55 protein-coding genes (2 of these 55 running past the window's edge) are annotated in these 57,465 nt (G+C 53.9%); 23 read left to right on the plus strand and 32 right to left on the minus strand.

Annotated elements, in window-relative coordinates:
- A protein-coding gene (gene manA / locus Q5705_01460; GenBank protein WLI77258.1) for a mannose-6-phosphate isomerase crosses the window boundary here: on the minus strand, positions 1–586 show its beginning. The gene continues 593 nt to the left of window position 1, outside the view; the window shows 586 of its 1,179 coding nt (coding positions 1–586); its start codon is at positions 584–586; its stop codon lies beyond the left edge, outside the window.
- 198 nt (positions 587–784) lie between these two features.
- Between manA and fumA the strand changes: the two genes are divergently transcribed.
- Together fumA and fumC are read left to right on the plus strand one after the other, a co-directional pair.
- Complete coding sequence (fumA, locus tag Q5705_01465) at positions 785–2,431, plus strand: class I fumarate hydratase FumA (GenBank protein WLI77259.1); 1,647 nt, start codon at positions 785–787, stop codon at positions 2,429–2,431.
- Between the two features lie 183 nt (positions 2,432–2,614).
- Positions 2,615–4,015: a class II fumarate hydratase gene (gene fumC / locus Q5705_01470; protein ID WLI77260.1), complete on the plus strand. Its 1,401-nt coding sequence runs from the start codon at positions 2,615–2,617 to the stop codon at positions 4,013–4,015.
- Here fumC and tus read toward each other — a convergent pair.
- The 3 genes from tus to rstA form a co-directional block, all read right to left on the minus strand.
- Positions 4,012–4,941: a DNA replication terminus site-binding protein gene (gene tus, locus Q5705_01475; GenBank protein WLI77261.1), complete on the minus strand. Its 930-nt coding sequence runs from the start codon at positions 4,939–4,941 to the stop codon at positions 4,012–4,014. The two genes, fumC and tus, sit on opposite strands and share 4 nt — an antisense overlap.
- Positions 4,942–5,032: 91 nt before the next feature.
- Positions 5,033–6,328: a two-component system sensor histidine kinase RstB gene (rstB, locus tag Q5705_01480; protein ID WLI77262.1), complete on the minus strand. Its 1,296-nt coding sequence runs from the start codon at positions 6,326–6,328 to the stop codon at positions 5,033–5,035.
- A 21-nt stretch (positions 6,329–6,349) separates the two neighbouring features.
- Positions 6,350–7,066, minus strand: a complete 717-nt coding sequence (gene rstA, locus Q5705_01485) for a two-component system response regulator RstA (protein ID WLI77263.1) — start codon at positions 7,064–7,066, stop codon at positions 6,350–6,352.
- Between the two features lie 127 nt (positions 7,067–7,193).
- On the opposite strand from rstA, the gene Q5705_01490 reads away from it, so the two are divergent.
- On the plus strand, positions 7,194–7,529 hold the full coding sequence (locus tag Q5705_01490; GenBank protein ID WLI78941.1) for a GlpM family protein: 336 nt from the start codon (positions 7,194–7,196) through the stop codon (positions 7,527–7,529).
- A 2-nt stretch (positions 7,530–7,531) separates the two neighbouring features.
- Here Q5705_01490 and Q5705_01495 read toward each other — a convergent pair whose 3' ends face one another.
- From Q5705_01495 to Q5705_01505, 3 genes are all read right to left on the minus strand, one after another.
- Positions 7,532–8,914 (minus strand): amino acid permease, encoded by a 1,383-nt coding sequence (locus Q5705_01495; protein WLI77264.1) that lies wholly within the window; start codon positions 8,912–8,914, stop codon positions 7,532–7,534.
- A gap of 196 nt (positions 8,915–9,110) precedes the next feature.
- Positions 9,111–10,055: a DUF1471 family protein YdgH gene (ydgH, locus tag Q5705_01500; protein ID WLI77265.1), complete on the minus strand. Its 945-nt coding sequence runs from the start codon at positions 10,053–10,055 to the stop codon at positions 9,111–9,113.
- Positions 10,056–10,149: 94 nt separating this feature from the next.
- Entirely contained in the window at positions 10,150–10,413 is a 264-nt protein-coding gene (locus Q5705_01505) for a hypothetical protein (GenBank protein WLI77266.1), read from the minus strand.
- A 133-nt stretch (positions 10,414–10,546) separates the two neighbouring features.
- Here Q5705_01505 and pntA point away from each other — a divergent pair, with 133 nt between their 5' ends.
- The 3 genes from pntA to Q5705_01520 all read left to right on the plus strand — a co-directional run bounded on the left by pntA (position 10,547) and on the right by Q5705_01520 (position 14,693).
- Entirely contained in the window at positions 10,547–12,076 is a 1,530-nt protein-coding gene (pntA, locus tag Q5705_01510) for a Re/Si-specific NAD(P)(+) transhydrogenase subunit alpha (GenBank protein WLI77267.1), read from the plus strand.
- Between the two features lie 10 nt (positions 12,077–12,086).
- On the plus strand, positions 12,087–13,475 hold the full coding sequence (pntB, locus tag Q5705_01515) for a Re/Si-specific NAD(P)(+) transhydrogenase subunit beta (GenBank protein ID WLI77268.1): 1,389 nt from the start codon (positions 12,087–12,089) through the stop codon (positions 13,473–13,475).
- A gap of 108 nt (positions 13,476–13,583) precedes the next feature.
- The gene (locus Q5705_01520; GenBank protein ID WLI77269.1) at positions 13,584–14,693 is read left to right on the plus strand and encodes a mechanosensitive ion channel family protein; all 1,110 of its coding nucleotides are present in this window, start codon (positions 13,584–13,586) and stop codon (positions 14,691–14,693) included.
- Between the two features lie 29 nt (positions 14,694–14,722).
- Here Q5705_01520 and uspE read toward each other — a convergent pair whose 3' ends face one another.
- From uspE to ogt, 3 genes are all read right to left on the minus strand, one after another.
- Positions 14,723–15,673 (minus strand): universal stress protein UspE, encoded by a 951-nt coding sequence (gene uspE / locus Q5705_01525; protein WLI77270.1) that lies wholly within the window; start codon positions 15,671–15,673, stop codon positions 14,723–14,725.
- Between the two features lie 144 nt (positions 15,674–15,817).
- Positions 15,818–16,570, minus strand: a complete 753-nt coding sequence (gene fnr, locus Q5705_01530; GenBank protein WLI77271.1) for a fumarate/nitrate reduction transcriptional regulator Fnr — start codon at positions 16,568–16,570, stop codon at positions 15,818–15,820.
- 209 nt (positions 16,571–16,779) lie between these two features.
- Positions 16,780–17,295 (minus strand): methylated-DNA--[protein]-cysteine S-methyltransferase, encoded by a 516-nt coding sequence (gene ogt, locus Q5705_01535; GenBank protein ID WLI77272.1) that lies wholly within the window; start codon positions 17,293–17,295, stop codon positions 16,780–16,782.
- 466 nt (positions 17,296–17,761) lie between these two features.
- On the opposite strand from ogt, the gene smrA reads away from it, so the two are divergent.
- Complete coding sequence (smrA, locus tag Q5705_01540) at positions 17,762–18,325, plus strand: DNA endonuclease SmrA (GenBank protein WLI77273.1); 564 nt, start codon at positions 17,762–17,764, stop codon at positions 18,323–18,325.
- Here the strand turns inward: smrA and umuC are convergent.
- The 3 genes from umuC to Q5705_01555 all read right to left on the minus strand — a co-directional run bounded on the left by umuC (position 18,322) and on the right by Q5705_01555 (position 22,290).
- Complete coding sequence (gene umuC, locus Q5705_01545) at positions 18,322–19,575, minus strand: translesion error-prone DNA polymerase V subunit UmuC (GenBank protein ID WLI77274.1); 1,254 nt, start codon at positions 19,573–19,575, stop codon at positions 18,322–18,324. The genes smrA and umuC overlap by 4 nt on opposite strands.
- On the minus strand, positions 19,559–19,939 hold the full coding sequence (gene umuD, locus Q5705_01550; GenBank protein WLI77275.1) for a translesion error-prone DNA polymerase V autoproteolytic subunit: 381 nt from the start codon (positions 19,937–19,939) through the stop codon (positions 19,559–19,561). Before umuD ends, umuC begins: the two co-directional genes overlap by 17 nt.
- A 212-nt stretch (positions 19,940–20,151) precedes the next feature.
- Positions 20,152–22,290: a hypothetical protein gene (locus tag Q5705_01555; protein WLI77276.1), complete on the minus strand. Its 2,139-nt coding sequence runs from the start codon at positions 22,288–22,290 to the stop codon at positions 20,152–20,154.
- 12 nt (positions 22,291–22,302) lie between these two features.
- Between Q5705_01555 and Q5705_01560 the strand changes: the two genes are divergently transcribed.
- On the plus strand, positions 22,303–23,373 hold the full coding sequence (locus Q5705_01560) for an AI-2E family transporter (GenBank protein ID WLI77277.1): 1,071 nt from the start codon (positions 22,303–22,305) through the stop codon (positions 23,371–23,373).
- 151 nt (positions 23,374–23,524) lie between these two features.
- On the plus strand, positions 23,525–25,687 hold the full coding sequence (locus Q5705_01565) for a bifunctional diguanylate cyclase/phosphodiesterase (GenBank protein WLI77278.1): 2,163 nt from the start codon (positions 23,525–23,527) through the stop codon (positions 25,685–25,687).
- A gap of 1 nt (position 25,688) precedes the next feature.
- Here the strand turns inward: Q5705_01565 and Q5705_01570 are convergent, their stop codons facing one another.
- The 3 genes from Q5705_01570 to Q5705_01580 form a co-directional block, all read right to left on the minus strand.
- Entirely contained in the window at positions 25,689–26,519 is an 831-nt protein-coding gene (locus Q5705_01570) for a serine protease (protein ID WLI77279.1), read from the minus strand.
- A 283-nt stretch (positions 26,520–26,802) separates the two neighbouring features.
- Entirely contained in the window at positions 26,803–27,141 is a 339-nt protein-coding gene (gene asr / locus Q5705_01575) for an acid resistance repetitive basic protein Asr (GenBank protein WLI77280.1), read from the minus strand.
- Between the two features lie 163 nt (positions 27,142–27,304).
- Entirely contained in the window at positions 27,305–28,783 is a 1,479-nt protein-coding gene (locus Q5705_01580) for a carboxypeptidase M32 (GenBank protein ID WLI77281.1), read from the minus strand.
- A 133-nt stretch (positions 28,784–28,916) separates the two neighbouring features.
- Between Q5705_01580 and Q5705_01585 the strand changes: the two genes are divergently transcribed.
- Complete coding sequence (locus Q5705_01585) at positions 28,917–29,009, plus strand: KPN_01571 family protein (protein ID WLI77282.1); 93 nt, start codon at positions 28,917–28,919, stop codon at positions 29,007–29,009.
- Positions 29,010–29,078: 69 nt separating this feature from the next.
- On the opposite strand, the gene Q5705_01590 is transcribed toward Q5705_01585, so the two are convergent.
- Complete coding sequence (locus Q5705_01590) at positions 29,079–30,329, minus strand: MFS transporter (protein WLI77283.1); 1,251 nt, start codon at positions 30,327–30,329, stop codon at positions 29,079–29,081.
- Between the two features lie 123 nt (positions 30,330–30,452).
- Here Q5705_01590 and Q5705_01595 point away from each other — a divergent pair, with 123 nt between their 5' ends.
- The 3 genes from Q5705_01595 (at position 30,453) to bioD (ending at position 33,519) form a co-directional block, all read left to right on the plus strand.
- Complete coding sequence (locus Q5705_01595; GenBank protein ID WLI77284.1) at positions 30,453–31,349, plus strand: LysR family transcriptional regulator; 897 nt, start codon at positions 30,453–30,455, stop codon at positions 31,347–31,349.
- A gap of 128 nt (positions 31,350–31,477) precedes the next feature.
- Complete coding sequence (gene mlc / locus Q5705_01600) at positions 31,478–32,698, plus strand: sugar metabolism global transcriptional regulator Mlc (GenBank protein ID WLI77285.1); 1,221 nt, start codon at positions 31,478–31,480, stop codon at positions 32,696–32,698.
- A gap of 125 nt (positions 32,699–32,823) precedes the next feature.
- Complete coding sequence (bioD, locus tag Q5705_01605) at positions 32,824–33,519, plus strand: dethiobiotin synthase (GenBank protein WLI77286.1); 696 nt, start codon at positions 32,824–32,826, stop codon at positions 33,517–33,519.
- 52 nt (positions 33,520–33,571) lie between these two features.
- Here bioD and osmV read toward each other — a convergent pair whose 3' ends face one another.
- The 9 genes from osmV to Q5705_01650 all read right to left on the minus strand — a co-directional run bounded on the left by osmV (position 33,572) and on the right by Q5705_01650 (position 42,326).
- Complete coding sequence (gene osmV / locus Q5705_01610; protein WLI77287.1) at positions 33,572–34,720, minus strand: osmoprotectant ABC transporter ATP-binding protein OsmV; 1,149 nt, start codon at positions 34,718–34,720, stop codon at positions 33,572–33,574.
- Entirely contained in the window at positions 34,720–35,367 is a 648-nt protein-coding gene (gene osmW, locus Q5705_01615; protein WLI77288.1) for an osmoprotectant ABC transporter permease OsmW, read from the minus strand. The genes osmV and osmW overlap by 1 nt, the downstream gene beginning before the upstream one ends.
- A gap of 9 nt (positions 35,368–35,376) precedes the next feature.
- A complete protein-coding gene (gene osmX / locus Q5705_01620) occupies positions 35,377–36,279 on the minus strand; it encodes an osmoprotectant ABC transporter substrate-binding protein OsmX (protein ID WLI77289.1) in 903 nt (300 codons plus the stop codon).
- Between the two features lie 20 nt (positions 36,280–36,299).
- Positions 36,300–37,010, minus strand: a complete 711-nt coding sequence (gene osmY / locus Q5705_01625; GenBank protein WLI77290.1) for an osmoprotectant ABC transporter permease OsmY — start codon at positions 37,008–37,010, stop codon at positions 36,300–36,302.
- Between the two features lie 288 nt (positions 37,011–37,298).
- Positions 37,299–37,910, minus strand: a complete 612-nt coding sequence (gene dmsD / locus Q5705_01630; GenBank protein ID WLI77291.1) for a Tat proofreading chaperone DmsD — start codon at positions 37,908–37,910, stop codon at positions 37,299–37,301.
- Positions 37,911–37,968: 58 nt separating this feature from the next.
- Complete coding sequence (locus Q5705_01635; protein WLI77292.1) at positions 37,969–38,823, minus strand: dimethyl sulfoxide reductase anchor subunit family protein; 855 nt, start codon at positions 38,821–38,823, stop codon at positions 37,969–37,971.
- A 1-nt stretch (position 38,824) separates the two neighbouring features.
- Positions 38,825–39,442: a DMSO/selenate family reductase complex B subunit gene (locus tag Q5705_01640; GenBank protein WLI77293.1), complete on the minus strand. Its 618-nt coding sequence runs from the start codon at positions 39,440–39,442 to the stop codon at positions 38,825–38,827.
- A gap of 10 nt (positions 39,443–39,452) precedes the next feature.
- Positions 39,453–41,891: a selenate/tellurate reductase subunit YnfE gene (gene ynfE, locus Q5705_01645; GenBank protein WLI77294.1), complete on the minus strand. Its 2,439-nt coding sequence runs from the start codon at positions 41,889–41,891 to the stop codon at positions 39,453–39,455.
- A gap of 153 nt (positions 41,892–42,044) precedes the next feature.
- Entirely contained in the window at positions 42,045–42,326 is a 282-nt protein-coding gene (locus Q5705_01650; GenBank protein ID WLI77295.1) for a DUF1161 domain-containing protein, read from the minus strand.
- A gap of 204 nt (positions 42,327–42,530) precedes the next feature.
- Here Q5705_01650 and Q5705_01655 point away from each other — a divergent pair, with 204 nt between their 5' ends.
- Positions 42,531–43,241, plus strand: coding sequence for a YnfC family lipoprotein (locus Q5705_01655; protein ID WLI78942.1), 711 nt, complete (start codon positions 42,531–42,533; stop codon positions 43,239–43,241).
- Between the two features lie 18 nt (positions 43,242–43,259).
- Here the strand turns inward: Q5705_01655 and speG are convergent, their stop codons facing one another.
- On the minus strand, positions 43,260–43,820 hold the full coding sequence (speG, locus tag Q5705_01660) for a spermidine N1-acetyltransferase (protein ID WLI77296.1): 561 nt from the start codon (positions 43,818–43,820) through the stop codon (positions 43,260–43,262).
- A gap of 51 nt (positions 43,821–43,871) precedes the next feature.
- The gene (locus Q5705_01665) at positions 43,872–44,210 is read right to left on the minus strand and encodes a DUF1283 family protein (GenBank protein WLI77297.1); all 339 of its coding nucleotides are present in this window, start codon (positions 44,208–44,210) and stop codon (positions 43,872–43,874) included.
- Between the two features lie 100 nt (positions 44,211–44,310).
- On the opposite strand from Q5705_01665, the gene Q5705_01670 reads away from it, so the two are divergent.
- From Q5705_01670 to Q5705_01685, 4 genes are all read left to right on the plus strand, one after another.
- Positions 44,311–44,670, plus strand: a complete 360-nt coding sequence (locus Q5705_01670; GenBank protein WLI78943.1) for a YnfA family protein — start codon at positions 44,311–44,313, stop codon at positions 44,668–44,670.
- Between the two features lie 271 nt (positions 44,671–44,941).
- Positions 44,942–45,958: a Zn-dependent oxidoreductase gene (locus tag Q5705_01675; GenBank protein ID WLI77298.1), complete on the plus strand. Its 1,017-nt coding sequence runs from the start codon at positions 44,942–44,944 to the stop codon at positions 45,956–45,958.
- Positions 45,959–45,983: 25 nt separating this feature from the next.
- Complete coding sequence (locus Q5705_01680) at positions 45,984–47,360, plus strand: MFS transporter (GenBank protein WLI77299.1); 1,377 nt, start codon at positions 45,984–45,986, stop codon at positions 47,358–47,360.
- Between the two features lie 144 nt (positions 47,361–47,504).
- Complete coding sequence (locus Q5705_01685; protein ID WLI77300.1) at positions 47,505–48,968, plus strand: fructuronate reductase; 1,464 nt, start codon at positions 47,505–47,507, stop codon at positions 48,966–48,968.
- A gap of 48 nt (positions 48,969–49,016) precedes the next feature.
- Here the strand turns inward: Q5705_01685 and Q5705_01690 are convergent, their stop codons facing one another.
- On the minus strand, positions 49,017–49,703 hold the full coding sequence (locus tag Q5705_01690) for a GntR family transcriptional regulator (GenBank protein ID WLI77301.1): 687 nt from the start codon (positions 49,701–49,703) through the stop codon (positions 49,017–49,019).
- An 89-nt stretch (positions 49,704–49,792) separates the two neighbouring features.
- Positions 49,793–50,542 carry a bifunctional NADP-dependent 3-hydroxy acid dehydrogenase/3-hydroxypropionate dehydrogenase YdfG gene (gene ydfG, locus Q5705_01695; protein WLI77302.1) on the minus strand — a complete coding sequence of 250 codons (750 nt, stop codon included), beginning with the start codon at positions 50,540–50,542 and terminating at the stop codon, positions 49,793–49,795.
- A gap of 184 nt (positions 50,543–50,726) precedes the next feature.
- Between ydfG and dcp the strand changes: the two genes are divergently transcribed.
- The 3 genes from dcp (at position 50,727) to Q5705_01710 (ending at position 53,891) form a co-directional block, all read left to right on the plus strand.
- Entirely contained in the window at positions 50,727–52,772 is a 2,046-nt protein-coding gene (gene dcp, locus Q5705_01700) for a peptidyl-dipeptidase Dcp (GenBank protein WLI78944.1), read from the plus strand.
- Positions 52,773–53,197: 425 nt separating this feature from the next.
- Positions 53,198–53,416, plus strand: coding sequence for a hypothetical protein (locus Q5705_01705; GenBank protein ID WLI77303.1), 219 nt, complete (start codon positions 53,198–53,200; stop codon positions 53,414–53,416).
- A 49-nt stretch (positions 53,417–53,465) separates the two neighbouring features.
- Positions 53,466–53,891 (plus strand): hypothetical protein, encoded by a 426-nt coding sequence (locus Q5705_01710; protein ID WLI77304.1) that lies wholly within the window; start codon positions 53,466–53,468, stop codon positions 53,889–53,891.
- 589 nt (positions 53,892–54,480) lie between these two features.
- On the opposite strand, the gene mgtS is transcribed toward Q5705_01710, so the two are convergent.
- The gene (gene mgtS / locus Q5705_01715; protein ID WLI77305.1) at positions 54,481–54,573 is read right to left on the minus strand and encodes a protein MgtS; all 93 of its coding nucleotides are present in this window, start codon (positions 54,571–54,573) and stop codon (positions 54,481–54,483) included.
- Between the two features lie 279 nt (positions 54,574–54,852).
- Here mgtS and Q5705_01720 point away from each other — a divergent pair, with 279 nt between their 5' ends.
- On the plus strand, positions 54,853–55,257 hold the full coding sequence (locus tag Q5705_01720) for a rhodanese-like domain-containing protein (protein ID WLI77306.1): 405 nt from the start codon (positions 54,853–54,855) through the stop codon (positions 55,255–55,257).
- A gap of 186 nt (positions 55,258–55,443) precedes the next feature.
- The gene (locus Q5705_01725; GenBank protein WLI77307.1) at positions 55,444–56,547 is read left to right on the plus strand and encodes a cobalamin-independent methionine synthase II family protein; all 1,104 of its coding nucleotides are present in this window, start codon (positions 55,444–55,446) and stop codon (positions 56,545–56,547) included.
- A gap of 64 nt (positions 56,548–56,611) precedes the next feature.
- Here the strand turns inward: Q5705_01725 and ydeE are convergent, their stop codons facing one another.
- Positions 56,612–57,465 carry the 3' portion of an efflux MFS transporter YdeE gene (gene ydeE / locus Q5705_01730; GenBank protein ID WLI77308.1) on the minus strand. 334 nt of this gene lie beyond the right edge of the window, so the window shows 854 of its 1,188 coding nt (coding positions 335–1,188); its start codon lies beyond the right edge, outside the window; the stop codon is at positions 56,612–56,614.

Genomic DNA, 57,465 nt, shown 5'->3' on the forward strand with positions numbered 1-57,465 from the left:
ATTTCTCATCATTTTGCATATTCAGCAATGCCGCAAACAGTTCGCTCAGGCGATCTGCGCCGGGCGCCTGCAAGAAGTGGGCAATCGCCGGGTGTGCACCGGCTACAGGTTGCAACAGTGAAACAATGTCGGAGAACTCGCGAAACGCGTTCATTGCGAGGAAAGGGGTGAGGGCGAACACCAGCTCCGGCTTATGGTTGGGGTCTTTGTAGTTACGCTCGGCGGCATCCAGCGCAATGCCGGCTGCGTTCTCTTTGGCAAAGCCAAGCTCAGAGTTTTTCTTATTCGGATGCACCTGAATCGAGAGCGGTTGATCGGCACACAGCACTTTAAACAGGAACGGTAATTCGCCAAACCGTTCGGCAACGGCGTCGCCCAGTAACCGGCGCTTATCTTCGTCAATCACGTCGCGCAGGGAGCGGGTCTGGCCGCTGGCGTCCTGCACTTTTGAGCTGCTCTTCGGGTGCGCGCCCATCCACAACTCGGCCATCGGCAGGTTGTCGGGATTCGCCACACCATAGAGATCCGTTAACGCAGTTTTACTTCCCCAGGCGTAGTTCTGCACTGAGTTGATGAGTTTTTGCATTATCAAGCCCTTTCTCATTTAGGAAATTATCGCGTCATTAAAGCAACAAACCCGCCGGAAGTAACCAGCGAGGATAAAAAGTCGTACTAGTCTCAGTTTTTGTTAAAAAATTGTGTAGGATATGGCGACTCGCTTTAACACAGGCAGAAGGATCTCCTGCCTGAACCATAACCAGACCGTGCCGTAAGTGAGAGAACAATGTCGAACAAACCCTTCTGTTATCAGGAACCTTTCCCGCTCGGGAAAGATGACACCGAATACTATCTACTGAGCCGCGATCATGTCTCTGTTGCCCAGTTCGACGGCCAGGAAATCCTTAAAGTCGATCCCCAGGCGCTGACACTGCTGGCGCAGCACGCTTTCCACGATGCCTCCTTTTTACTGCGCCCGGCGCATCAACAGCAGGTCGCCGATATTCTTTCCGACCCTGAAGCCAGCGAAAACGACAAATACGTGGCGCTGCAATTTCTGCGCAACTCCGAAATCGCTGCGAAAGGCATTTTGCCGACCTGCCAGGACACCGGCACGGCGATCATCATGGGCAAAAAAGGCCAGCGTGTGTGGACCGGCGGCGGTGATGAAGCCGCGCTGGCGCGTGGCGTCTATAACACGTATACCGAAGATAACCTGCGCTATTCACAAAACGCGCCGCTGGATATGTATAAAGAGGTGAACACCGGCACCAACTTGCCAGCCCAGATCGATCTTTATAGCGTCGACGGCGAACAGTACAAGTTCCTGTTTATCGCCAAAGGCGGCGGCTCCGCCAACAAAACGTATCTTTACCAGGAAACTAAAGCGCTGATCACCCCGGCGAAGCTGAAAAACTACCTGGTCGAGAAAATGCGTACCCTCGGCACCGCAGCCTGCCCGCCGTACCACATCGCCTTTGTGATTGGTGGAACGTCGGCGGAAGCGACGCTGAAAACCGTCAAACTGGCCTCGACCAAATATTATGACGCGCTGCCTACTGAAGGTAACGAGCACGGGCAGGCGTTCCGCGATGTGCAACTGGAACAGGAACTGTTGCAGGAAGCGCGTAACCTCGGCCTCGGCGCGCAGTTTGGCGGTAAATATTTCGCTCATGACATCCGCGTGATCCGCCTGCCGCGCCACGGTGCTTCCTGCCCGGTCGGTATGGGCGTGTCGTGCTCGGCGGACAGAAATATCAAAGGCAAAATCAACCGTGACGGCATCTGGCTGGAACGCCTCGAGCAAAACCCGGGCAAATACATCCCGCAGGCGTTACGTCAGGCGGGCGAGGGCGAAGCGGTGAAAGTCGATCTCAACCGCCCGATGAGCGACATTCTCGCCCAGTTGTCGCAATATCCAGTCTCCACGCGCCTGTCGCTGACCGGCACCATTATTGTTGCCCGCGACATTGCCCATGCGAAGCTGAAAGAGTTGATGGACAGCGGCGAACATCTGCCGCAGTACGTCAAAGATCACCCGATTTACTACGCTGGCCCGGCAAAAACGCCGGAAGGCTATGCGTCGGGATCCCTTGGGCCGACCACGGCCGGGCGCATGGATTCGTATGTCGATCAGCTGCAATCGCAGGGCGGCAGCATGATCATGCTGGCGAAAGGCAACCGCAGCCAACAGGTAACGGATGCCTGCCACAAACATGGCGGTTTTTATCTCGGCAGCATTGGCGGCCCGGCGGCGATCCTCGCGCAAAACAGCATTAAGCACCTGGAGTGCGTGGCGTACCCGGAGTTGGGTATGGAAGCTATCTGGAAAATTGACGTAGAGGATTTCCCGGCGTTTATCCTGGTGGATGACAAAGGGAATGACTTCTTCCAGCAGATCCAGTCTGGCCAGTGCGCCAGTTGCCTGAAGTAGTAGTAGCCGCCCTGCGGGGCGGTTTTTTGTCTGTGTTGTCGGTCAGATAAAGCAACGCCGCCCTCCGACAAGACGTTTAAGCACAAAGCCATAAACAACATTCCAAAAAGCACCAATACTTTTACTTGTTTGCAAGTGAGCAATGTCGATACCTACCATCACTTTGTAGCCAAGGAGAGAGTAATGACAACGCATCGCAGTGAGAAAGATTCGATGGGCGCAATTGACGTCCCGGCAGACAGGCTGTGGGGGGCGCAAACCCAGCGGTCGCTTGAGCATTTTCGCATTTCAACGGAAAAAATGCCGGTCTCGCTGATCCACGCGCTGGCGCTGACCAAGCGTGCGGCGGCGAAGGTTAACCAGGATTTAGGGCTGCTGCCCGAAGAGAAAGCCCGGGCGATTATTGCTGCGGCGGACGAAGTGCTGGCCGGGAAACACCCCGACGAGTTTCCGCTCGCTATCTGGCAAACCGGTTCCGGCACCCAGAGCAACATGAACATGAACGAAGTGCTGGCCAACCGCGCGAGTGAGATCCTCGGCGGCGTGCGCGGCATGGAGCGCAAAATTCACCCGAATGATGACGTCAACAAGAGCCAGAGTTCTAACGATGTCTTCCCGACAGCGATGCATGTGGCGGCGGTTATCGGCGTGCGTGAGCAACTGATCCCACAATTACAGGTGCTAAAAAAAACGCTGAGCGAAAAATCGACCGCCTTTGCCGATATCGTCAAAATCGGCCGTACCCATTTGCAGGACGCGACGCCGTTAACCCTCGGGCAGGAGATTTCCGGCTGGGTGGCGATGCTTGAGCATAATCTTAAACATATTGAGCAGAGCTTGCCGCACCTCGGCGAACTGGCGCTGGGCGGCACCGCCGTCGGTACCGGGCTGAATACCCACCCGGAATATGCCGAACGCGTGGCGAAAGAGCTGGCGAGCTTTACGCAACAGCCGTTTATCACCGCGCCGAACAAGTTCGAAGCGCTGGCGACCTGCGACGCGCTGGTACATGCACACGGGGCGCTAAAAGGGCTGGCTTCTTCGCTGATGAAAATTGCCAACGATGTGCGCTGGCTGGCGTCTGGCCCGCGCTGTGGCATTGGCGAAATCGCCATCCCTGAAAATGAACCGGGCAGCTCCATCATGCCTGGTAAAGTGAACCCGACGCAGTGCGAAGCGATGACCATGCTCTGCTGTCAGGTGTTGGGCAACGATGTGGCGGTCAATATCGGCGGCGCGTCCGGTAACTTCGAGCTTAATGTCTATCGCCCGATGGTTATCCATAACTTCCTGCAATCGGTTCGCTTGCTGGCGGACGGTATGGAGAGCTTCAACGAGCATTGTGCCGTGGGGATCGAGCCGAACCGCGAGCGTATTAATCAGCTACTGAATGAATCGCTGATGCTGGTAACGGCGCTGAACACCCATATCGGCTATGACAAAGCGGCTGAAATTGCCAAAAAAGCGCACAAAGAGGGGCTGACGCTGAAGGCCTCGGCGCTGGCGCTCGGCTACCTGACGGAAGCCGAGTTCGATAGCTGGGTTCGCCCGGAATCGATGGTTGGCAGCATGAAGCAGGTCTAATTCGCAAGGTAGAGGTGCAGCCGGGGAATGAGTAACGTCAACGGTTGCGCCTGCGGTTTATAGCGGTGCTGCACATTATCGGCGTTGTAATCCAGCAACTCGCCGATATCCGGCACCGTCCCGCCATTCTCTTCTGAAATCAAGGTGATAATCGGCGTCGGGCAGGCGTACTGCACCTGTTTTTGCGATCCGGAATACCAGACGCGGGCGATTGGCTGCACTTTCACTGGTCGTTTGATTTTTAACCGGGCCTTTTGCGGCAGGGCGGCGATATCGTTGTACTCCTGCTGAACGCGGGACAGCCACGCTTCGCGCGTGAATGAAGAGACGGCGCGCGGTGATTTCAGGCTTTTCTCCAGTTGTGCCAGCACCTCATCACGGGTGAGATTTTTAATGATGTGTTTATTCGCCCAGCCAAAACGGATGGTCGCCGGAGCGCGAAGCTGCGTTAGCGTGCGGTACGCATTCAGTGTGATAAGCCCCGGCAGATGGCGATGCACCCACTCAAAGCGGGCAGCGGGAGCCAACCCGGACTCCACGGTAACGATGCGCTCAAAGGTCAATTTCAATGAATTGATGTCATCAATACGTTTTTCCAGCGCCGCCATTGTGGCGTTATTGGCCTGATAGCAGAGCACGCCCGGTAGCCGCACGGCGGCTTTACTGCTGCGGTTTTCCGATTGCTGCTGAATAAACAGATGGGTGTAATGGCCCAGTGCAAGGCTGGCGGCCTGCTTGCCAATATGCTGTTCAACATGAATGGTGTTCAGCGGATCGTGTTCCGCGCCTTTGGTGACTTCCGGCAGGGTAAACACCCGCGCAGCCATTAACCGGCAGTCGCTCAGTTCCGCTTTCAGCGCCGCCAGTTCATGCTCCAGTTGGCGAAAGGTGGCGTTCAGGCGGTCGATAAGATCTAAAGCAGCCATAGCGTTCCCTCTTAGTTACAACATACTTTTTAATTTATAGCACAGTCGCCGGGCATCGGCCACTGTGTCGTTATCGTTCCGGAAGGGCGTTTCAGGAAGGGAGCTGAATGTGGTGATAAATGGGCCACTGAAACGTAAATCGCGCACCGCCCAATTCGCTCTGTGTGCAACTGACGTTGCCGCCAAACGCCTGTGCAATAGAGCGCACAATCGCCAGTCCTAAGCCACAGCCGCCCGTTGCGCGGTCGCGGCTCGGATCGAGGCGCACAAACGGTTCGAACACACGTTCGCGCTCTTCAGGCGCAATCCCCGGGCCGTCATCTTCCACCGTCATACTGGCAAGTGAACCCTGGCGCTGGAGGGTCACTTTTACCGTTTGCTGGCTGTAGCGCAGGGCGTTGTTCACCAGATTATCCAGCACGCGCTCCATCAACCGCATATCAAGTGCACCAAACTCTTCGCCTGGCACGTAGTTGAGCAATAACGTATGTTGCGGATTCATGCTGCGGGCATCATCCATATAGCTGCTAAACCAGGCGGGCAGATCCGGCGTGGTCAGTTTCAACTCAGTCTGCGGGCGATCGAGGCGGGCATAGGTTAGCAATTCTTCAATTAACCCTTCGAGTTGGCCGATATCGCGATTCAGCGCAGTGCGCTCCGCTTCGCTGAGGTTATCGCTCATTTCCAGCCGGTAACGCAGCCGGACCAGCGGGGTGCGCAGCTCGTGGGCGATGCCGTCGATCAGCTGTTTTTTGCTGGCAATGAGCGCGTTGATATTATCGGCCATCTGGTTAAAGGCAATGCCGAGACGTTCAAAACTGGATGCGCTGTCAAAATGAATGCGCTCCTCCAGATGCCCGTCGCCGAAGCGTTGCGCGGCCGTCTCCAGGCGCAACATCTCCTGCCAGTGCGGGCGCATCCAGATAAACACCGGGAAGGCGAGGGAGATGGCGATCAGCGCCATCAATCCCATATCCAGCAGCCGGGTTTCATGCAGGAAAAAGAGGTAGGGAACCGGGCCAACCGCCAGCACGTAGTGGCTGCGCGGAATACGCTGAATAAAGGTGTACTCGGCATCGAGCGCCACAATATCACCTTCGCGCAACCGCTGTGCTGTCGGTGCGTCGAGGGTGAATTTATTCATAGGTTCAATACGCAGGTTAAATGACAGGTTCAGATCCAGCTCTTTCAGGGTTTTTGCCCACTGATGTGGCGGGATTTCGCGCAGCTCACTGCGCATCAGGTACAACGAACTTTTCATTAAATCATCAAGAGACTGGCGACCCGCGCGCTCGGCGGTAAATTTGTACACCAGACCCACCAACATCGTCATTACCAGAAAGCAGACGAACAGCAACAGGTAAAACTGGACGAACAGCTTTTTCATAATGACACCTGGTTACGTGCTTCAGTTGTCCCACGCATGGGGAGCAAACAGATAGCCTTTGTTGCGGACGGTTTTAATGCGATACGGCTCCGTTGCGCTGTCGAGCAGCTTTTTACGCAGGCGGGAAATTGCTACATCAACGCTGCGATCCATGCCGTCGTAGCTGACACCGCGCAAGTTTTTCAGCAGCGCGTCGCGATCCATGATCTGCCCGGCGTGGGTTGCCAGCTCCCACAGCAGTTCAAAATCGGCGGTGGAAAGGGCGACCTGAACGCCTGCGAGCAGCACCTGGCGATTGACTGGATCAATAGACAACGTGCCGAAGGTGATGGTTTTATGCTGTTTCAGTGAGGGAACGGCAGTTTCCGTTGCGGCGCTGGTGCGCTGGCGTAAATGCAGACGCAGACGCGCCAGCAACACGGCGGGCGGTGTGGTTTTGAGAATGTAATCGTTCGCGCCCATTTCGAGAGAAAGGATATGGTTCATATCGCTATCAAGCGAGGTCAGTAGCACAATCGGGCCGGTCCACTGTTTGCGTAAATCGCGGCACAAGGTCATGCCATCTTTGCCGGGCAGCATAATATCCAGCAGCACCAGTTCGGGGTTTTCCCGGCTGATAACCTCTTCGGCGCGATCGCCACGGGGTTCAACAATGACATCCATATCGTGTTTGCCCAGGTACGCGGCTATTAGCGCGCCCACTTCCGGGTCGTCTTCCACAAAAACGATCTTATTCATATGTCATCGTGATTGGACAAAAACGTCAACATACACCGCCTTGTGGCAACCTGCCATTAATCTTTTCTAAACAACAAGCGTTCCGTTATGCTGTAGGTCTTTGTTGTTAAAGTGTGAAGAGAAGATGATGGGATTGCTTATCAAAGCGGCGATTGGTGCGCTGGTGGTGGTGCTGATCGGTTTGCTGGCTAAAACAAAAAATTACTATATCGCCGGGTTAATCCCGCTGTTTCCCACTTTTGCTTTGATTGCCCACTATATTGTGGCAACCGAGCGCGGTATCGACGCGTTGCGCACTACCATTGTCTTCGGCATGTGGGCAATTATTCCGTACTTTATCTATTTATTGTCGCTATGGTATTTCACGGGATTTATGCGGGTCTGGCCGGCGCTGGGCTGTGCGGTGCTTTGCTGGAGCCTCAGCGCCTGGCTGTTAATCTATTGCTGGAGTCGCCTCCATTAAACTCACCGCATCAGCATCCATGTAGCGGGCAGGGCGGCAACCAGGAGCAGGGCGATCAATGCTTTTTCCCGCTGCATCAGTGCGTCAGTCATTTCATGGGTGCGGCGGGCGTACATAAACACCAGCAGACCCGGCGCATAGAGCACCACAGAAAGCAGTAAGTGCATTGGGCCGGACGCGTACAGCAACCACAAACCATATACGCAGGCACCGACCGCAACCGTACGATGCAGCGGACGGCGGGCGATTTTCAGCAGGAATGCGCCAACCAAAAAGTAAGGCACCAGAATCATCTCGGAGGCGATGGTCAACAGCGTGTTGTAATCCGAGCCGGTGAGCCAGATTAACACCAGGCACACCTGGACGCTGGCGTTGGTTAGCCACAGCGACGCCGCAGGCGCATTGTTTTTGTTCTGGTGCGCAAAAATACGCGGGAAGGCTTTATAGGTCGCGGCCAGCAGCGGCACTTCTGCCGCCATAATGGTCCAGCTCAGATAGGCTCCGCAGACCGAGACAATCAACCCTGCGGCGATCACTACTTCACCCCAACTGCCAAGCAATTTCACCATCAGCCCGGCCATGGAAGGATTACGCATTTCCGCCAGTTCAGGGCGCGCCACGACGCCAAGGGAAAGCAGCGTTACCAGTAAGTAAACGGTTAATGCTGCCAGCACCGCCAGCAATGTGGCGCGGCCAACATCGTGTTTATTGCGCGCGCGGGCGGAGACCACCACAGCGCCTTCCACGCCGATAAATACCCACAAGGTGATGAGCATGGTGTTTTTCACCTGTTCCCAGACAGGAACGCCCAGCGCGATGCCGCTGAAATCGAATTTGAATTTGTCGAGATTAAAGGCCAGCGCTGCCAGCACCACAAACAGCCCGAGCGGCACCAGTTTCGCCAGCGTCGCGGCCAGATTGATGCTCGCCGCAGTCTGCACGCCGCGCAGCACCAGCGCGTGGACAATCCACAGCAGCGCGGAGGCACCGACGATGGACTGCCAGGTATTGCCATCGCCAAACAGGCGCAGCGACGGTGTGTCGGTAAAAAAGCTGAGGGCAGAAAAGACGATCACCAGGTAGGAAACGTTGGCGATCACCGCGCACAGCCAGTAACCCCAGGCCGAGCAAAAACCAATTAGCTCACCGAAACCTTCACGCGCATACGTAAAAATGCCGCCATCGAGATCCGGGCGGATACGGGTCAGGATAAGCATGGCGAAGGCCAGCAGTAGAATTCCCGCGCCGGTAATGATCCAACCGATAATCAGCGCTGCCGGGCTGGCAACCTCGGCCATATTTTGCGGCAGGCTGAACACGCCCGCGCCGAGCATTGAGCTTAAAACCAGCGCAGTTAAAGCGCTAAGGCCAAGTTTTTTTTCCATTGTTATCCTGTCAAAAAAGCAACTCATCCAGAATAATTATTTTGCCGTGGCGCATAAATATGGTGGATATCACTGAGGCGCGGAATTTTACGGAGAGTCGTCAGGGCATGCAATGAGGGGGAGGCAAATTTTGTGAAAAAGGAGAAAAAAATGAAAAAAAGGCGGCTGAAAAGGCCGCCTTGATTCACCACGCCAATTATTTGTAGAGGTCGGCGCTGATGGTCATGTTGTTACCGCTTTCGGACCACTGACGCGTAATGTGGTAATACTTCGCGCCTTTCGCCGCGGCACGTTTGGCAACCTGATAGGAAATTTCAGTCATGTTGCCGTAGTTACCGGTGAACTTGATGCTGTCGAACGGCACCATTTGCGCGGCAGTGATTTTATTCACTTCTTCAATTTTTTTGCCGTCAGGCAGCGTGACGCTGTAACGCCCACCGCTGGAGGATTGTGTTTCGAAGAAGCGACCAACGCCTACGCCCGCAGTAGCATCGGAAGCCACGCCCGGAATTTCCACTTTCTTCGCTTCCTCACCACCTTTTGCCAGCGCAGCGCGGCCAGCGTCGGAATCACGCGGAATGGCATCGGCGCTTTGCAGCACGCGTTTTTTCGCGTCGGCTTTATAGATGAAAGCGGTAACAAGCTGGTTACCGCCCTGGTTAGCATCAACCTGGCGCACAATGTAGAACGAATGCGCACCTTTGGCTTTGGCCGCTTTGGTAATGGCATCGTTCACTTCTGGCTGCGTGCGGAAGAAACCTTGTACGGTAACCGTATCGTAAGGTTGCAGTTCAACGGCTTTATCTTTTGGTAATTCAGTGACGCCGTTAATGACACGGTATTCCGGTTTATCGGCTTTCGCTGCATCTGCTTTGTATAAATCTGCGGTAACACGTTGGTTGCCGCTATTACCGGCATCGTGGGTGTCCACAACATAAAATGCCGCCGCGCCTTCTTTATCCGCGCGTTTGGACACAGCGTTAACAGCATCACCAATGGCATTAAAGCGCCCAGTGATAACGATGCGATCGTAAGGTTTCACCGCCGCTGCTTGCTCCGGTGTTAACTCTGTCGCGGCGTTAGCAGTGAACGCGGTCGCAGACAGAAGTGCTGACGCCAGGAGGGTGTACTTAAGCTTCATAAAAATAATCCTTCGCCTTGCGCAAACCATAAACTGGTGTTGTTGTTGGGAAAACGTCGGTGATTATTGCATTTAAACAGCGCGACTGTCTGCGTCATTTTTCACTGACTGTGCGGTGGTTGGGGTTAATAATCATAACCTTTAGTGATAGGTTGATAAAACAGACGCTTGACCAGCAAAATCGATAAACCATATGACTTTTTAAAGTTAATGCATTGTTAAAAAGCGGATCTTCGCTGGAGATTAATCGTGTTTTGCCGCTTCGCTTGAGCGGAATATCGGCCTGTAAGCGCGAATTAAAGGCAAATAACCTTATTAGCCCCCCTGTAAGCTTGATTCTCACTGATAAAGGCATCATTTCGCCTTTCCGGCAGTGGATCGCAGGCGTTATTTTCAGTAGGTTATAGAAAGTTTGTTACTGTTTTATTCACCGGGGTTTTTATGCCGGGAGACTGACAAACCATCATCTAAAACCGATGGAAGGGAAAACTATGCGTATTGGTGTACCTAAAGAACGGTTGGCCAATGAAACCCGCGTTGCGGCGACACCGAAAACGGTCGAGCAATTGCTTAAATTGGGTTTCACCGTCGCGATTGAAAGCGGCGCTGGCAAACTGGCAAGTTTCGATGACGATGCGTTCACCCAGGCAGGGGCGACGATTGTAGACGGCGAGAATGTCTGGCATTCGGATGTGATCCTGAAGGTTAACGCGCCGGAAGAAGAAGAGATTGCGCTGCTTAATCCGGGCACAACGCTGGTCAGCTTTATCTGGCCAGCACAAAACCCGGAGCTGATTGAAAAACTGGCGGCGCGGAATGTCACTGTGATGGCGATGGATTCCGTGCCGCGTATCTCCCGCGCACAATCGCTGGATGCATTGAGTTCGATGGCTAACATCGCCGGATATCGTGCGATTGTTGAAGCCGCCCATGAATTTGGCCGTTTCTTCACCGGGCAGATCACCGCCGCAGGTAAAGTTCCCCCGGCGAAAGTGATGGTCATTGGCGCAGGTGTTGCGGGTCTTGCCGCAATTGGCGCAGCCAACAGTTTGGGCGCAATTGTCCGTGCTTTCGATACCCGTCCGGAAGTTAAAGAACAGGTGCAGAGCATGGGTGCCGAGTTCCTTGAACTGAACTTTGAAGAGGAAGCGGGCAGCGGCGACGGCTACGCGAAAGTGATGTCTGAAGCCTTTATCAAAGCGGAAATGGAACTGTTCGCCGCGCAGGCAAAAGATGTCGACATTATCGTGACGACGGCGCTGATTCCGGGCAAACCTGCACCGAAACTGATCACCCGTGAAATGGTTGATTCCATGAAAGCGGGAAGCGTGATTGTCGATTTGGCCGCGCAAAACGGCGGCAACTGCGAATACACCGTTCCGAACCAGGTCACCACCACCGCCAATGGCGTCAAAGTGATTGGTTATACCGATCTGCCTGGTCGCCTGCCGACGCAGTCTTCCCAGTTGTACGGCACCAACCTTGTTAATTTACTGAAACTGTTGTGTGTCGAGAAAGACGGCAACGTGGTTGTTGATTTCGACGATGTGGTGGTGCGCGGTGTGACGGTCGTTCGCGACGGCGAAGTGACCTGGCCGGCGCCGCCGATTCAGGTTTCTGCGCAGCCGCAGGCCGCGCCAAAAGCCGCTGCGGCACCGAAAGAAGAGGTCAAACCTGCATCACCGTGGCGTAAATACGCGTTGATGGCGCTGGCGATTATTCTTTTTGGCTGGCTGGCAGATGTCGCCCCGAAAGAGTTCCTCGGCCACTTTACCGTTTTCGCACTGGCCTGCGTGGTGGGTTACTACGTGGTGTGGAACGTCTCTCACGCGCTGCATACGCCGCTGATGTCGGTGACAAACGCCATTTCCGGCATCATTGTTGTCGGTGCGCTATTGCAGATTGGTCACGGCGGCTGGGTCAGCTTCTTTAGCTTTATCGCAGTGTTGATTGCCAGCATTAATATTTTCGGTGGTTTCACCGTCACTCAGCGCATGCTGAAAATGTTCCGGAAGAACTAAGGGGTAACAAATGTCTGGAGGATTAGTTACAGCTGCATACATTGTTGCCGCGATCCTGTTTATTTTCAGTCTGGCGGGGCTTTCGAAACATGAAACCTCGCAGCAGGGTAATAACTTCGGTATCGCCGGTATGGCGATTGCGCTGGTGGCGACCATTTTTGGCCCGGAGACCGGCAATGTGGCGTGGATCCTGGTGGCGATGATCATCGGTGGCGCTATTGGTATGCGTCTGGCAAAAAAAGTCGAAATGACTGAAATGCCGGAGCTGGTCGCGGTGCTGCACAGCTTCGTCGGTCTGGCTGCGGTGCTGGTGGGTTTCAACAGTTATCTCGATCACGAAGTCGGGCTTGATCCGGTGCTGGTGAATATTCATCTGACTGAAGTGTTCCTCGGTATCTTTATTGGTGCCGTGACCTTCACCGGCTCCATTGTGGCGTTCGGCAAGCTGCGCGGGAAAATCTCGTCTAAGCCGCTGATGCTGCCAAACCGCCATAAGATGAACCTGGCGGCGCTGGTGGTCTCCTTTGTGCTGATGCTGATCTTTGTGCGTACCGAAAGTGTAGGGCTGCAAGTGCTGGCGCTGCTGCTGATGACCATTATTGCGCTGGCGTTTGGCTGGCATCTGGTGGCCTCTATCGGCGGTGCGGATATGCCGGTAGTGGTCTCAATGCTGAACTCCTATTCCGGTTGGGCGGCGGCGGCGGCGGGCTTTATGCTCAGCAACGACCTGTTGATCGTCACCGGTGCGCTGGTCGGTTCGTCGGGTGCGATCCTCTCTTACATTATGTGTAAGGCGATGAACCGCTCCTTTATCAGCGTCATTGCGGGCGGTTTTGGCACCGATGGCTCGTCCAGCGGCAGTGATGAAGAAACGGGCGAGCACCGCGAAATCAACGCCGAAGAGACAGCCGATCTGCTGAAAAACTCGCATTCCGTCATCATCACGCCGGGCTACGGCATGGCGGTGGCGCAAGCGCAGTATCCGGTGGCGGAAATTACCGAAAAACTGCGCGCGCGCGGCATAAAAGTGCGTTTCGGTATTCACCCGGTAGCCGGGCGTTTACCCGGCCATATGAACGTGCTGCTGGCGGAAGCGAAAGTGCCGTATGACATTGTGCTGGAAATGGACGAGATCAACGACGATTTCGCCGACACTGACACGGTGCTGGTGATTGGCGCGAACGACACCGTTAACCCGGCGGCGCAGGACGATCCGAAAAGCCCCATCGCCGGTATGCCGGTGCTGGAAGTGTGGAAAGCGCAGAACGTTATTGTCTTCAAACGTTCCATGAACACAGGCTATGCCGGTGTGCAAAACCCGCTGTTCTTCAAAGAGAATACGCAGATGCTGTTTGGCGACGCCAAAGCCAGCGTTGATGCCATTCTCAAAGCGCTGTAAGTTTTACCGCTTATAAATACCGCTCTTCGGGGCGGTATTTTTTTGCCCGCAATCAGCCTGGACAGAGCGTCTATACTTCTATCTCTATGTTTTTTATGCGGAGGAAGGATGACGTTTCTGTCTCGTTTTGACTTTATATCTATATTGATGTTGCCCTCGTTCTGGGTAGGCCTTGCGACGGTAGTGGTGATAACCCTGCTCGTTTATTGGCTGTTTACGCGCTTGTTGAAGATGTTGATGAAAGGGGCGAATAACTGGAGCGAAAAACAGCGCGGTGTGGGGAAAATGCAGCATGTGCTGGTGGATATGCTGAGCCGTACCAGTAAGTTCCTGCTCTTTATTGCCGCGCTACTTTTCAGCCTGCGTTTTGTCGATCTTCCTGACCGCCTGTTTAATACGCTCGGGCACGCCTGGTTTTTAGTGCTGGCGATCCAGATAGCCATCTGGCTTGATCGGGGCGTAGTGTCGTGGATGCACCATTTGATGTACACACCTGGTGGGAGCAGAAACCCGGTCACCATGGTGATTGCCGGTCTGCTGCTGCGTATGTTGCTGTGGACCATTATGCTGCTGTCGATTCTGGCGAACGCGGGCGTCAATATCACGGCGCTGGTCGCCAGCCTGGGCGTCGGCGGTATTGCCATTGCGCTTGCTGTACAAACCATCCTCAGCGATGTTTTCGCGTCGCTTTCCATCGGCTTCGATAAACCTTTCGAAATTGGCGATTTCGTCGTTTTCAATGATGTTGCTGGTACGATCGAGCACATTGGCCTTAAAACTACGCGCATACGTAGCCTGAGCGGGGAGCAGATCGTCTGCGGTAATGCCATTTTGCTGCAACAAACGCTGCACAACTATAAACGTATGCAGACGCGGCGTATCGTTTTCACCTTCGGCCTGGCATTAACGACGCCGCCGGACAAACTGCGTAAAGTGGGCGAAATGGTGCGTACCATCATTACTGAGGTTGGCAATACGAAGTTTGACCGCGCCCACTTCCTCGGGTTTGGTACCGATCGGCTGAATTTTGAGGTTGTGCATATCGTCAATTCGGCGGATTACAACACGTACATGGATATTCAGCAGGAAATTAATATCCGCATTATGGAAAAACTGGCAGAAGCGGGGATCGAACTGGCGTTGCCGTGTGTGGTGGTGAAAGGCGGAGTGGCGGTGGAAACGCCTCCTGCTGAGCCACAAGGCGAACCGGCGGCATAAAAAAACCCGCCTTGCGGCGGGTTCTACGTTTAGTCGTCTTCTTCGTCGTCAAGCTCGATCGGTGTCTGGTACTCATCTGGCTTGATAACCAGCAAATCGCAGCGCAGATGATCGATCACCTGCTCTGCGGTATTACCCAGAAACGCGGCGGAGATCCCGGTGCGCCCGATAGTCCCTAAAACAACAATCCCGGCCTGCAAATGTTCCGCCAGGTCCGGGATTACTTCTTCCGGTAAGCCTTTTTCCACATGCGTCATTTTTTCATCAATGCCAAATTTCTGCCGCAGGGCTTTCATCGCCAGCAAATGCTGACCGCGGATTGCATCGTTATAGACGCTCGGATCAAACTCCGGCAGTTCGATAGCAATATTGATAGGCGTGACCGGATAGGCACCTACCAGATGCACTTCCGTATGGTTGACTTGCTCAGCCAGTTGCTGCGTCTCTTTCACCAGTTTTTCATTCAGCGAGCTGTGGTAAATCTCTTCACTGGCGAGATTCACCGCTACCACCGCGCGAGCGCCTTCCGGCCACGGCTGATCTTTTACCATCCATACCGGGCAAGGGCATTTACGCAACAAATGCCAGTCGGTGGGGGTGAAAATAACGGATTCCAGTTTGTCGTGCTGGTGGGTCATTTTCAGCAGTAAATCATGACCGCCTGCCAGAACTTCCTGAATAATGGCTTCGAAGGGACGATTGTGCCACACCACTTTGATCTCGATAGGCACACCCGCATCGATATAATATTTCGCCTGCTCGCGGATCCACGCGGTACGCTGGCTAATGACGCCCTGACGCATTGCGGTTCGCTCATCAGGGGACAGAAGGGTGGTCATCTCGTAAGAGAAGTCGTAAATCGGTAAAAAGGCTTTAATGCGACCGCCAATCCGTTGATGCAAATACACGGCACGCCGTAATGCTGGTTGATCGTCCTGATTAGGATCGATGGCGACCAACATATTCTGATACTTAGCCATACAGGGTCTCCTTACATCTGTCACCACAGTCTGTCAGTAAAAGATAACCCATAAGAGCTGAATGAAACAGGGAAAACCTATTGCCAGATCAATAAATCAGAAAAATTTAATGACCTGGCAAAGGTGTAGAAGGCGGGGTAAAACTCAGGCTACGTTACGCGCGTGTCCGGCCAGTTGTGACAGCAGATCGCTATTCTCAATGGTGATGTATTTCCCTTTCACCGCCAACATTCCACTCTTCTGGAAACGACCCAGCAGACGGCTGATGGTTTCCACCGTCAGACCCAGATAGTTACCGATATCGCCACGGGTCATGGTCAGGCGGAATTCACGCGGTGAGAAACCGCGCTGCGCGAAACGGCGGGATAGATTATAGATAAACGCCGCCAGACGCTCTTCGGCATTTTTCTTCGACAGCAGCAGGATCATATCCTGATCGCCTTTGATCTCGCCGCTCATCAGACGCATCATCTGCTGACGCAGATTTGGCATTTTGCCGGACAGATCGTCGAGGGTTTCAAAGGGGATCTCACAGACCATGGATGTTTCCAGCGCCTGCGCAAAACTTGGATGGTGACCGGTGCCGATTGCATCAAAGCCCACTAAATCACCCGCCAGATGGAAGCCGGTAATTTGCTCATCACCTTGTTCGGTAATGGTGTAGCTTTTGATGGTGCCCGAGCGGATTGCGTAGAGCGATTTCAGTTCATCCCCTGCTTTAAACAGCGTCTGACCTTTCTGGATGGGCTTTTTACGCTCAATGATGTTATCGAGCTGATCCAGTTCGTGTTCATTGAGGGTAAAGGGGATGCAAAGCTGGCTAATGCTGCAATCCTGGCAATGGATAGCACAGCCGCCAGACTGAATGCGTCGTATAATTCGCTTTTCCGGGATCATAGGTCTGCTCTACGCCGTAATTGATATTGGTCAATTTTATCATCTTTTTATTGAGCACGTAAGCCTGGCAAAACGTCAATTCACGATTATTAAAACAGCAGAGCGAAACGATAAGCGGTGAATTTGCACCATCTCTTTGAAATTCCACCATTTCATTAAGGCTTTTATTGCAGAACGCCGGGAAAAGAACCCCAAACAAGCGTTTTTTCTCACAATAGCAAATACTTTTCATGGCGCAGGAGCCACTCTTTACGCTGCACACCGCCCGCATAGCCCGTTAATGTGCCATTGCGGCCAATAACGCGATGACAGGGCACAACAATGCTAACCGGATTTGCGCCATTGGCCGCACCCACAGCGCGAGCAGCACCCGCGCGCCCGAGAAGTGCCGCCAGTTGGCCGTAATGCATCACTTGCCCACAGGGAATTGTGCGCAATATTTGCCACACTTCACGCTGAAAAGAGGTGCCAGCGGTTGCCGTCGGCAGGGTATCGATAACGGCCAGATCGCCGTCGAAATAATCCTGCAATTTCAGGCTCAACCCGCCCGGATTGCGCGATGCGAGCCGCTGATAGCCTTCGCGGCGATAATGAATATTCAACAGTTCGATCATGCGATCGCTGTGTTCTTCCCACTCGACTGCACGCAACTGGAACTGCTCATCACACAGCAGCCATAACGGGCCAAGGGGAGTAGAGATTTTATCTTCGAGTAGCGTGAGCATCCGGCATCCTTATCAATGAATCGCGGCGTTAATTTATCAGACAAATATCTACGCCACCATACCCGGAAAGTGCGTCCGGTTGCTTTATCAATTTTTGAAAGGAATAACCATTAAGGGTTAGTTTGTGCGCCAGCGGTAATATATTCCCTGGTTTTAATGCATGAAAAAAATAGAGCCTGCCGACATCCGCCAGGCTCTACAGTACACACAAAACGCGTCCGTTCTTTATTTTTCGCTTTATTATCCGTGCGTGTTAAATACAGTTATAGCGTTCGTATCTATTATTTCCAGCCGAAATTGGTGATTGGTTTCACGATAATTAACTGAAATTTAGGATATGAGTATCGGCCTGGAGCGGTTATCTTTTTGAACCCTTAGCCGGTAAAAGGTTAATCTGCGCTAACCATTGAGCACTCGCCCCACGCCAGCTATAGTACGTGAGCAGAAGTAGCTGGAGGACTGCCCCATGAACCCTGACGACAAATCCCTGTTCCTTGACGCCATGGAGGATGTCCAACCCCTGAAGCGCAGTGCCGATGTGCACTGGCATCCGGGCCACAAACCCCGCACGTTGCAGCGCGTCGATACCCTGCAACTCGATAACTTTTTAACCACGGGCTTCCTCGACATTATTCCCCTTGATACGCCGCTGGAATTCAAGCGCGAAGGGCTGCAAATCGGCGTGCTTGATAAGCTGCGATTGGGTAAATACACCCAGCAGGCGAGCCTGAACCTCCTGCGCCAGCCAGTGGAGCAGTGCCGACAGTTAGTGTTTCGCTTTATGCATCAGTCCCGGCAGGATGGCCTGCGCAATGTGCTGATCATTCACGGCAAAGGGCGCGAGGACAATTCGCACGCCAATATTGTGCGCAGTTACCTGGCGCGCTGGTTGCCGGAATTTGAGGATGTGCAGGCCTTTTGTTCCGCCTTACCGCACCACGGCGGCAGCGGTGCCTGCTATGTTGCTCTGCGCAAATCCGAGCAGGCAAAGCACGAGAACTGGGAGCGGCACGCCAAGCGCAGCCGCTAACCGGCAAGGGGAACATCATCCAGGCGGGTGGTCCAGGCGGGCGAGAGCAGGGAGCGCTTCATCGTCCAGCCTGGCGTTACCCCCTGGCCCGCAAACCATAATTTGTTTCCTTTCTTGTTCAGCGTGTCCATCACTTTCATTAGCGATTCGCTATTTCCGCGTGGAGAAAATTCATCAAATAAATTAAGTTGTGCGACGCCTTTGCTGTAAAAATCGCCCAGCATGACGCCCGCTTTTTGATATCGCGGACCTTGCTTCCAGATAATATCCAGGCTACGCGTAGCGGCAGCAATAATATCGCGTGTGTCATGGGTTGGAGTAAGTAAATATATTCCTGCATTGTTGCTGTAATAAGGTTCATCATCATCGTGGGGGCTGCTCTTAATAAAGGCCCCGACATAGCGGCAATATTGATGCTCGGTGCGTAATTTCTCAGCAGCCCTTGCCGCCCAGGTGCAAATCCCTTCGCGCACTGAGGCGTAATCGCTGATGCGCTGACCAAAGGAGCGGGAACTGATGATTTCGTTCCTGGCCGGGGCAAATTCAGAAAAACCCAGGCAGGGTTCACCGCGCAGCTCGCGTACCGTCCGCTCCAGCACCACGCTGAAGTTTTTACGGATAAACCACAGATCGCTCTGCGCCAGCTTGAGTACGGTATCAATCCCCATTGCGCTCAACCTTTTGCTCAGCCGATGGCCAATTCCCCACACGTCATCCACCGGCAGGGCAGCCATCAGCCTGAGTTGGCTCGCCTGGCGCGACAAATCCACCACGCCACGCGAGTGAACGGGCCACTTCTTGGCGGCGTGGTTCGCCAGTTTCGCCAGCGTCTTGGTCGGGGCGATACCCACCCCAACGGTAAGCATGGTGCGCTGGTAAATGGCGCTGCGAATGGTGTGTCCAAACGCTTTAAGGTGTGGAATGCCGGTCAAATCAACAAATGCTTCATCAATGCTGTACATGTCCACGCCCGGACACATCTCTTCCAGCAGGGTCATTACCCGGTGGCTCATATCGCCATACAACGCGTAGTTGCTGCTGAACACCGCCACGCCGTGACGCTGCATGAGCTCTTTTTGTTTGAAATAAGGTTCCGCCATCGTGATGCCGAGCGCTTTCGCTTCCGGCGAACGCGAAATCACGCAGCCGTCATTATTGGATAACACTACCACCGGCTTGCCGGTTAAATCCGGCCGCCAGACGGTTTCGCAACTGGTATAAAAAGAGTTCACATCAACGAGGGCGTACATGATGGCGGGCCGGCATCGTAATAATGGTAGTCACGACGCCCACAATATGTGCGCCTTCCTCTTCATTGATTTTCACCACCGGGTAAGCGGGGTTATCCGCCACCAGCTGTGGGTAAGGGCGCATACGCAGGCGCTTAACCGTAAAGCCGCTTAGCAGCCTGGCAACGACAATATCGCCATCGCCGGGTTGCAGGCTGGTATCCACCAACAGCAACGACCCAGGCAGGATCGCCGCTTCGCACATGGCATCGCTCGATGCCCGCATCACATAGGTGGCTGACGGGTGGGCGATCAAGCTTCTGACCAGGTCGATCGCATCTTCGATATAATCCGCAGCCGGGCTGGGAAAGGCGCTGGTAGTCATAATGTGTCTGAATCTTTTATTATTACTGTATATAAATACAGTATCGTTGTTCGCACAGAATGATCAAGTCCTGAACGTCAGGATCATTGAAAGATCCTGAGATAAGGAGAAATTTTTTGCTTGTAGCCTATCCGCTTGTCGCTGTAAGACGGGGGACGGAAAGGAAAACAGAGGCCACAACCTGGCCTCTGTAACGTTTTGGATAGGCGGTGTTAGCGGATATTGCGCGATGCGTCTGCTTGTGCTTTCAACTTTTCCAGAAAATCCAGAAGCTCCTGGATACTCATCAAAACAGGGAGATCGTTATCTTTATCAAGCCAGTACCGTTCTTCTTGTGAGTCGATCCATTCGACTTCAGTCACAACACCAAGCGATATGACGCTCTGTACCCAGGAATAATCACCATTCAAAATAGGCAAGTTCTCACAAACAAACTCTTTGATGCTAAGGACTTTTTCAATTTTCTCCTGCATCAGCTTATTCCGTTTTTCAATGACGGAAGGCTTGCCTATTATCCAGTCAAGTGGCCTTTCTGATGTACGGCAGTCGCACAGCACTAAGTTATTACCGATACGTATTGCCAGATCGGTCTCACGATATTTTTCATCGGGACGGCGCAGGAAGCGTACCGGAAGTAAGTCATAACCTTGCTGTTCGATCTCAGTGCGCAGCAGTTCCTCAAAATCCAGGCCTCGCTGTTGGGCATTTTCCCGAATGCCAAAAAAGAGATTGCTGAGGAATGTAAGTATTCCACCTAAATCGATAACCGAGATATCGCCATGATGGAAAATAACAGGGCGGGGGCCGTAAGACCAAAGTGAAAGCCGCTCTTTTTTTTCTTCACTTAATGTAAGGTACTCGCAGATACGTAAAAAATTCGCTGGCGTAACATCATTGATATAGTCCACCTCTGTTGAGGTGAGGCTTAATAATCTTATTAATTCATTGTTTAACTCTTCAGGCGAGCGCGAGGTGGCCGTATAGGCTCGTTGCAGTGTCGACCAGACACGGATGACTTCATCCTGAGCGGGATGGGACGTTTGCCCTCGATATAATATGTGCTGGTATGATAAGGCCTGCAAAAATAATAGTAAGGACCTTAAGGTAAATCCCATTCTCTTAAAAAACGGCTCAATTAAGCTATTGTGCGCATTAATAAAATTATCTGTATTAATGAGCGCAGGAACAAAATTTGTTATCTGATCTTTGAAGGGATTATTTTCACTAATAAACTCCCTGAACGGGTGGCGGTCATAATTATACTGTAAACAAAAGATATAAGATTGCGTACCATCTTTTTTCGTAGCGACAAAACTGGGCAGCCCTTTGGCGGTACTCAGATAGTGTTTGCCCTTATCCAACCGGCGATCGTAACTGAGAATCAGCGCATCCTGTTCTTTTGTTCTGGCTTCACGCCATGCGCCATTTCTATCTACATGTAATGCTACTCCTTTACTGATTGCACGCATTTTTGCCGTCACGCGCCAGTATTCATAAGCATAGCCTTCAAGGATATAGATGCTTTTCTGAATGTCCGGTGAGTACTCTTTTAATACCCATTGTGGTTGGGATTGATATAATTCCCATACTTTTTTAATAGTATCTGGTGTCATTCCACCTTTACTGTGAGCTTCATAAAAATATCCGCCCAGCACCTCTTTTTCTGAAAGGGTGTTTGATAAACAAATATCATCGCCAAAGCTTTTTGCATATTTAAAAAAGGCGGTTTCAAGCACCAGGCGAACAGTGGATATAGTTCCCGCATCACTCTTTTCATATTCTTCAGCAATACTTTGCGGTGCAACACGGCGGTATAAATGGAACCAAAAAAATAGAGAGTGTTTGCTGATAATATCCTTAATTTTTTCTTCAATAATTTCCATTAGTGGGTGAAGTGTATCCCATGCTTCATCACCGGTAAGGAGCGTATCCTGGTCTCTTTTAATTTTTTCTTGATAAGGTGAGATTAATGCTGCTCTGGCCTGATTGGTTTCTTTTTGCATATTCTCCACGTGAGTTTCTGTAACGTGTAAAAAAGTCACGGAGTAATATTCGGGTAGCGTTTGTATGGGGTTTGTATTGGATTTTGCTTTGGTTTTTGATGTTTTCTTTTTTCTTGGTTTACTACTGTTTGGCATTTCGACAGCTCCTTTATCGTTAACGCAAGGTAGATACATCATAAAAATATGTTTTTGCGGCGGGCGACGATTATAGCAAGCCAGGCAATTGATCGATATGCCGAAATAAAGGGGGGATGCGGCATATACTGCACTCTTTAGCTGGCGCAGGCGAGGGGGTAAAGCTTTTACAATCAATGGGTAAGCCACTACACTTAGGGGCAATGTACCCATTGGACGGCCCGCATGACGACACTCAAAAGCAACAACTTCTTCTTTATCGTTTTGTTATTACTGGTAAGTGTGGCGTTTTTCAGCCTTATCCAGCCGTACTACTCCGCCATTATCTGGGCGGTGATCCTGGCGCTGATCTTTTATCCGCTGCGCAAACGTCTGTCTGTGCTATTACGCGGGCGCAACAGCATCGCGTCGCTGATAACCGTGCTGCTGATCTGCGTGCTGGTATTTATCCCGATGATGATTGTGCTTTCATCCCTTGCCGTGGAGATCAACAGCCTCTACCAGCGGCTGCAAACCAATGCCACCGACCTGCCGCAGCTGTTGAGCAACGGAATAGCTCACCTGCCGGAGTGGGCAAAAAACGCGCTGCGTGAGAATGATTTTGACTCGGTAACGTCAATTCGTGAAAAACTCTCCGGCGTGGCGCTGGGCGTCGGGCGCTATCTGGCGGGCAGCGCGTTGCTTATCGGTAAAGGTACGCTCGGGATCACTATCAGCTTCTGTTTGATGGTTTATCTGCTGTTCTTTTTACTGAAAGATGGCGCGTATCTGGTAAGTAAGATCTACGAGGTTATGCCGCTGTCGGCGACCATCAAACGCCGTCTGTTCCTGAAATTTGCCGGGGTCGCACGCGCGACGGTAAAAGGTACGCTGGTGGTGGCGCTGGTGCAGGGCGCCCTGGGCGGCATTGGTTTTTGGTTTGCCGGTTTTAATGGCAGCCTGTTGTGGGCCGCGTTAATGGCATTTCTGTCGCTGATACCCGCTGTCGGCACCGCGATTGTCTGGGTTCCGGCGGTGATTTTCCTCTACTCCACGGGCGAACTGATGACGGCGATACTGCTGACGCTGTTCTTCGTGATCGTGGTGGGGCTGGCAGATAATATTTTGCGCCCGTTGCTGGTGGGCAAAGATACCCGTTTGCCAGATTACCTGGTTCTGCTGACCACACTCGGCGGTTTGCAGTTCTTTGGCATTAACGGTTTTGTGCTGGGGCCGATGATTGCCGCGTTGTTTATCTCCTCATGGAATTTGCTGGCGGAAGCGCGGGCCAATGCGCTTAAGGAACAACAAAAATAGACTGCCGGGCTGGTATTGCTCATTGTCGGTATGCTGTTGATAAAACTCGCATGATGTGACATTGCCCGCGATTGCGGGCAACGAAATTTGCTGGCTGTATTACGCTTAAAGGACAATGACAAACGTTACGGGACACCAGTAAGGGTCGTCGATGCTCAATCCGTTAAGCTGGCGCAATCTCCCCACAGCAAGAACGCTATTTGTGATGGTTTTTTTGGCGGGAATAGGGCTCATTATCTCCGTCGTCGCGCTGCTTTATCTTTCCCTGCATTTAATCAGCACCAAAGCCAATGAAATTGATGAACACCGCACCGCGCTCTCGATCAAGGGCGCTATCCAGACGTCGGTCAACCGCACGCGATCGCTGGTAGAAGATAATGCGGTCTGGGACGAAGCGGCGCGCGTCGCCTATCGCCCGTCGCTGGATACCGACTGGCTGTACAACACCTGGGGCGCGGGTTTCAAAGTGGATAATCTCTATGACGGCACGTTTGTGCTGGATGAGCATTTCGCGGTGCTGTGGGGCGCGTTTCGCAGTGAACCGTTTAACGAGCGTAACCTCGCCTTTTTCGGTGACGGGCTTGCGGCACTCATCCGTAACCATGCGCAGCCGCTCCAGCAAGGAAAAGCGATCGTTGCCGGTATTACCCGCACGCGCCAGGGCGTTGCCTTTGTCAGTATTGGCCTTATTCGCCCGACCACGGGGCAGCTTGAAGGGCACGATAACACCCGCCGCTATCTGGTGATCACCCGCCATCTCAATGCCGGATTGCTGCGCGATCTCGGCAATACCTTTCAAATTCAGCATCTGCGGCTGTCGGGGCAAAAAGGAGGGGAGTCCAGCGTACCGTTGCGCGGCTCGGCGGGGGAATTATTAGGCTATCTGAGCTGGTCGCCGCATTTGCCAGGCGCTGAGGCGGCAGACGCGGCGGCGGACACGATTCGCCAGATTGCCATGCTGGCTTCCGGCTTGATCTTGCTGTTTATCGTGCTCAGCAGCGCGGGGCTTTACAAGCTGGCGAAAGGGGAAAAAATGGCGCGCGACATTGCCCTGACCGACTGGCTAAGCCGTTTACCTAACCGGCGCGCGTTGATTGAACAATTAGCGCAGTGGAGCGCGTCAGGCAGGGCGGATCTGATAAGCGTGGTGTTTATCGATCTCGATGGGTTTAAAGACGTCAATGATATTTATGGTCATGACGTTGGCGATCGGCTGATTGTGACTATTGCGCAAACCCTGCGCGATAAAGTCCCCACCGACGGGATGCTGGCGCGCATGGGTGGCGATGAATTTGCCATGACCCTGAGCGGGCCGTGGTCGGTGGAAAAAGCCGCCGATTTCGCGAAAAGCGTGTTGCACTATTTCCAGGCGCCGGTGCGCATCGGCAAACGCACCCTCCATATTAGCGCCAGCATTGGTATTGCCAGTGGCTCGCTGGTGGAGTGCTCCAGCTCCGAGTTATTTCGCCGCGCCGATATCGCCATGTATCACTCGAAAATGCGCGGCAAAGCGCGCATGACCCACTACGATGCTGCGCTAAATAGCGTTCGTGAGCGGCAATTGCGGATCGAAAATGATATCCGCGAAGGGCTGGAGCGTAAGGAGTTTGATGTCTGGTATCAACCGATTGTCGATGCCCGCACGCAGATAATGACAGGCGTCGAGGCGCTGGCGCGCTGGCCGCGTCGCCCGGACGGGGAACTGAAACCGGACGAGTTTATCCCCATCGCCGAAACCAGCGGGCTTATCTACGCGCTGGGGCAATTTGTCTTGCGTCGCGCCTGTAGCGATTTGCAGCAAATAGACAACCTTAAACTGTCGGTGAACATTTCACCGGCGCAGTTTCGCGATCCGGAATTTGAAGACAAAGTCGCAAGGGTACTGGAAACCTGCCTTTTCCCGCCGCACCGCTTACAACTGGAAGTGACGGAAACCTACGTGCTGGAAAACCCGGAGCGAGCGCGTGCGGCCATCGCCAACTTAAAAGCGCTGGGCACGGCGGTCGCGCTGGATGATTTTGGTACCGGCTATTCGAGTATTGGTTATCTGCGGCGCTTTAATTTCGACACCATCAAAATCGACAAATCGCTGGCCGGGCTGGTGGATGAGGATGAACAGGCATCGGCGCTGGTGAGCGGCACCATTCGCATTGCCAGTGCGCTGGGTATGCAGGTGGTGGCCGAAGGGGTGGAAAATGAGCAGCAGATGAAGCTGTTACAACAGGCCGGTTGCGACCATTTGCAGGGCTACTACTTTAGCCCGCCGATGCCGCTGAACACAATTTTGCAATTACCGATTCGCCGCCAGGGTTAAGTTATTCGTCAGGCTCTTGCGCCAGCGCTTCCAGTTTGTCACGAAAACCGGTCACGGCAATCGCGCGGTTATCAGCGCGCCAGCGGTCTTTCGCTGCCGGGGCCGAACTTTGCACCGCAATCAGTTGCCAACCCGCATCGGTTTCTAACATCAGCGGCGAGCCACTGTCGCCAGGCAGGGTATCGCACTGGTGCGACAGGACGCTGTTTTGCGCCCAGCCGGTGACAATGCAATCCTGGTGGCTGAACAAGCTATCAAGATGATCTTCCGGGTAGCCCGCCTGCGTCACTTTCCGATTGGCGGCCTTCAGCGCCGCGGTGAGTTCGTCTTTATCGCCGGTAAAAATCGGCAGCGGCGTAATGCCGGACGGCGGATAACGCAGAACGATCAGACCAAAATCCCAGGAGGCGGCAGAAGAGGGAACAATCCAGCCGTCGCCGTCGGGCTTTAGTCGATGGCCCAGCGAGGCGTCAACACGACCTTCAATACCGTGAATTTCATAGCGCCAGCTCCCTTTTTGCGACACAAAACGCAGCGCGATGGCTTTATCGGCTTTGCCGCCCGGCGGGGTTAACAGGCAGTGTCCGGCGGTTAAGGCGAGGTGCGGGGAAATCAGTGTTGCGGTGCACAGGTTGCCGCTGGCGGTTTCCAGTTGGCCGATAGCGTCCCACGGCGCTCTTGTCGGCGTAGCCACGCGTACGCGGTCATCATGACCAAAAAAAAGCGTTTTCACATCGCGGGCGCTTACCGCGTCATCATCGCCATCGTCAGCATACCCAACAGCGGAAAACAAAAGCAGCGGTCCCAGCAACAGCACAACAGTTTTTCGCATATCACACTCGGGTGGGGGAATTATGATTATTAAACGTAAGCCCAGGTTATTAAATATAGACGGGACGCGAAGAAAGTGAGAATAAAATCAGCGTGCTACATCAGTAAAGGTAGAAACGGAGGGCGATAAGTGCACAGAGGATTAGCATCATCAGAATCACTTCAAAACGATAACGTCGCAGCATCATCTGGCCTCCAGAGAAAAACGGCGCTTCACCCGAAGGGTTCAGCGCCGAACTTTATCACGGCGTTCTGACAACGAACGCCGGTTACAGACACGTGACTTATGCAGCCGGTTGAGCAGCCGGTTTGGTCGCCGTGTGTTTAACGTGTTTTTTGTGTTTTTTCGCAGCCTGAGCTTTCTGCTCTACAGCCGGTTTAGCGGCGGCTTTTTTGTGGTGTTTTTTCATTTTTGCAGCCTGAGCTTTCTGTTCAGCCGCTTTTTTGTGTTTTTTGTGTACTTTTTTCGCCGGAGCCGCTTTGGTAGCCGTTGCAGCCGGAGCAGCGGTAGTTGCCGCAGGTGCAGCAGCCGGAGCCTGAGAGGTGGCAGCGGTATCAGCAGCAAATGCAACAGAAGACAGACCCATAGCAGCGGCAACAACCAGAGCTAATACTTTTTTCATTCCGATATCCTCGAATTGGTTTCTTCATTCAACCCCACTGCGGGGCCGTTGAAAGCACTATATCCCTGTAAAAAAAGCGTTTCCGTGAGTGATTGGTATCGGCGTGTAACGGAATGTACAAAGGTGAGGTAATGCGCCGGAAACGGATTCCGGCGCGGGTTTGTCACAGATAGCGACGGGTAAGGTGCTGGCGGAAATAGTCGGCGTTCAACGCTTCGCCGGTGGCATTGGCAATTAACTGCGCGGTGCTAAAGCGGCTGCCGTGCTGCCAGATATTCTGCCGCAGCCAGTCGAACAGGGCGGTGAAATCCCCGTCGGCGATCGACGCATCAAGATCCGGTAAGGCGACGCGCGCGGCGTGGAAAAGTTGCGCAGCGTACATCGCGCCGAGGGTGTAAGAAGGGAAGTAACCAAAGCCGCCATCGGTCCAGTGAATGTCCTGCATACAGCCATTGCGGTAATTGCCTTCGGTAGAGAGCCCCAGCCAGGCCTGCATTTTTTCATTCCACAGCGCCGGAATGTCATCCACTTCAATCTCGCCGTCGATCAGTGCGCGCTCAATTTCATAGCGCAGGATGACATGTGCCGGGTAGCTCACTTCGTCAGCATCAACGCGGATATACCCTGGTTTTACGCGCTGGTTCCAGGCGATAAAGTTGCTCTCTTCAAATGCCGGTTGCATACCAAAACGCGCAACGATTGCTGGTTGCAGGCGGCGCAGGAAGGCATCGCTGCGCCCAAGCTGCATTTCAAAGAACAGACTCTGGGATTCATGAATGGCGGTAGAACGCGCCAGCGCGATCGGCTGCCCCGGCCAGTTACGCGGCAGGTTTTGCTCGTAGCGGGCATGACCGGTTTCATGCACCACGCCGAACAACGCGCTTAACAGTTCGTTTTCGTCGTAACGGGTGGTGATGCGCACATCTTCCGGCACGCCACCGCAGAAAGGATGGGCGCTGACATCCAGTCGACCGCCGTTAAAGTCAAAACCCAATACCTGCATGGCTTGTAGCCCCAACTCGCGTTGGGCGGCGATGGGGAAAGGGCCTTGTGGTGCAATAAGCGCCTCCTGCTTTGCCACCGCCTGATTTAGCAGATCCGGCAGCCAGGATTTTACGTCGCCAAACAGTTCATCGAGGCGGGCGCTGGTCATATCCGGCTCGAATTTATCGAGCAGCGCATCGTAAGGTGAACAGCCTTTCGCCGCCGCGCGCAGTTTTGCCTCTTCGCGGGCAAGTTTGACCACCTCTTTCAGATTGGCGGAGAAGCCTGCCCAGTCATTCGCCGGACGCTGGGTGCGCCAGGCGTGTTCGCATTTGCTGCCCGCCAGCGACTGAGCTTCCACTAACGCTTCCGGCAGCAGCGCAGCTTCCTCATAATGGCGCTGCATTTCACGCAGGTTGGCTTGCTCAATGTCATTCAGATCTTCTTGCTGTGCGCCCGCAATCCACTGGCCTACCTGTTTATCGGTCAAAATTTGATGGCGCAGCACACTCAGTTCTGCCAGCGCTTCACCGCGCGCGGCGCTGCCGCCCGGCGGCATCATGGCGAACATATCCCAACTGGCAATGGCGGCAAGGTGCGAAAAGCGCGACAGGCGCAGAAACGTGCGGGTGAGGTGGTGGTAGTTTTGCGTATCCATAATGCCTCTGATTTTGTAGCGTTTTATTAACATCACCGCTTAAAAATAGTAGCTCTGCGGTTTAGCTGAAAATCTGTACCATAATAAAAAACAAATTCACATAACCAATAACCACACAGCACAGCAAAAAACCATGAATCCTTTCGTTTGGGTGATCTTTGGTCTGATGGCGCTAGACGCCGTGCGGGAATTACTGGGTGCGGCCTCCGTTTTAGCGCTCTTTTAACCCAGACCCGCATAACGCCAATAAAAAAGCCCCGCAGATGCAGGGCATTATCTTCTTATCGCGCACGCATTAATGCAGGCGCGCGTGTAGCCTGCTGCCCACTAAAACCGCAATCACCAGCATCGCTGCAATAAACCCACCGACACCGTTCCAGCCGTAGCTGTGCCAGAACACGCCGCCTAGTGTCCCGGCAACGCTCGACCCCAGATAATAGCTGAACAGATAAAGTGAAGAAGCCTGGCCTTTGGCACGCTTAGCGCGCGGGCCAATCCAGCTACTGGCAACGGAGTGCGCGGCAAAGAATCCGGCGGTAAACAGCAACATGCCAGCGAAAATAAGCCACAGGGAAGAGAGCAGCGTCAGCAATAAGCCCAGCAGCATCATGCTGGTGGAACCAATCATTACCGGGCCGCGCCCGTATTTGCTGGTCATCGCGCCTGCTTTGGGTGAACTCCAGGTGCCGGTTAAATAGGCCAGCGACAGCAAACCAACCACCGCCTGGCTCAGCATCCACGGGGATTGCATCAGGCGATAACCAATATAGTTAAACAGCGTCACGAACGAACCCATCAGCAAGAAGCCTTCCAGGAACAGCAACGGCAGGCCTTTGTCGCGCCAGTGCAGGCGGAAATTGATAAACATCGTTTTCGGGCGCAGCGCGGTCGGGCGGAAATGGCGCGATTCCGGCAGGATTTTCCAGAACATCAGCGCCGAAGCCAGCGCAAAGCAACCAATCACCGCCAGCGCGATACGCCAGTTGAAAAAATCGGTAAACACGCCGCTGAGCAAGCGCCCGCTCATACCGCCGATGGAGTTGCCGCTGATATACAAGCCCATCGAGAAGGCGACAAAACTCGGGTGGATCTCTTCGCTTAAATAGGTCATCCCGACTGCCGCCACGCCGCTCAGTGATAATCCCATCAGTGCACGCATCACCAGAATGCCGTGCCAGCTGGTCATCATCGTCGACAATAATGTGCAGCAGGAGGCCAGTAGCAGCGCGGTGACCATCACTTTTTTGCGCCCGATGGCATCGGAGAGTGGCCCGGTAAACAGCAGACCAATCGCCAGCATCGCGGTGGAAATAGAGAGAGAAATACTGCTGCTCGCCGGGGAAACGCCGAACTCATGGGAGAGCACCGGCAAAATCGGCTGGACGCAATAGAGCAGGGCGAACGTCGCCAACCCGGCGGAAAAAAGCGCCAGCGTGACGCGCATAAATTGGGGTGTACCACGCTTAATAAATTGTCCCGGCATAGCGACTGGTTTTTCGTTGACCACGCTTGCCGGCTCGATGTCAACGGTTGTTGTACGACTCACTTGAGATCCTTACGTTACCTGCCCGTCGTTTCGGTGACGGACTTACCACGCCGTAAGGGTATGAAAGGCGAAATATTCTGTCTAATATATTAATAATCTCAAATAATACTTTATAGATATGATATGAATATCGAACTGCGCCATTTGCGCTACTTTATTGCCGTTGCCGAAGAACTCCATTTTGGACACGCCGCCGCGCGGCTGAATATTTCGCAGCCGCCCCTGAGCCAGCAAATACAGATCCTCGAACAGCAGGTCGGCGCGCGTTTGCTGGCCCGCACTAACCGTAGCGTTTCTCTGACGCCCGCCGGCAAACAATTTCTTGCTGACAGCCGACAGGTCTTAAGCCTGGTGGATGACGCCGCGGCCCGCGCCGTTCGGCTTCATCAAGGGGAAACCGGCGAGCTGCGCATTGGCTTTACCTCCTCCGCGCCTTTTATCAAGGCGGTGTCCGACACGCTCTCCTCGTTTCGCCAGCGTTATCCCGATGTGCATATCCAGACGCGGGAGATCAATACCCGCGAGCAGATTGCGCCGCTTAACGAAGGCGCGCTGGATCTGGGGTTGATGCGCAACACGCCGCTGCCCGACACGCTGGCATGGGAAGTTATTCTGCGCGAACCGCTGCTGGCGATGATCCATCAACACCACCCGCTGGCGGCGCGTTCCGCCGTGTCGCTGGTAGAGCTGGCGCAGGAGCCGTTTGTTTTCTTTGATCCCCATGTCGGCACCGGCCTGTATGACGAAATTCTTGGCTTAATGCGCCGCTACCAGTTATCGCCGACTATCACCCAGGAAGTGGGCGAGGCGATGACGATTATCGGGCTGGTGGCGGCAGGCCTCGGCGTGTCGATTCTTCCGGCCTCCTTTCACCGCGTGCAGCTAAATGAAATGCGCTGGATACCGATAATCGAACCGGAAGCCGTATCTGAAATGTGGCTGGTGTGGTCGAAACATCATGAACAGGGAATGGCGGCCGCTCGTTTTAAAGAGCAGTTACTGGATGCCGCAGGCGGGTGAATTTTGCGCATAAGTCATTGCAAAATGTGCGGTAAATCACAAGCCGGGGTAAATATTTGACGACGGCAAGGAAGTGTTTCACCATAGCCGAACGTTTATTTCGAAGCGCGAAAATAAGGGAGACAGAGGTGGTTGCTGATAGTCAGCCTGGGCATATTGATCAAATAAAGCAAACCAACGCAGGGGCGGTGTATCGTCTTATTGATCAGCTTGGCCCGGTATCGCGCATCGACCTGTCCCGCCTGGCACAACTGGCTCCGGCAAGCATCACCAAGATCGTGCGCGAAATGCTGGAAGCCCATCTGGTGCAGGAAACGGAAATTCAGGATCCGGGTAGCCGTGGCCGCCCGGCCGTTGGGCTGGTGGTGGAAACCGAAGCCTGGCACTATCTCTCGCTGCGCATCAGTCGGGAGGAAATCTTTCTCTCCCTGCGCGATCTGAGCAGCAAACTGGTGGTGGAAGACCGCCTTGAACTGCCGCTAACCGACCCGCAGCCGCTGCTTGAGCGCATCATTGATCATATTGACCGTTTTTTTACCCGTCACCAGAACAAACTCGAACGCCTGACCGCCATTGCGATTACGCTGCCCGGCATCATTGATACCGAAAATGGCATTATCCACCGCATGCCATTTTATGAAGATGTGAAAGATATGCCGCTGGGTGAAGCGCTGGAAAAGCACACCGGCGTGCCGGTTTACGTGCAGCACGACATTAGCGCCTGGACGATGGCCGAAGCGCTGTTTGGCGCATCGCGCGGCGCGCGGGATGTGATTCAGGTGGTGATTGACCATAACGTCGGCGCGGGCGTCATCACCGATGGGCGCTTATTGCACGCGGGCAGCAGCAGCCTGGTGGAGATTGGTCATACACAGGTGGATCCGTACGGTAAGCGCTGTTATTGCGGTAACCACGGCTGCCTGGAGACGATTGCAAGCGTTGAGAGTGTGCTGGAGCTGGCGCAATTGCGCATGAGCCAGTCGATGAGTTCGATGCTGCATCAACAACCGCTGACGGTGGAGTGGCTCTGCCAGGCGGCGCAGCAGGGCGATCTGCTGGCGAAAGATATTATCAGTGGCGTCGGGGCAAATGTCGGGCGCATCCTGGCAATCATGGTGAATTTGTTCAACCCGCAAAAAATATTGATTGGCTCCCCGCTCAGCAGCGCGGCGGACGTGCTTTTTCCTGCCATTAGTGACTGTATTCGCCAGCAGGCATTACCCGCCTACAGTAAGCATATTTCCGTTGAGAGTACGCAGTTCACTAATCAGGGAACGATGGCGGGTGCCGCGCTAGTAAAAGACGCGATGTATAACGGATCTTTGCTTATCCGTTTGTTGCAGGGTTAACATTTTTACACTGTCACCATAAAAATTGCGCTATCTCAAACTGACCACTCATCACTTCCCGTAGACTTTCTGCACTAAATTATTTTCCTGGTTTATATTTTCGTTGCTTAACGGTGGAGTTATATATGCTTAAGCGTTTCTTTGTAACGGGTACAGACACTTCTGTCGGGAAGACAGTGGCGTCCCGCGCGCTCCTTCAGGCGCTGGCTGCCAGCGGTAAAACGGTGGCAGGTTATAAGCCTGTTGCAAAAGGGAGTAAAGCGACGCCGGAAGGGCTGCGTAATAAAGACGCGCTGGTGCTGCAAAGCGTTTCCTCGCTTGATTTGCCTTACAAAGCCATCAATCCCATCGCATTAAGTGAAGACGAGAGCAGCGTCGCGCACAGTTGTCCTATCAATTACACTTTACTTTCCAACGGTCTGGCCTCGCTCTGCGAGCAGGTTGATCATGTGGTGGTGGAAGGAACCGGCGGCTGGCGCAGCCTGATGAACGATTTACGTCCGCTTTCCGAATGGGTCGTGCAGGAACAGATGGCGGTGCTGATGGTGGTGGGGATCCAGGAAGGGTGCCTCAACCATGCGCTGCTGACCGCGCAGGCGATAGCCAGTGACGGCCTGCCGCTGATTGGTTGGGTGGCAAACCGCATCAATCCCGGCCTTGCGCACTATGCCGAAATCATCAACGTATTGAGCAAAAAGCTGCCCGCACCGCTGATTGGCGAACTGCCGTACCTGCCACGCCCGGAACAGCGCGATTTAGCGCAATACATTAATCTGCAAATGGCAACCGGTATGTTAGTCGCCGACCGCGTACTGGCCTGACATTCTCTTTGCAGACCGGATAAGGCGCAGCCACCATCCGGCCTGCATGGCATTAACTCTCGCTATGAATATTCAGCACCCGGCGTGTTTTGCCGGAGCTTAAATATTCCGCAATATAATCCTGCGAAATCTCGCCGTTATAACGACCCTCTTCATCGACGATCGGCATCCAGCTGGTGTTGCTTTCATAAAGTCGCGAAAGCACCACGCGCAGGTTGTCTTCGGCTTTGCCGGTAATACGGAACGGGTGCAGCAAGCCGGCGCAATCGCCAGCGGCGTTTTTCGCTTCACGACGTTTAACAAAGCCCAACGGTTTGCCCGCGCTATCCACCACTGTCACCGCGCGCATATCGTTATCATCCATTAACGCATAGGCTTCGGCCGCAGCAGTCGATTCGCGCACAGTAATGGTTGGCTGTTGATCGGTCACGTCACCAGCGGAAACCAGCAACAGGCGTTTCAATGTGCGGTCCTGGCCGACAAAGGAGCCGACAAATTCATTCGCCGGTTTCGCCAGCAGCTCATCAGGGCTGGCGCACTGAACGATGCGCCCCTGGCGGAACACCGCGATGCGATCGCCAAGCTTCAGCGCTTCGTCAATATCGTGGCTCACCAGCATCACCGTCTTTTTCAGCTTACGCTGCATCTCGAGGAACTGGTTCTGAATAACTTCACGGTTGATCGGGTCGACTGCGCCGAACGGTTCATCCATCAGCAATACCGGCGGATCCGCTGCCAGCGCGCGGATCACACCAATACGCTGCTGCTGGCCGCCGGACATCTCACGCGGATAGCGATGCAGGAATTTTTTCGCATCCATCGCCACCATCTCCATCAACTCTTCGGCGCGGCTTTTACAGCGTGCTTTATCCCAGCCCAGCATGCGCGGCACCACGGTAATGTTCTCTTCAATGGTCATATTGGGAAACAGACCGATTTGCTGAATGACATAACCGATATTGCGACGCAGAGTCACGGTATCCATCTCGTTGGTGTCTTTGCCGTTGATTAAAATCGTGCCGCTGCTTGGCGCAATCAGGCGGTTAATCATCTTAAGCGTCGTGGTTTTGCCACAGCCGGACGGGCCGAGCAGGACGCACATTTCACCTTCCGGCACAGTCAGATTGACATTGTCGACGGCTTTAAAGGTCTGGCCGTTTTTCTGTGTAAATTGTTTGGTCAGATTTTCCAGTGTAATCATTATCGAATCCCCTTCGGCGTCAGCACAATTTGTAAGCGGTGCAATAACCAGTCGAGCACAATAGCCAGCAAGCAAATCATCAACGCCCCGGCAATTAACATACGGATGTCGCTGCCGCCGATGCCGTTCAGCAACAGCAGCCCCAGGCCGCCTGCGCCGATCACGGCGGCAATCGCCATCACGCCAATATTCATCACTACTGCGGTACGAATACCGCCAAAAATCACCGGCAGCGCCATCGGGATCTCCACCCAGCGCAGGCGTTGCCAGAAGGTCATGCCGATGCCACGACCCGCTTCACGCAGACCGGGCGGCAAGTTGTCCAGCGCGGTATGGGTGTTACGCACAATCGGCAGCAGCGAGTAGAGAAACACCGCCGTGATGGCGGGCAGGGCACCAATACCGTGGCCGACCAGCGAAAACAGCGGGATCATTAGCCCGAACAGGGCAATCGACGGGATAGTCAGCACTAATGTCGCCAGGCTCAACACCGGTGTCGCCAGCCATTTATGGCGAACAATTAAAATGCCCAGCGGTACGCCAATAACAATCGCCAGCCCGACCGCCAGCAGCACCAGCCACAGGTGCTGGAAGGTGAGGCTCGCCAGATAGCCCGCGTTTTCCATCATGTAATGAATCGTGTCCATAGGCTCTCCTTACAGCAACCCTTTCTCACGCAGAAAGTCGCGGGCGACCTGCTGCGGCGTCTGGTGATCGATATCGACTTTGGCGTTAAGGGAAATAATCACCTCGTTATTCAACTGCCCGGTAAGCGTATTCAGCGCCTCTTCTAAACCCGGATTGGCCTCCAGCGTATCTTTACGCACCACTGGCGTTACCGCGTAGCTCGGGAAAAAGCCTTTATCATCTTCCAGGGTTTTCAAATCGAACCCTTTCAGGCGGCCATCGGTGGTGTATACCAGCCCGGCATCGACAAAGCCGTCGCGAATGGCGTTATAGACCAGTCCGGGGTCCATCTGACGAATTTGCGGGCGATCCAGCTCCATACCGTAGGCTTGCTGCAACGGCTTCATGCCGTCGCTGCGCCCGGCAAACTCCAGATCCAGCCCCAGCAGCCAGTTGTTTTTCGGGTCGGTTTTGCGGATCTGTTCAATCTTCGCCACCATTTGCGACATGGTGGTGATATGTTCCGCTTCGGCACGTTTGCGCTGCATGGCGAACGCGTAAGTGTTGTTCATGTCCGCCGGTTTCAGCCATATCAAACCGTGTTTCGCATCGAGGCGTTTCACCGTCTCGTAAGACTCTTCCGGCGTCATGCGTTTATTAATGTGGTTAAAAATAATCAGTGATGTACCGGTGTACTCCCATGTCATATCAATCTGTTTATTGATCATCGCATTGCGGGAGATAACCGTGGCGATATTGGTTTGCGGCTGGACCTGAAACCCTCTCTTTTGCAGATACTGCACCGTCAGGGCGGAAAGAATGTGTTGCTCGGTAAAACTCTTGGTCGCCAGGATCAGCGGCGCGGCGTGGGCGCTGGCGGAAAACAGCGCCGCAGCGGCAAGGCAGCCCAGCAGTTGGGTGAGTCGTTTCATTGCGTTCCCTCGTATTGTTATCAGGCCGTGTGCGGGCTCAGGAAGCGGCCCAGCGCCGCCAGCAAAGTGTCGAGGATCAGGGCGAACAGCGCCGTGGCGGCCGCGCCTAAAATCAACGTCGGGAAGTCGTTCAAATAGATGCCAGGGAAAATCAGTTCGCCGTAGCTGCTGGCTCCAATCAGGAACGCCAGCGGCGCGGTACCGACATTAATCGCCGTTGCAATACGTACGCCGGAGAGAATAACCGGTAACGCATTGGGGATTTCTACCTGGCGCAGACGCTGCCATTTGGTCATGCCGATGCCGTTCGCCGCCTCCATAAGCGACGAGGGAACCGAGCAAAGTCCGGCATACGTGTTACGCACGATGGGCAGCAGCGAGGCGAGGAACAGCGCGATAATCGCTGGCGTATCGCCGATACCGATAACCACCATCGCCAGCGCCAGTACCGCCAGCGGTGGCAGCGTGTTACCGACGTTAAAGATTTGCATCACGTATTCCGCGACGCCGCGCGCAGCGGGGCGGCTCAGGGCGATACCGCTCGGGATCCCCACCAGCAGAGCAAAGAACATGGAGCTGAACACCAGAATCAGGTGCTGTTGCCCGAGATAAACCAAATCGACCTGGCGAGCTTTGATCGTCTCCAGGCCAACGCCCCAGGTAATTAATGCCAGAACAACGACAATCCCGGCGATAAATAACAGTGCGCGGGTAAGCATGGATGTGTGCATTGCAGTGTGTCTCCCTGTTTGCATGCGTTATGGCAACGAAGCGTTGCGTGTTGTTATGCCATGTTCGGCAGGGTGGATTGAGCTATAGCAAGCGCCCGGGAAGGATTCCAGTTTAAGGCCGTGTTTTTTAAGCGAAGCGTAAACTGTCTGAAAAGAGGTAACCCTTATGGCGTAACGGCTGTCAGGAAAATGTAAAGAATTGTCTTAAAAGAGAAGATGTGAAGTGACACCGTCACTAATAAAATTGCGCAGATAAATTATCCCGGCGCGTTTCGCCGGGAAAAGGGGTTAACGAAACAGCGGTTTTTGTGCCACGGGAATCAACAGATGGGATTGCCATTGCGCCAGCGTAAGCTGAGTCAGCCCGGCCAGTGCCTGCCAGAAAGGGTGCTGCGCATTATCGCGCAGTTCACTGAGAAAACGGCCAGACCACGGCAGCAAATGCCAGGCCAGCAGTTGATCGCAGGCCTGTGTATTGCCTTGCTCCGCCAACCAGGCTGCCAGCAGCAGCAGGGTGCCGATGTGATCTTCCGGCTCGTTTTGCCGGGTTTCAAACGCGATATTGTTATCGCGCATCCACTGGCGTAGCGCCAGGGTCGAATCGCCAAACAATACGCTTTCTTTATCCAGCCAGACCGACCCCCACGGCGGTGCGGGCAATGCCCACGGGCCAATAAACAGGCGTTGCCAGGCATTTTTTAGCGGCTCATCGCTATGCGCCGCAAAACTCTTAGCCAGGGGTGCCAGGTCGTTTTGCGCCAGCGGCCAGTGTTCCATCCACTCATTTTGCGTAAATGCGGCCACCAGCGGCGCGCACGTCTCGCTATCCGGCGGATAGTAAAACAGCGCACCCAGTACGCGGGCGGTAAAAATAAAGGATTCGCGGGTTTGTACAGTCATGGTTTATCCCGAAAAATTGCCGGAGGGGGGCAAAGCCATCCTCCGGCAAACAACATCATTAAGCAACGGCGACGCCAACAGTCATATGCAGCCCATAAAACAGGCCGCGTCCAATCAACTCCCCGGCGGTCACCAGCACGACGCCCGCCAGCAGGCTGGTTATCTGCGGTTGCCTGCGCATCACCAGCGGGCAGATCCAGCAGCCCAGACCGAGCGCCACCAGCACCAGACGTACAACCTGCAACAGGCCGTAATCCGGTACTAATGCCACTGCCTGTTGCACTGAGCTATGGGTTTCGCCAAGCTGCATGCTTTGCAACATCACCACTGCAATACTCGCCACCAGCGCGGCAATGCTGATCGCCGCAAAGCGGGACGCCGGAAAGCGCATTCCGGCCAGGCGCAGCAGCAGCGCCGCCAGCAACGGCCCGCCCGTCAGCATGGTCAGGAAGAACGCGGCAGTGGTATAGCCGTTATGCCAGGTTGGCACGGTATCAATCTGATAAACCCGCGTCATCGCCCAGACAAACAGCACGCCGAGCACCATGCTGACAATCAGCCAGGTGCGGCCCAGCGCGGCAGGCATTTTGCCGAGCCAGCTCAGCAGCCACCAGAAGCCACCGACGGCGAAAAACAGCGAACCGGCGGCGATTTCGTTACTCAGCGATGATGCACCGATGCGGTTAAGGGAGTTAAACGCACGCAGCGGCGAGCCGAGGTGCATCATCGAGGCGATAAAGCCAATGCCCATCAGCACCCAGAGGAAAAACTGGCTGCGGACAATGCGCACCTGACCCACGCGATCGTCCTGGCTGGTCATCCACACCAGGCCAGTAACAATCAATCCGCCCGCCACGCACTGGCCGAGCACCGTAAACAGAACCAGCGGCCATTCATGCCATCCGTTTCCCATGTCACACCTCCTGAGGATTTGCCAGGTAGCCGGTGGTATCTCCCGTCGGGCGGCTATTGGCGTTGGGTTTGATGACAATATTCGGCTTGGTAAAGTGCGCCGCCGGGAAGGGCGCAACAGCAGCAAGCGTGCCGTGTTTTTTACGCAACTCCTCGATCGGGCCAAAGTCCAGCGCGCGCAGCGGGCAGGACTCGACGCAGATCGGTTTTTTACCGTCCGCGACGCGATCGTGGCAGCCGTCGCACTTGGTCATATGGCCTTTTGCCGCATTGTATTGCGGCGCGCCGTACGGGCAGGCCATATGGCAGTAGCGACAGCCGATGCAGACATCTTCGTCCACCACTACAAAGCCGTCTTCGCGCTTATGCATGGCGCCACTCGGACATACTTTGGTGCAGGCCGGATCTTCGCAATGGTTACAGGAGATGGAGAGATAGTAGGCAAAGACGTTCTGATGCCAGATGCCGTTATCTTCCTGCCAGTTGCCTCCGGCGTATTCGTACACGCGGCGGAAACTGACATCCGGGGATAAGTCTTTGTAATCTTTACAGGCCAGTTCGCAGGTTTTACAACCGGTGCACCGGGCGGAATCAATAAAAAATCCATACTGGGTTGTCATCGGTTACTCCTCAAACCTTTTGAATATCGACCAGGTTGGTGTGCTGCGGATTACCTTTCGCCAGCGGCGAAGGACGGTGCGTGGTCAGCGTATTCATACAGCCGCCATGATCGACGCGATCGCCGTCCATATTGGCCTGATGCCACGCTCCCTGACCCATGGCGCTGACGCCCGGCATAATGCGCGGCGTCACTTTGGCCGCAATGCGCACTTCGCCGCGATCGTTGAACACGCGCACCATATCGCCGTGGGCGATACCGCGCCGCTCGGCATCAATCGGGTTGATCCACACTTCCTGACGGCAAGCCTCTTTCAGCACATCAATGTTGCCGTAGCTGGAGTGCGTGCGGGCTTTATAGTGAAAACCGAAAAGTTGCAGCGGGAATTTCTCGCGCGCCGGATCGTCCCAGCCTTCAAAGGTGGAGGCATACACCGGTAGCGGGCTTATCACTTCGTCTTTTTGCAGCTCCCAGGTGCTGGCAATGTTCGCCAGTTTGCTGGAGTAAACCTCAATTTTGCCGGACGGCGTTTTCAGCGGGTTGGCTTCGGGGTCGTCGCGGAATTTTTTATAGGCGACAAAATGGCCGTTCGGATCTTTGCGCTTATAAATGCCCATCGCTTTCAGCTCTTCATAGGAGGGCAGTTGCGGATCTTTGTCCACCATTTTGGCGTACAGATACTTCAGCCACTCTTCTTGCGTGCGGCCTTCGGTGAACTGCTGATAAATATCCGGCCCGAGGCGGCGGGCGATTTCGCTGGTTATCCAGTAAATGCCTTTACGCTCGAATTTCGGTGCCGTTACCGGCTGGAGGAAAATCAGGTAGCCCATGTTCCCGGCATAATCGTTCGGAATGATGTCTTCCTGTTCGACGGTCATCAAATCCGGCAGCAGAATGTCGGCATACATCGCTGAAGAGGTCATGAAATTCTCAATCACCACAATCATTTCGCACTTGCTGTCATCTTGCAGAACGTCATGGGTGTGGTTGATATCGCCATGCTGGTTGGTAATGGTGTTACCGGCATAGTTCCAGATGAACTTAATGGGCACATCGAGCTTATCTTTGCCGCGTACACCATCGCGCGTTGCGGTCATTTCCGGGCCGTGGTCAATGGCATCCGTCCAGGTGAAACAGGAGATGGACGTTTTCACCGGGTTCGCCGGCATCGGCATACGTTCAATGGTGATGGTGTAAGTGGATTCACGCGCGCCGCTGTTGCCGCCGTTAATGCCAACGTTGCCCGTGAGGATTGGCAGCATAGCAATGGCGCGGGAGGTCAGCTCGCCGTTTGCCTGGCGTTGCGGCCCCCAGCCCTGGCAGATATAAGCTGGTTTGGCAGTGCCAATTTCACGCGCCAGTTTGATGATCTTATCGGCGGGAATCCCGGTGATGTGCGACGCCCACTGCGGTGTTTTCGCAATGCCGTCATCGCCCTGGCCGAGAATATACGCTTTGTAGTGACCGTTGGCGGGCGCATCGGCGGGCAGAGTTTTTTCATCGTAGCCGACGCAATATTTATCGAGGAATGGCTGGTCAACGAGATTTTCGTTGATCAGGACCCAGGCCATACCGGCGACTAATGCGGCATCAGTGCCGGGACGAATCGGCACCCATTCATCTTCACGCCCGGCGGCGGTGTCGGTATAACGCGGGTCAATGACAATCATCCGTGCATTGGAGCGCTCGCGCGCCTGTTCCAGAAAATAAGTGATGCCGCCGCCGCTCATGCGGGTTTCCGCCGGGTTATTACCGAACATCACCACCAGTTTGGTGTTTTCGATATCCGAGGTGCTGTTGCCTTCGTTGGAGCCATAGGTGTAGGGCATGGCGCAGGCGATTTGTGCGGTGCTGTATGTGCCGTACTGATTGAGAAAGCCGCCGTACATCGCCATCAGGCGGGCGATGATAGAGGCGGAAGGGGAAGAGCGGGTAATGTTGCCGCCGACAATGCCGGATGAGTAGTTAATGTAAACCGCTTCGTTACCGTATTTTTGCACCACGCCTTTCAGGCTGTTGGCAATGGTATCGAGAGCTTCATCCCAGGTGATGCGCTCAAACTTGCCTTCGCCGCGTTTACCCACGCGTTTCATCGGGTAGTTAAGGCGATCCGGGTGATTGATGCGTCGGCGAATAGAGCGCCCGCGCAAACAGGCGCGAACCTGGTGATTGCCGTAAATATCCTCGCCAGTGTTGTCGGTTTCTACCCAGTAGACTTCGTCGTCGCGCACATGCAAACGCAATGCGCAGCGGCTACCACAGTTTACCGAACAGGCTCCCCACACCACTTTATCCGGCGCGGGCTGCATCGCCTGTTGTACTGCGGCAGCGGCGGAGCGCATGCCAAACGGGAGAGAAAAACTGCCTGCTGCCAGCGCCAGCGACCCTAACGCGGTGGATTTCACCAGCGTTCGGCGGCTGATCCCTCCGCTGTGTTCTGCTTCGGACATAGCTCACTCCATTATTATTTATAATTAAAAAATCTTACCTGCCCGAATTAGAAGCAGGCTAATGATGACGGTATCTTAATCATTAGGGAGTAGAAGAATCTTAAGCTTGATCAAATAGAGGAGAATCCCCCTGGAAATAAGGGGGATTTGATTTTACTGATTGCCGTTAGTTGTTTCGTTCGACGGGGTTGCACCGCTGTTGCGGGTATAGAGAATTTTGTAGGTGTCATTAGCGCAATGGCCCACGACCTGTGCGCCAGCCTGATCGGCCTGGTCGTTTGGCACGATGGTTAACTCAAAGCCTGACTCCGGGACACCATTATTGATGATTTTTTGCTGGATATCTGTTTTAACCCGTTCGCATGAATCCGGCGCGGCAAATGCAGGAACAGAACCCACCAGCAGTACACAGCACAGCCAACGTGAATATTGCATGCTCGCCTCCTTATATTTTGTCCGTTTTAAGCTTAGCACTTGTCCTGATTGCTAAAGGTAAATCTCTGAATCTTCTTAACTACTTCTTAAACCAGGCACATACCCGACAATTCGCTGCACTGTGTTGTAAAGGAATGTTGTAAGGAATGTAGTAAAGGATTTGCTACTATAAGCGCCATTGAGAAGAAAACTGTGGTGAACCCGTTGAAAAAACAGTTATTACTTGTCTCTCTGGCCGTGCTGTTGGCCGGGTGTGATGAGAAGAAAGGTCCCGTATCGTTCACGCCAGAGATGGCGAGTTTTTCAAATGAATTTGATTTTGATCCGCTGCGCGGCGCAGTCAAAGAGTTTAGCCAGACGCTGCTCAATGAGAAGGGCGAAGTGACGAAGCGCGTCAGCGGCACGATGTCGAAAGAGGGCTGTTTTGATACGCTCGAACTCCACGATCTGGAGAATAACAGCGGCGTATCGCTGGTGCTGGATGCCAACTATTATCTCGAAGCGGACACCCAGGAAAAACGGCTGCGTTTGCAGGGAAAATGCCAGTTGGCCGAATTCCCGTCAGCAGGTGTCACCTGGGATACGGATGACAAAGGTTTTATCGTGCGCGCTTCCGGCAAAGATATGGAAGTGACCTACCGCTACGATGACGAAGGTTATCCGTTGGGAAAATCCACCACCTCGAAAGATATGCACCTGAACGTTGCGTCCACGCCGTCAACGGATAAGCACAAAAAGCTCGATTACACGTCGATCAGCACCTTAAATGACAAACCGCTGAGCAAGGTTAAACAGACCTGTGATTATGACAGCCATGACAACCCGGTCAGTTGCGGCCTGGAGATTGTGGATGAGAGCGTCACGCCGCAGGTGACGCATAAGTACAACATCAAAAACACCATTGAGTATTACTGATGCCGTTAACCGCCGCGCTTACTGCGCGGTGGGTTTTAACAGAGTGCTGCCGCTGGTTTTATGTTCTTCGAGGTACTGCTGCTGGAAAATACACATGCGGATGGTGTTGCGGTACTCGCCGTTAATAAAGAACTCATGAATCAATTCTCCCTCCACCTTAAACCCCAGCTTGCGGTAAATGTGAATGGCTTTCTCATTCTCTTTATCAACGATGAGATAGAGCTTATACAGGTTTAACACCGTAAAACCGTAATCCATTGCCAGCTTAGCCGCTTTCGAGGCCAGCCCTTTGCCCTGATAATCCGGGGAGATGATTATCTGGAATTCGGCGCGGCGGTGCACATGGTTGATCTCCACCAGTTCCACCAGCCCGGCGTTTTCGCCATCGCATTCGACTACGAAACGGCGCTCGCTTTGATCGTGAATATGCTTGTCGTACAGATCGGAGAGTTCAACAAACGCTTCGTAGGGTTCTTCAAACCAGTAACGCATTACGCTCGCGTTGTTGTCGAGCTGATGGACAAAGCGCAGGTCCTCGCGCTCAAGCGGGCGAAGACGAACGGTATACGCATCACTCATGAAAAATCCTTTCTCTGAAGTGGAAGCGGGCGCGCAATGCGCCCGGCGCGGTTACTGAACCTGACGACCAGTGCGGCGGTCGAGGCAGCGCAGTGTATTGGGTTCCCAGTACGCGTTTAAGTTACTGCTTTTCTGGCAGTTATCCTGGGCATCAAACGCGACGTCGCTTTTATCCCACTCTTTTTCCACGCGCTTGTTCACTTTGTTGCGCAGGCTACGGGTGTCATTCCATTGCTCTTTTTCCATCGCCGCAGATTGACGGCTTTGTGCGTTGTCGCCGGATTCAATCACCAGACGGTTGGTTTCAGCCATTGCGGAAGTGGTGTACACGATGGCACCCAGCGTCAGCATTGCGGTGAGGCACAGGCGTTTGCTAAGTGTAGAAGTCATTGCGGTGTCCTTTATCAGGGAAGAAACGGCTCTATTCTATGCGATCTCCGCCAGCCAGCATACCGGGGCGAAACCGACAGTAAGAGCATTATCAGGTAAGATAGTTCAACCAATATTGAATAAACGTGTCGACATGCTGAAAACCACACTGCTTTTCTTTGCCACTGCGCTCTGCGAAATCCTCGGATGTTTTTTACCATGGTTATGGCTTAAACGTAGCGGCACGCCGTTATTACTCATCCCCGCAGCACTTTCCCTGGCACTGTTTGTCTGGCTGTTAACGTTACATCCGGCCGCCAGCGGGCGCGTATATGCCGCTTACGGCGGCGTTTATGTCTGCACGGCGCTGCTCTGGCTGCGCGTGGTCGATGGCGTCAAACTCAGCATTTATGACTGGCTGGGTGCCGCGATTGCGATGTGCGGAATGTTAATTATTGTTGCCGGATGGGGACGCGCCTGAGGAAACATTAGTTATTTTTTTGTGATCAAACGCGGCTTTTTTGATCGTTATACTTGTATGGTAGTTGCCTGAATGCGTAAGTTTCTTGCATCACGTTAAATTGATGCAAGGAATATCCTATGAAAATCGTAGGGATCCATCTCCTTATTACCTCGCCTGCGCGCAAGCTCACGGCCGCATCCTCCCTGAAATATCTTCTCTGCCTGTCGGTTATGCGACGGGCAGATCGCATGCTGTAAAACGCGTTAGACGCGTAATAAAGGAAAGCGATATGAAAAGTGTGGTAATCGAACAACCGAACCAATTAACCCTGGCTGACCGCCCATTACCGCAGCCCGCTGCCGGGGAAGTGCGCGTCAAAGTGAAACTCGCCGGTATTTGTGGCTCTGATAGCCACATTTATCGGGGACACAACCCTTTTGCTAAATACCCGCGCGTTATCGGCCATGAGTTTTACGGGTTGATTGATGCCGTTGGCGAAGGCGTTTCGCCGTCGCGCCTTGGCGAGCGCGTTTCGGTTGATCCGGTCATTAGCTGCGGCCATTGCTATCCGTGTTCCATCGGCAAGCCGAATGTCTGCACCGAACTCGTGGTGTTGGGTGTGCATCGCGACGGCGGCTTTAGCGAATACGCGGCGGTTCCGGCGCGCAATGCCTGGACAATCCCGGACACCATTCCTGATGAAGACGCCGTGATGGTGGAGCCGTTTACCATTGCCGCCAATGTCACCGGCCAGGTGCAGCCTGGGGAAAATGATATCGCGCTGATTTATGGCGCAGGCCCGATGGGGTTGACCACGTTGCAGGCGCTGAAGGGCGTCTACAAGGTGAAACAGGTGATTGTCGCTGACAGGATCGACGAGCGTCTGGCAATGGCCCAGCGCAGCGGGGCTGATGTTGTGATTAATAACAGCCAACGGCCATTGCAGGAAACGCTGGGGGAAGCGGGAATCAAACCGACTTTAATCGTGGATGCCGCCTGCCATCCGTCGATTTTACAGGAAGCGATTACCCTGGCATCACCTGCCGCGCGCATTGTGATCATGGGATTTTCCAGCGAGCCCAGCCAAATCATTCAGCAGGGCATTACCGGCAAAGAGCTGTCGATTTTCTCATCGCGCCTGAATGCCAATAAATTCCCGGTGGTGATCGACTGGCTCACGCGAGGGTTAATCGATCCCGGCAAATTAGTGACGCATAAATTTGATTATCAACATGTCACCGATGCGATTGAACTGTTTGAAAAAGATCAGCGGCGCTGCTGTAAGGTCTTGTTAACGTTCAGTTAAAAACAACTTTATCGAGATGGCCATTATGACTCAAGTTAACCCTGAAAGAACGACATCGGATCTGGTGAAAGCCGCAGTATCCGGCTGGCTGGGGACGGCGCTGGAATTTATGGATTTCCAGCTCTATTCCCTCGGCGCGGCGCTGGTGTTTCACGAGATCTTCTTCCCTGAACAATCCGCCGCCATGGCGTTGATCCTGGCGATGGGTACCTACGGCGCAGGGTATATCGCGCGCATTATCGGCGCATTTGTCTTCGGAAAAATGGGGGATCGGATCGGGCGTAAAAAAGTGCTGTTTATCACCATCACCATGATGGGGATCTGTACCACGCTGATCGGTTTTTTACCCACCTACGCGCAAATTGGCATTTTCGCCCCGGTGCTGCTGGTTACACTGCGCATTATCCAGGGACTGGGCGCAGGCGCAGAAATCTCCGGCGCGGGAACCATGCTTGCGGAGTACGCACCAAAAGGCAAACGCGGCATTATCTCTTCGCTGGTAGCGATGGGGACGAACTGCGGTACGTTGAGCGCAACGGCCATCTGGGCAGTGATGTTTTTTGCCCTCGATCGTGAAGAGCTTCTGGCCTGGGGCTGGCGCGTCCCGTTTATTGCAAGTGTAGTGGTGATGCTGTTTGCCATCTGGCTGCGTCTGAACCTGAAAGAGAGCCCAGTGTTCGAGCAGGTTCACGAAGGGGCGCAGGCTCCGGCGAAAATTCAGCCTGCGGAAACGGGACTTGGCGCGATGTTCAGCAGTAAAACATTCTGGCTGGCGACCGGCCTGCGCTTCGGTCAGGCGGGGAATTCGGGGCTGATTCAGACTTTCCTGGCGGGCTATCTGGTGCAGACGCTGCTGTTCGAAAAGCGCATTCCCACGGATGCCTTAATGATCAGCTCCATTATTGGTTTTCTGACCATCCCGCTACTGGGCTGGCTGTCCGATAAAGTGGGCCGCCGCTTGCCCTACATCGGCTTGTGTATTGCGTCGATTATCCTCGCGTACCCGATGATGGCGCTGATCGTTGATAAGAGCTATTCGCCGGGCGTGATTATGCTATCGATCATCGTTATCCATAACGTCGCCGTGCTGGGGCTGTTTGCGCTGGAGAATATCACCATGGCAGAGATGTTCGGCTCGCGTAACCGTTTTACGCGTATGGCGATTTCGAAAGAGGCGGGCGGTCTGGTGGCGGTCGGTTTCGGCCCGGTACTGGCGGGGATCTTCTGCAATATGACCGGCTCCTGGTGGCCGATTGTGGCGATGTTGGTCGCGTATTCGTTACTGGGACTAGTCGCAGCGATACTGATGCCGGAAGTGTGCGATCGTGATTTGAACATTCTGGAAGATGCCGCTGAACCCCGCGCAACGACACAACCGGTAGGTTCCCGGAACTATATCTGACGCCGTTATATAGCCGGGATTTCGACACATTTAGTTACCATTCTAGTTAGTGTAGTCCGCAATTCCTGTCGCAAATCATAGTCTGGTTTGCGACAGCCCGTAATCTATTGAACCACTGTTTCACTTAATAAGAAGAGTCTCACCATGGAAAACAGGCTGTTAACGGCGAAAGCCACGCTACCGCATTACGATCGCAATAAACTGGTTTCGCGTATTGTACACCTTGGTTTTGGCGCGTTTCACCGTGCGCATCAGTCGGTATATGCCGATATCCTTGCCGCCGAACACGCCAGCGACTGGGGCTATTGCGAAGTCAACCTGATTGGCGGCGAACAACAAATCGCCGATTTGAAACAGCAGGATAATCTTTATACCGTGGCGGAAATGTCTGCCGATGCGTGGACTGCCCGCGTGGTTGGCGTGGCGAAACGCGCGCTGCATGCGCAGGTTGACGGTCTGGAAACGGTGCTGGATGCCATGTGTGAGCCGCAGGTCGCCATCGTCTCTTTGACCATCACCGAAAAAGGTTACTGCCACTCGCCAGCCACCGGCGAACTGATGCTCGATCACCCGTTAATTGCTGGCGATCTGCAAAACCCCCAGCAGCCAAAATCCGCTGCCGGTGTGATTGTGGAAGCGCTGGCGCGTCGTAAAGCCGCAGGTTTACCGGCTTTCAGCGTGATGTCCTGCGATAACATGCCGGAAAACGGCCATGTCACCCGTAATGTGGTGTGCGCGTATGCCCGCGCGGTGAACGCAGACCTGGCGAACTGGATCGAAGCCAACGTGACGTTCCCGTCAACCATGGTCGATCGCATTGTTCCCGCCGTGACAGAAGAGACGCTGAACAAAATCGAACAACTGACCGGCGTGCGCGATCCGGCAGGCGTAGCCTGTGAACCGTTCCGCCAGTGGGTGATTGAAGATAACTTCGTTGCGGGTCGCCCGGCGTGGGAAAAAGCGGGCGCCGAGCTGGTCAAAGATGTGCTGCCATTTGAAGAGATGAAACTGCGTATGCTCAATGGCAGCCACTCGTTCCTCGCTTACCTTGGCTACCTTGCTGGTTATCAGCACATCAACGAGTGCATGGACGACGACAACTACCGCCGCGCAGCACATGCGCTGATGTTGCAGGAACAAGCCCCGACGCTGAAAGTGCAGGGCGTGGATCTGGCGCATTATGCCGACTTGCTGATTGCCCGTTACAGCAACACCGCACTACGTCACCGTACCTGGCAAATCGCCATGGACGGCAGCCAGAAATTGCCGCAGCGTATGCTGGATTCTGTGCGCTGGCATCTGGTGCATCACAGTGATTTCTCACTGCTGGCATTAGGCGTGGCGGGCTGGATGCGTTATGTCGGCGGCGTGGATGAACAAGGTCAGGCAATTGAAGTGTGCGATCCGCTGCTCTCCGTTATTCAGAACGCCGTCAACGGCAGTGCAGAAGGCGAGGCACGCGTGCAGGCTCTGTTGGGCATTGACGCTATTTTTGGTATGGAATTGCCGAAAGAAGCGGCATTTGTAGCGCAGGTGCAGAAAGCCTATCAAACCCTGCTGGAGAAAGGGGCAAAAGCGGCCGTGGCGCACTACGCAGCGGCACTGTAATGCTGACAAAGAATGCCGCTTCGGCGGCATTCTCTTTTCATCACATCGTCACTCTTCACTAAACCAGTCGCGGTTTTCCTGACGAATGGTTTTCACAGACTCACTGATCTCCTGCAAATGCAGCGTCATAGCATTGACTACCGCATCGGCGTCGCGTTTTTCCAGCGCAGCAAAAATATCCAGATGCTGGCGCAGCAGCATTTCCGGCGGCGAAACATGATCGAGGCTCATATAGCGCACGCGGTCGATGGTGGCTTTAATATTTTCGATGGTGTCCCACGCTAACTGGCAGTCGGCGATCAGCGCCAGCTTCTGATGAAAATTGTCATCCAGTTCAAAGAAGTCGTTCAGCTGCTTGCGCTCAATGGCAATCCGCTGCTGGTTAAGGTTTTGCTCAAGTTGATAGCAGGCGCTGTCATCAATCATCAGCGCGGCGCGGCGGGCGACGGCGCATTCGATGGCCTGGCGCACGAAGCAGCCATTACGCACCTGCGCGAGGGAGATTTTGTTGACGTAACTTCCGCGCTGGGGGCGGATTTGGATCAACCCGTTTTCCGCAAGCTTGATAAACGCTTCCCGCACCGGCTGGCGCGAAACGTCAAAACGCACCGACACCTCTTTTTCCGACAACGGCGTACCCGGTGGGATCAGGCAATGCACAATATCCCGCCGTAAAATGCGGTAAATTTGTTGATTTACGGGTTGCGTGGGGTTGAGTTGCGTTTCGGCGGCCATTCGCTCTTACTTTTTAAAGGGTTAACCCGGCTACCATACCATTGTTTTTGCGCACATCCCATACCCGGCCCGCAGGCCGGGCACGAAATTTAACCCTGACGGTGAACGCTAAGACCGGCATATGTCTGGCTAACTGGCATCATTTCCAGCGTATTGATGTTGACGTGTTTCGGCAGGGTGGCGACCCACCAAACCGCTTCGGTCACATCCTCTGCGCTCAATGCTGTCGTTTTCTCGTAGGTTTTATTCGCTTTATCGTCATCGCCTTTAAAGCGCACGTTTGAAAACTCGGTGCCGCCCACCAGCCCCGGCTCGATATTGGTCACGCGAACAGCAGTACCGCTCAGATCGGTACGCAGGTTCAGGCTAAACTGACGCACAAAGGCTTTGCTCGCGCCGTACACGTTACCGCCCGCGTAAGGCCAGCTTCCCGCCGTCGAACCGATATTAATAATGTGGCCGCGATTGCGTTCGACCATGCCCGGCAATACGGCACGCGTCATATAGACCAGACCTTTATTATTGGTGTCGATCATGGTTTCCCAGTCATCGACGTTGGCTTTATGCGCTGGCTCCATGCCCAGCGCCAGCCCGGCGTTATTGACCAGCACATCAATGTCGCGCCAGTTTGCTGGTAACGCGGCGATAAATTCGTCGATTGCCGCGCGATTGCGCACATCCAGCTGCGCCGTATAGAGATTGTCGCCCAGCTCGTCTTTCAGCTCTTGCAAACGCTCCTGGCGGCGGCCTGTGGCGATCACTTTATGGCCATTTTGAATAAAACGGCGCGTAATACCTTCACCAAAACCCGCGGTAGCCCCGGTAACCAGAATAATCATGTCATTGTTCCTCAACGCTTTTTGTGATGTCGTAACATAGCATGCACCGCGTTTACGCGGTAACACAAGTTATCCCGTTTATCAGTGTGGCAAAAAAAGTGCGCTTATGCAGACGAGAGAAAGCATTGCGGTGCGCGCGGCGGATGCCTACTCTGAGAAGAGTCACCGCATTCAGGAGCGAAATATGTCGGCCACCAATCCCTTCTTTACCGCCAGCCCATTGCCTTACCAGGCACCACCGTTCGATGCCATCCAGCAGGAACATTACCGCCCGGCCTTTGACGAAGGCGTGCGGCAAAAACGCGCCGAGATAGCCGCCATCACCAACAACAGCGCAGCGGCAGATTTTACCAACACTTACCTTGCGCTGGAGCAGAGCGGTGAACTGCTCACCAGAGTCACCAGCGTGTTCTTCGCCATGACTTCCGCCCATACCAATGATTTTCTCCAGCAACTGGATGAAGCTTTTTCCACCGAACTGGCGGTGCTGGCGAACGATATCTATTTGAATGATGCGCTGTTTGCCCGCGTTGAAACGGTATGGATAGACCGCGAATCGCTGGGGCTTGATGCACAATCGTTGCGGCTGGTGGAGGTCACATACCAACGCTTTGTGCTGGCCGGTGCGACGCTGAGCGCGCAGGATAAAATCACTCTGAAAGCATTGAATACCGAAGCGGCAGCGCTGACCAGCCAGTTCAACCAACGCCTGCTGGCGGCGGATAAAGCGGGCGGGCTGGTGGTGGATTATGCCCATCAGCTTGAGGGGTTAAGTACAGAAGAGATCGCGACGGCCGCAGAAGCCGCAACGGCAAAAGGGCTGGAAAACCGCTGGTTGCTGGCGCTGCTCAATACCACCCAACAACCGGCTCTTGACGTATTACGCGATCGCCAGACGCGGGAAAATCTTTTTAACGCAAGCTGGTTAAGAACGCAGCGCGGTGATGCTAACGATACGCGCGCGCTGGTGCTGCGCCTGGTGCAGTTACGCGCAAAGCAGGCGAAGCTGCTTGGTTTTGACGATTTCGCCAGCTGGAAAATCGCTGATCAGATGGCCGGCACGCCGCAGGCCGCGCTTGAGTTTATGCGCCATATTGCCCCGGCGGCCCGCGCCCGCGCCGAGCGTGAACTGGCGGATATTCAGCACGTGATTGATAACCAGCAAGGCGGGTTTACCGCGCAAGCCTGGGACTGGGCATTTTACGCTGAGCAGGTGCGGCTGGCGAAATACGCCCTTGATGAGTCGCAAATTAAACCTTATTTCGCCCTGAATACCGTCTTAACCGAAGGTGTGTTCTGGGCGGCAAGCCAGTTGTTCGGCCTTCGCTTTAGCGAGCGCGTTGATATTCCGGTTTATCATCCTGATGTGCGCGTGTGGGAGATTTTCGACGACAAGGGTCGTGGCCTGGCGCTATTTTATGGCGATTTCTTCGCCCGCGATTCAAAAAGCGGCGGCGCCTGGATGGGCAACTTTATTGAGCAATCCACGCTGAACGGCACGCAGCCGGTTATTTATAACGTCTGCAACTACCAGAAACCGGCGAACGGCCAGGCGGCGCTGCTTTCGTGGGATGAGGTGATCACGCTGTTCCACGAATTTGGTCATACCTTGCATGGCCTGTTTGCCAGCCAGCGTTATGCCAGCCTATCCGGCACCAATACGCCGCGCGATTTTGTCGAATTCCCGTCACAAATTAATGAGCACTGGGCCAGCCAGCAGCAAGTCTTTACCCGCTATGCTCGTCATCACCAGAGCGGTGAACCGATGCCCGATGCATTGCGCGAGAAGATGCTGCGCGCCACGCAGTTTAATAAAGGGTATGACATGACCGAACTGCTCAGCGCCGCGCTGCTGGATATGCACTGGCATGGTCTGGCAGACGGTGCCGATGTGCAGGATGTGGACAGCTTTGAAGCGCAGGCCATCCGCCAGGAAAACCTCGACCTGGCCGCCGTGCCGCCGCGCTATCGCAGCAGCTATTTTGCGCATATTTTTGGCGGCGGGTATGCGGCGGGTTATTACGCCTATTTGTGGACGCAAATGCTCGCCGATGACGGCTATCAGTGGTTTGTTGAACAGGGCGGGTTAACCCGTGAAAACGGGCAGCGGTTTCGCGAAGCCATTTTGTCGCGCGGCAACAGTGAAGATTTGGTCGAACTGTATCGCCAGTGGCGCGGCCACGATCCGCATATCGAACCGATGCTGAAAAATCGCGGTCTGAGTGAGTAGTTTGTATGTGGGTTGCTTTAAAAAGTTACATAACACGCCGCAATATTGACCTGATTCTGTTGGGGAAATAACGTTAACCGTGGTGATGAATCCCCCTACGCGGAGGGGCTACCAGTCATACCTTTTTGGGGTGAAAGCGAGATTTGCGGGCTGGCGCAAACTCACCGGGAGGCACCCGGCATCACCGTAATCTCCTTAGCCAGAGGGCGGCTTTTTAACCGCTTTCTGGCGTTTTGCTGCCTTCTTATACCCACACAATTGTTAAAGTGTGGGCTACCTCACGTTTCCCGACGTAGCGTTATCCCGCTCATTAAGCCAAATTAAAGGACCTAATTTTAGCGCTTAACATTCTGCGGCATTGACCAGACATTGAGAAAGTGGCTGTGCTAATGTCGAATGCAATTTAAGCAACTGAGGTAACCGACATGACCAAAAATGTAGTGGTAATACGCGCCGGTGGTAAGGTTGAAAATGTGACCGTTGAAGACAACGCCAAATCGGTCACCTTCAAAAATGAGCAAAGCTCGTTTCTTGAAATTCCCATTGAATCCTGGGAGTTAGATGGAGAAACCTTCCTCGTTGCCCGCTTTTCTGACCTGGTAAGCCAGCAGGAAACCGAACAAGCCATCCGGAAATTTTACTGATAACCAACCGCCTGAGGGCGGTTTTTTATACCCGTACGCGGAGGTATAAATGGAAAACGAACATGACGTCTCAGAAGCCCTTACACCAACCATCAGCACGCAGGACAGCGCTTTATCGCATCTGGTCTCCTGCGCCAATCTCGGTGCTGGCATGGTGGTTACGCTGGTTGTAGGCGGTCAGGTGGTGGCGGGGGAGTTAGTTTCCGGGCAGGAATATGCCTTATCAACGGCAAACGCTATTCGCTCTATTGCCGGTGATGATTCAATAAAAGATCCGATTGCGCGTTTTTTTGATGATCTGGCAGAAGATTATCGTGTCGATGAGAGCCATGAGATTCCGCTTAATTATTTGCATATTAAAGATCCCTCATGGATGACAGGGAATGGCGGCTGGACGAGCGTGAAGGGCACAATATTGCGCGTACATATTGCGAAAGTAAGCGGCTTTTCTTTAGGCAAAGCAAAAAATGCGTAATTAAAAATAACGCTACGGGCCTCAAGTGGAGGCCCGATTTATAAAACATGCTTTGGCCAACGCCTTCTTCGTAGCACTGGTATACAGGATTTAGCGGTAAGTCTTGTTCCACAAACCGAGCAAATAGCGCCATGCGGTTGTAGTTTCTCGGGACAATATGTGGTGAATAAAAACTTATGGCTGCTGCAAACCGGGCACGTAAATTTGAGATTGGGAATAGCCCCTCCGGTCCGTGAAGTGGAGCAATCACCGTATCACACAAAAAACGCTCAAGAAGATATATCTTTTGTAATTTCAATAGCAAACGCTAATTTGAGCCAGTCAAACGTTTCGATGGTTTCGCCTGTTAGCCAAAATGAACGTCTGTGAGTTCATTCTCGTTTAGGCAATATTGAGGTTGGCACTGCTAAATTAGTTGCAGCCCGTTAACACTCAGCGATGAGTGTGCGTGTAAAACTAAAGCACAAATCTATCCATGCAAGCATTAACCGCCGATTTAAAGGCGGTTTTTTTTCGCCCCGAATGAATAAAAAAGGCCCCTTACGTTTTTGCGCAAGGAGCCGCCGCGTGTGGGATGTATCACTGTTCATCAGTCATCCCATTTGTGGCTTAAATATGCAGCCAGGAATCCAGAAAACAAAATAATTCCCAGTACTGTCATAAATACATCCATATTTCCCATTTTGTACCTCTCCATCTATTTAACTTTCATGTCTCGCTTGCAACGTTTATTGCTGAGACTGAGTGAGAATAGACCGGGAAATATCAATAAATGTTGAATAGTGTGAATTATTACGCCAGTACGGTAAATATTCTGCGATAAGCGGCGGGTTAAGCGGCACAGGGGCGAGGAGGATGTCGTAAAGTTGTCATTGTCCTGGTGTTATCTGGCAGAGAAAGGCACACTCAGGCCGGGCTGTTTCGGTTAAATTATTGTTAACACAACCACGGAGAAAAGACGATGAGCTACGTTACTGATATTCCCGCTGCATCACCGGAAGAGGCCGCCAGCCACTTTCTGCATCGCCTGAGCGTCGAAACCGACTGCGCCGATGTGCATCATGCCATCACCCATGACGAGATGGATTTCGTGTTATTGCATGTGGTCGGCAGCCCGGAAACGTTTGCCCGTCGCCACGTTCCCGGCGCGCTGCATCTGCCGCACAGCACGATGACACCCGAGCGGATGGCATCATGGCCCGCTGATACGCTGTTCGTGGTCTATTGCGCCGGGCCGCACTGCAACGGTGCCGATCGCGCCGCGCTAAAACTGGCCCGCATGGGGCTGGCAGTAAAGGTGATGATTGGCGGTATCACTGGCTGGGAAGACGAAGGTTACACCTTTGCCAACAACAGCCATGTTTAAGCACCGCTTTTTCATCTTCGCGACCTGAAGATGAAATTCTTTCATGTACCGTGAAATTTTCTCGTTTGCTGCATCAGGCCCGGTGTGACATTTTATTTGGACATTTAGCCGTCCAGAAGTCTAAATATTCAAATAATGAATTATCACGCCGGGCAATCATCTGCCCAGGCTTACCAGGAGAGAATCATGCAACGACATCAGGCCCCGTTCCGCGCAGACGTAGTCGGCAGTTTTTTACGCCCGGATGCCATCAAACACGCACGTCAGCAGTTCGCGCAGGGGGAAATCACTGCCGCGCAGTTACGCCGCGTCGAAGATGAAGCCATTCGCCATGTTGTTGAGCAGCAGTGTGCCTGCGGACTGCATGTGGTCACCGATGGTGAGTTCCGCCGCGCATGGTGGCATTTCGATTTCTTTGATGGCCTGCAAGGTGTGGAGCGTTACGATTCCGACAAAGGCATTCAATTTAACGGTGTGCAGACTAAAGCCCACGGCGTGCGTGTCGTCGGCAAACTGGGCTTCGGTAACCATCCGATGCTGGAAGATTTCCGTTACCTGAAAAGCATTAGCGGGAATGCGCAGCCGAAAATGACCATCCCCAGCCCGAGCGTGCTGCATTTTCGCGGCGGGCGTAAAGATATCGACGTCACCGTTTACCCGCAACTGGATGCCTACTTTGACGATCTGGCGACCACCTGGCGCGATGCGATCCACGCTTTCTACGACGCCGGTTGCCGTTATCTGCAACTGGATGACACTGTCTGGGCCTATCTCTGCTCCGACGATCAGCGTCGCCAGATTATCGAACGCGGCGACAACCCGGATGAGTTGGCACGCATTTATGCCCGTGTGATCAACAAAGCGCTGGAAGGGAAACCGGAGGATTTGACCATCGGCCTGCATGTTTGCCGCGGTAACTTCCGCTCAACCTGGATTTCAGAAGGTGGTTACGAACCGGTGGCGGAAGTGCTGTTTGGTAGCGTCAATGTCGATGCGTTTTTCCTTGAGTATGACAACGATCGCTCTGGTGATTTTGCGCCGCTGCGTTTTGTCCGTCCGGGCAAACAGCAGGTGGTTTTAGGCCTTATCACGACCAAGAATGGTGAACTGGAAAACCCGGAAGGGGTGAAAGCGCGCATCAATGAAGCGGCGAAATACGTCGATATCAACCAGATTTGCCTCAGCCCGCAGTGCGGCTTTGCCTCGACCGAAGAGGGCAACAGCCTGACGCCAGAGCAGCAGTGGGAAAAAGTACGCCTGGTCACCCATATCGCCGACCAGGTCTGGTAAGTTGCAGGCCGGATGGCGTGTAAACGCTTATCCGGCCGACTGCCAACGAGCCACAAAATCCGCTTTATTGCACTTGCAACACGCCCCAGGGCTTTACCCGCATTCCTTTGAGCATCATCAGCCAGGCCATCACAATCGTCACCATCAGAATGATAAACAGCGACCAGGCCGGCAGCGTCGTCAGGATCACGCCGGTCAGCAGTGGGTTCATTGCCGCCCCCAGCCAGCCGAGCGCCTGGGCGGAGAAATAGGTCGCTTTCATGCCTGGCGGAGCAATGTTATCAATAAGCAAATATTCACCTGGCGCGTAAATCACTTCGCCAAGGGTAAACACGGCGGCGGAAAGCCCCCACAGCCATAAATTATCGCCAGAGAACATAAAGCCCGTCAGGCCAATCACAAAACTCAATGTCCCGAGCGCCATCAGCGGGCGCAGGTTTGAGGCGGTCAGTTTACGCCCAACGGCATACTGCAAACTGACCACGATGGCGGCATTGACCGGCAGCACCACGGCCACCACACGCTCGGCGAAATCGCTGCTCGCCACCGCCATCACATACTGAGAAAGGCAGGACGCGAACGACCCGGCAACGAACGAGGCGAGAAAGTTGGACAGCGTAAACCAGCCCAGCGCCTTGTCTTTCAACAGCACCGAGGGCGACCAGTTAGCGGCAGGATCGAGGCCCGCGCCCACCGCAATGCGGCGCACAAAAAGTTGAATAAACACCAGCGGAAACGCCGCGCAGGTGGCGGCCAGCCAGAACGGCAAATTGATGCTCTGCATCACCAGTAACGTGCCGAGCGGCGGCCCCACGGTCCAGCCGATATTCAGAAAGGTGTAGTTCAGCGAAAAAATCTTCGCCTTCGCGCCGGGTGACAGCGTATCGGCAAAATAGGCTTTCAGCACGGTGGAAAAGA

Origin of the sequence: Kosakonia sp. H02 (assembly GCA_030704225.1) — a bacterium.
Classification (GTDB): domain Bacteria; phylum Pseudomonadota; class Gammaproteobacteria; order Enterobacterales; family Enterobacteriaceae; genus Kosakonia.

Coding starts and splice junctions, on each gene's coding strand:
- speG (WLI77296.1), bottom strand. CDS start 43,820: ATGAGTGATGCGTATACCGTTCGTCTTCGCCCGCTTGAGCGCGAGGAC.
- Q5705_01665 (WLI77297.1), bottom strand. CDS start 44,210: ATGACTTCTACACTTAGCAAACGCCTGTGCCTCACCGCAATGCTGACG.
- Q5705_01495 (WLI77264.1), bottom strand. CDS start 8,914: ATGGAAAAAAAACTTGGCCTTAGCGCTTTAACTGCGCTGGTTTTAAGC.
- umuC (WLI77274.1), bottom strand. CDS start 19,575: ATGTACGCCCTCGTTGATGTGAACTCTTTTTATACCAGTTGCGAAACC.
- Q5705_01635 (WLI77292.1), bottom strand. CDS start 38,823: ATGGGAAACGGATGGCATGAATGGCCGCTGGTTCTGTTTACGGTGCTC.
- Q5705_01725 (WLI77307.1), top strand. CDS start 55,444: ATGCAACGACATCAGGCCCCGTTCCGCGCAGACGTAGTCGGCAGTTTT.
- fumA (WLI77259.1), top strand. CDS start 785: ATGTCGAACAAACCCTTCTGTTATCAGGAACCTTTCCCGCTCGGGAAA.
- uspE (WLI77270.1), bottom strand. CDS start 15,673: ATGGCTAAGTATCAGAATATGTTGGTCGCCATCGATCCTAATCAGGAC.
- osmY (WLI77290.1), bottom strand. CDS start 37,010: ATGCACACATCCATGCTTACCCGCGCACTGTTATTTATCGCCGGGATT.
- Q5705_01565 (WLI77278.1), top strand. CDS start 23,525: ATGCTCAATCCGTTAAGCTGGCGCAATCTCCCCACAGCAAGAACGCTA.
- tus (WLI77261.1), bottom strand. CDS start 4,941: ATGGCTGCTTTAGATCTTATCGACCGCCTGAACGCCACCTTTCGCCAA.
- fnr (WLI77271.1), bottom strand. CDS start 16,570: ATGATCCCGGAAAAGCGAATTATACGACGCATTCAGTCTGGCGGCTGT.
- dmsD (WLI77291.1), bottom strand. CDS start 37,910: ATGACTGTACAAACCCGCGAATCCTTTATTTTTACCGCCCGCGTACTG.
- Q5705_01595 (WLI77284.1), top strand. CDS start 30,453: ATGAATATCGAACTGCGCCATTTGCGCTACTTTATTGCCGTTGCCGAA.
- Q5705_01560 (WLI77277.1), top strand. CDS start 22,303: ATGACGACACTCAAAAGCAACAACTTCTTCTTTATCGTTTTGTTATTA.
- Q5705_01640 (WLI77293.1), bottom strand. CDS start 39,442: ATGACAACCCAGTATGGATTTTTTATTGATTCCGCCCGGTGCACCGGT.
- Q5705_01490 (WLI78941.1), top strand. CDS start 7,194: ATGGGATTGCTTATCAAAGCGGCGATTGGTGCGCTGGTGGTGGTGCTG.
- ynfE (WLI77294.1), bottom strand. CDS start 41,891: ATGTCCGAAGCAGAACACAGCGGAGGGATCAGCCGCCGAACGCTGGTG.
- smrA (WLI77273.1), top strand. CDS start 17,762: ATGAACCCTGACGACAAATCCCTGTTCCTTGACGCCATGGAGGATGTC.
- Q5705_01710 (WLI77304.1), top strand. CDS start 53,466: ATGGAAAACGAACATGACGTCTCAGAAGCCCTTACACCAACCATCAGC.
- Q5705_01685 (WLI77300.1), top strand. CDS start 47,505: ATGGAAAACAGGCTGTTAACGGCGAAAGCCACGCTACCGCATTACGAT.
- pntB (WLI77268.1), top strand. CDS start 12,087: ATGTCTGGAGGATTAGTTACAGCTGCATACATTGTTGCCGCGATCCTG.
- fumC (WLI77260.1), top strand. CDS start 2,615: ATGACAACGCATCGCAGTGAGAAAGATTCGATGGGCGCAATTGACGTC.
- ydgH (WLI77265.1), bottom strand. CDS start 10,055: ATGAAGCTTAAGTACACCCTCCTGGCGTCAGCACTTCTGTCTGCGACC.
- Q5705_01585 (WLI77282.1), top strand. CDS start 28,917: ATGAATCCTTTCGTTTGGGTGATCTTTGGTCTGATGGCGCTAGACGCC.
- Q5705_01705 (WLI77303.1), top strand. CDS start 53,198: ATGACCAAAAATGTAGTGGTAATACGCGCCGGTGGTAAGGTTGAAAAT.
- Q5705_01680 (WLI77299.1), top strand. CDS start 45,984: ATGACTCAAGTTAACCCTGAAAGAACGACATCGGATCTGGTGAAAGCC.
- umuD (WLI77275.1), bottom strand. CDS start 19,939: ATGACTACCAGCGCCTTTCCCAGCCCGGCTGCGGATTATATCGAAGAT.
- Q5705_01675 (WLI77298.1), top strand. CDS start 44,942: ATGAAAAGTGTGGTAATCGAACAACCGAACCAATTAACCCTGGCTGAC.
- Q5705_01690 (WLI77301.1), bottom strand. CDS start 49,703: ATGGCCGCCGAAACGCAACTCAACCCCACGCAACCCGTAAATCAACAA.
- ydfG (WLI77302.1), bottom strand. CDS start 50,542: ATGATTATTCTGGTTACCGGGGCTACCGCGGGTTTTGGTGAAGGTATT.
- rstB (WLI77262.1), bottom strand. CDS start 6,328: ATGAAAAAGCTGTTCGTCCAGTTTTACCTGTTGCTGTTCGTCTGCTTT.
- Q5705_01580 (WLI77281.1), bottom strand. CDS start 28,783: ATGGATACGCAAAACTACCACCACCTCACCCGCACGTTTCTGCGCCTG.
- mgtS (WLI77305.1), bottom strand. CDS start 54,573: ATGGGAAATATGGATGTATTTATGACAGTACTGGGAATTATTTTGTTT.
- osmV (WLI77287.1), bottom strand. CDS start 34,720: ATGATTACACTGGAAAATCTGACCAAACAATTTACACAGAAAAACGGC.
- osmW (WLI77288.1), bottom strand. CDS start 35,367: ATGGACACGATTCATTACATGATGGAAAACGCGGGCTATCTGGCGAGC.
- Q5705_01505 (WLI77266.1), bottom strand. CDS start 10,413: ATGATGCCTTTATCAGTGAGAATCAAGCTTACAGGGGGGCTAATAAGG.
- asr (WLI77280.1), bottom strand. CDS start 27,141: ATGAAAAAAGTATTAGCTCTGGTTGTTGCCGCTGCTATGGGTCTGTCT.
- Q5705_01650 (WLI77295.1), bottom strand. CDS start 42,326: ATGCAATATTCACGTTGGCTGTGCTGTGTACTGCTGGTGGGTTCTGTT.
- rstA (WLI77263.1), bottom strand. CDS start 7,066: ATGAATAAGATCGTTTTTGTGGAAGACGACCCGGAAGTGGGCGCGCTA.
- Q5705_01555 (WLI77276.1), bottom strand. CDS start 22,290: ATGGGTACATTGCCCCTAAGTGTAGTGGCTTACCCATTGATTGTAAAA.
- osmX (WLI77289.1), bottom strand. CDS start 36,279: ATGAAACGACTCACCCAACTGCTGGGCTGCCTTGCCGCTGCGGCGCTG.
- Q5705_01720 (WLI77306.1), top strand. CDS start 54,853: ATGAGCTACGTTACTGATATTCCCGCTGCATCACCGGAAGAGGCCGCC.
- Q5705_01520 (WLI77269.1), top strand. CDS start 13,584: ATGACGTTTCTGTCTCGTTTTGACTTTATATCTATATTGATGTTGCCC.
- bioD (WLI77286.1), top strand. CDS start 32,824: ATGCTTAAGCGTTTCTTTGTAACGGGTACAGACACTTCTGTCGGGAAG.
- dcp (WLI78944.1), top strand. CDS start 50,727: ATGTCGGCCACCAATCCCTTCTTTACCGCCAGCCCATTGCCTTACCAG.
- Q5705_01570 (WLI77279.1), bottom strand. CDS start 26,519: ATGCGAAAAACTGTTGTGCTGTTGCTGGGACCGCTGCTTTTGTTTTCC.
- ogt (WLI77272.1), bottom strand. CDS start 17,295: ATGCTCACGCTACTCGAAGATAAAATCTCTACTCCCCTTGGCCCGTTA.
- pntA (WLI77267.1), top strand. CDS start 10,547: ATGCGTATTGGTGTACCTAAAGAACGGTTGGCCAATGAAACCCGCGTT.